Source organism: endosymbiont of Ridgeia piscesae (assembly GCF_001443665.1).
Lineage (GTDB): Bacteria > Pseudomonadota > Gammaproteobacteria > Chromatiales > Chromatiaceae > Endoriftia > Endoriftia persephonae.
On the sequence record NZ_KQ557129.1, the window covers coordinates 1 to 56,239 of the forward strand.

52 protein-coding genes and 1 pseudogene (1 of these 53 cut by a window edge) are annotated in these 56,239 nt (G+C 60.7%); 23 read left to right on the forward strand and 30 right to left on the reverse strand.

Going from position 1 to position 56,239, the window contains the following annotated elements; all coding sequences use genetic code 11:
- The first annotated feature begins 595 nt into the window (after positions 1–595).
- Complete coding sequence (locus Ga0074115_RS08540) at positions 596–3,031, forward strand: ATP-dependent Clp protease ATP-binding subunit (protein WP_057956903.1); 2,436 nt, start codon at positions 596–598, stop codon at positions 3,029–3,031.
- Between the two features lie 40 nt (positions 3,032–3,071).
- On the opposite strand, the gene Ga0074115_RS08545 is transcribed toward Ga0074115_RS08540, so the two are convergent.
- Positions 3,072–3,491, reverse strand: a complete 420-nt coding sequence (locus Ga0074115_RS08545; protein ID WP_057956902.1) for a secondary thiamine-phosphate synthase enzyme YjbQ — start codon at positions 3,489–3,491, stop codon at positions 3,072–3,074.
- Between the two features lie 26 nt (positions 3,492–3,517).
- Here Ga0074115_RS08545 and recG point away from each other — a divergent pair, with 26 nt between their 5' ends.
- Positions 3,518–5,656: an ATP-dependent DNA helicase RecG gene (gene recG / locus Ga0074115_RS08550; RefSeq protein WP_408642712.1), complete on the forward strand. Its 2,139-nt coding sequence runs from the start codon at positions 3,518–3,520 to the stop codon at positions 5,654–5,656.
- Between the two features lie 52 nt (positions 5,657–5,708).
- Here the strand turns inward: recG and Ga0074115_RS08555 are convergent, their stop codons facing one another.
- From Ga0074115_RS08555 to Ga0074115_RS08570, 4 genes are all read right to left on the reverse strand, one after another.
- Entirely contained in the window at positions 5,709–6,308 is a 600-nt protein-coding gene (locus tag Ga0074115_RS08555; protein ID WP_057956901.1) for a hypothetical protein, read from the reverse strand.
- Between the two features lie 24 nt (positions 6,309–6,332).
- The gene (locus tag Ga0074115_RS08560; protein ID WP_232433001.1) at positions 6,333–9,734 is read right to left on the reverse strand and encodes a dockerin type I domain-containing protein; all 3,402 of its coding nucleotides are present in this window, start codon (positions 9,732–9,734) and stop codon (positions 6,333–6,335) included.
- A 223-nt stretch (positions 9,735–9,957) separates the two neighbouring features.
- Entirely contained in the window at positions 9,958–10,317 is a 360-nt protein-coding gene (locus Ga0074115_RS08565; protein WP_057956900.1) for a hypothetical protein, read from the reverse strand.
- Positions 10,318–10,382: 65 nt separating this feature from the next.
- Positions 10,383–11,759: a dockerin type I domain-containing protein gene (locus Ga0074115_RS08570; protein ID WP_057956899.1), complete on the reverse strand. Its 1,377-nt coding sequence runs from the start codon at positions 11,757–11,759 to the stop codon at positions 10,383–10,385.
- Positions 11,760–11,974: 215 nt separating this feature from the next.
- Here Ga0074115_RS08570 and Ga0074115_RS08575 point away from each other — a divergent pair, with 215 nt between their 5' ends.
- Both Ga0074115_RS08575 and ubiA read left to right on the forward strand, forming a co-directional pair.
- A complete protein-coding gene (locus Ga0074115_RS08575; protein ID WP_005962708.1) occupies positions 11,975–12,550 on the forward strand; it encodes a chorismate--pyruvate lyase family protein in 576 nt (191 codons plus the stop codon).
- Positions 12,547–13,458: a 4-hydroxybenzoate octaprenyltransferase gene (ubiA, locus tag Ga0074115_RS08580; protein WP_057956898.1), complete on the forward strand. Its 912-nt coding sequence runs from the start codon at positions 12,547–12,549 to the stop codon at positions 13,456–13,458. Before Ga0074115_RS08575 ends, ubiA begins: the two co-directional genes overlap by 4 nt.
- A 63-nt stretch (positions 13,459–13,521) precedes the next feature.
- Here the strand turns inward: ubiA and Ga0074115_RS08585 are convergent, their stop codons facing one another.
- Positions 13,522–14,376: a putative RNA methyltransferase gene (locus tag Ga0074115_RS08585; protein ID WP_057956897.1), complete on the reverse strand. Its 855-nt coding sequence runs from the start codon at positions 14,374–14,376 to the stop codon at positions 13,522–13,524.
- Between the two features lie 279 nt (positions 14,377–14,655).
- On the opposite strand from Ga0074115_RS08585, the gene Ga0074115_RS08590 reads away from it, so the two are divergent.
- Genes Ga0074115_RS08590 through Ga0074115_RS08600 form a run of 3 tightly spaced genes read left to right on the forward strand, consistent with a single transcriptional unit; the run spans position 14,656 to position 17,433 of the window.
- Positions 14,656–15,393 carry a sugar phosphate nucleotidyltransferase gene (locus Ga0074115_RS08590; RefSeq protein WP_057956896.1) on the forward strand — a complete coding sequence of 246 codons (738 nt, stop codon included), beginning with the start codon at positions 14,656–14,658 and terminating at the stop codon, positions 15,391–15,393.
- Complete coding sequence (locus tag Ga0074115_RS08595; protein WP_060528421.1) at positions 15,390–16,307, forward strand: NAD-dependent epimerase/dehydratase family protein; 918 nt, start codon at positions 15,390–15,392, stop codon at positions 16,305–16,307. The genes Ga0074115_RS08590 and Ga0074115_RS08595 overlap by 4 nt, the downstream gene beginning before the upstream one ends.
- Positions 16,297–17,433 (forward strand): glycosyltransferase family 4 protein, encoded by a 1,137-nt coding sequence (locus Ga0074115_RS08600; protein ID WP_232433002.1) that lies wholly within the window; start codon positions 16,297–16,299, stop codon positions 17,431–17,433. Before Ga0074115_RS08595 ends, Ga0074115_RS08600 begins: the two co-directional genes overlap by 11 nt.
- A gap of 118 nt (positions 17,434–17,551) precedes the next feature.
- Here Ga0074115_RS08600 and Ga0074115_RS08605 read toward each other — a convergent pair whose 3' ends face one another.
- The 13 genes and pseudogenes from Ga0074115_RS08605 to Ga0074115_RS08665 form a co-directional block, all read right to left on the reverse strand.
- Positions 17,552–18,550: an NAD-dependent 4,6-dehydratase LegB gene (locus tag Ga0074115_RS08605; protein ID WP_006474522.1), complete on the reverse strand. Its 999-nt coding sequence runs from the start codon at positions 18,548–18,550 to the stop codon at positions 17,552–17,554.
- A 189-nt stretch (positions 18,551–18,739) separates the two neighbouring features.
- Positions 18,740–19,783: an NUDIX hydrolase gene (locus Ga0074115_RS08610; RefSeq protein WP_057955816.1), complete on the reverse strand. Its 1,044-nt coding sequence runs from the start codon at positions 19,781–19,783 to the stop codon at positions 18,740–18,742.
- 119 nt (positions 19,784–19,902) lie between these two features.
- Complete coding sequence (gene modC / locus Ga0074115_RS08615) at positions 19,903–20,970, reverse strand: molybdenum ABC transporter ATP-binding protein (protein ID WP_057955817.1); 1,068 nt, start codon at positions 20,968–20,970, stop codon at positions 19,903–19,905.
- A complete protein-coding gene (gene modB, locus Ga0074115_RS08620; RefSeq protein ID WP_057955818.1) occupies positions 20,967–21,647 on the reverse strand; it encodes a molybdate ABC transporter permease subunit in 681 nt (226 codons plus the stop codon). The genes modC and modB overlap by 4 nt, the downstream gene beginning before the upstream one ends.
- Complete coding sequence (modA, locus tag Ga0074115_RS08625) at positions 21,637–22,401, reverse strand: molybdate ABC transporter substrate-binding protein (protein WP_057955819.1); 765 nt, start codon at positions 22,399–22,401, stop codon at positions 21,637–21,639. Before modA ends, modB begins: the two co-directional genes overlap by 11 nt.
- A 156-nt stretch (positions 22,402–22,557) precedes the next feature.
- On the reverse strand, positions 22,558–23,268 hold the full coding sequence (locus tag Ga0074115_RS08630) for a hypothetical protein (RefSeq protein ID WP_057955820.1): 711 nt from the start codon (positions 23,266–23,268) through the stop codon (positions 22,558–22,560).
- Between the two features lie 36 nt (positions 23,269–23,304).
- Positions 23,305–23,727: pseudogene (locus Ga0074115_RS08635) on the reverse strand (3TM-type holin).
- A 41-nt stretch (positions 23,728–23,768) separates the two neighbouring features.
- Positions 23,769–25,130 (reverse strand): N-acetylmuramidase domain-containing protein, encoded by a 1,362-nt coding sequence (locus Ga0074115_RS08640; protein ID WP_057955821.1) that lies wholly within the window; start codon positions 25,128–25,130, stop codon positions 23,769–23,771.
- Between the two features lie 168 nt (positions 25,131–25,298).
- The gene (locus Ga0074115_RS08645) at positions 25,299–26,516 is read right to left on the reverse strand and encodes a response regulator (protein ID WP_057955822.1); all 1,218 of its coding nucleotides are present in this window, start codon (positions 26,514–26,516) and stop codon (positions 25,299–25,301) included.
- A gap of 125 nt (positions 26,517–26,641) precedes the next feature.
- Positions 26,642–29,041: a thioredoxin domain-containing protein gene (locus tag Ga0074115_RS08650; RefSeq protein ID WP_082626789.1), complete on the reverse strand. Its 2,400-nt coding sequence runs from the start codon at positions 29,039–29,041 to the stop codon at positions 26,642–26,644.
- Positions 29,042–29,045: 4 nt separating this feature from the next.
- Positions 29,046–29,597 carry a TlpA family protein disulfide reductase gene (locus Ga0074115_RS16260; protein WP_157292722.1) on the reverse strand — a complete coding sequence of 184 codons (552 nt, stop codon included), beginning with the start codon at positions 29,595–29,597 and terminating at the stop codon, positions 29,046–29,048.
- Positions 29,598–29,609: 12 nt separating this feature from the next.
- The gene (locus Ga0074115_RS08660) at positions 29,610–30,509 is read right to left on the reverse strand and encodes a sulfurtransferase (protein ID WP_057955823.1); all 900 of its coding nucleotides are present in this window, start codon (positions 30,507–30,509) and stop codon (positions 29,610–29,612) included.
- Between the two features lie 78 nt (positions 30,510–30,587).
- Complete coding sequence (locus tag Ga0074115_RS08665) at positions 30,588–30,839, reverse strand: DUF1289 domain-containing protein (protein WP_060528423.1); 252 nt, start codon at positions 30,837–30,839, stop codon at positions 30,588–30,590.
- Between the two features lie 209 nt (positions 30,840–31,048).
- Between Ga0074115_RS08665 and Ga0074115_RS08670 the strand changes: the two genes are divergently transcribed.
- Genes Ga0074115_RS08670 through Ga0074115_RS08680 form a run of 3 tightly spaced genes read left to right on the forward strand, consistent with a single transcriptional unit; the run spans position 31,049 to position 33,821 of the window.
- A complete protein-coding gene (locus Ga0074115_RS08670) occupies positions 31,049–31,456 on the forward strand; it encodes a tetratricopeptide repeat protein (protein ID WP_057955824.1) in 408 nt (135 codons plus the stop codon).
- 9 nt (positions 31,457–31,465) lie between these two features.
- Positions 31,466–33,133 (forward strand): AAA family ATPase, encoded by a 1,668-nt coding sequence (locus Ga0074115_RS08675; protein ID WP_057955825.1) that lies wholly within the window; start codon positions 31,466–31,468, stop codon positions 33,131–33,133.
- 1 nt (position 33,134) lies between these two features.
- A complete protein-coding gene (locus tag Ga0074115_RS08680) occupies positions 33,135–33,821 on the forward strand; it encodes a general secretion pathway protein GspB (RefSeq protein WP_057955826.1) in 687 nt (228 codons plus the stop codon).
- A gap of 6 nt (positions 33,822–33,827) precedes the next feature.
- Here the strand turns inward: Ga0074115_RS08680 and ampD are convergent, their stop codons facing one another.
- From ampD to Ga0074115_RS08705, 5 genes are read right to left on the reverse strand one after another with little or no spacing between them, the layout of a single operon-like run.
- The gene (ampD, locus tag Ga0074115_RS08685; RefSeq protein WP_057955827.1) at positions 33,828–34,385 is read right to left on the reverse strand and encodes a 1,6-anhydro-N-acetylmuramyl-L-alanine amidase AmpD; all 558 of its coding nucleotides are present in this window, start codon (positions 34,383–34,385) and stop codon (positions 33,828–33,830) included.
- Positions 34,386–34,389: 4 nt separating this feature from the next.
- Entirely contained in the window at positions 34,390–34,797 is a 408-nt protein-coding gene (locus tag Ga0074115_RS08690) for a CBS domain-containing protein (RefSeq protein ID WP_057955828.1), read from the reverse strand.
- Positions 34,794–35,144 carry a P-II family nitrogen regulator gene (locus tag Ga0074115_RS08695; RefSeq protein ID WP_006474504.1) on the reverse strand — a complete coding sequence of 117 codons (351 nt, stop codon included), beginning with the start codon at positions 35,142–35,144 and terminating at the stop codon, positions 34,794–34,796. The genes Ga0074115_RS08690 and Ga0074115_RS08695 overlap by 4 nt, the downstream gene beginning before the upstream one ends.
- Positions 35,145–35,163: 19 nt before the next feature.
- On the reverse strand, positions 35,164–35,928 hold the full coding sequence (locus Ga0074115_RS08700; RefSeq protein WP_057955829.1) for a DUF1538 domain-containing protein: 765 nt from the start codon (positions 35,926–35,928) through the stop codon (positions 35,164–35,166).
- Positions 35,928–36,659 (reverse strand): DUF1538 domain-containing protein, encoded by a 732-nt coding sequence (locus tag Ga0074115_RS08705; protein ID WP_057955830.1) that lies wholly within the window; start codon positions 36,657–36,659, stop codon positions 35,928–35,930. Before Ga0074115_RS08705 ends, Ga0074115_RS08700 begins: the two co-directional genes overlap by 1 nt.
- Positions 36,660–37,168: 509 nt before the next feature.
- Here Ga0074115_RS08705 and Ga0074115_RS08710 point away from each other — a divergent pair.
- From Ga0074115_RS08710 to nadC, 3 genes are all read left to right on the forward strand, one after another.
- Positions 37,169–39,442, forward strand: a complete 2,274-nt coding sequence (locus Ga0074115_RS08710) for a DUF1631 domain-containing protein (RefSeq protein ID WP_057955831.1) — start codon at positions 37,169–37,171, stop codon at positions 39,440–39,442.
- Positions 39,443–39,555: 113 nt separating this feature from the next.
- Entirely contained in the window at positions 39,556–39,900 is a 345-nt protein-coding gene (locus tag Ga0074115_RS08715) for an FKBP-type peptidyl-prolyl cis-trans isomerase (RefSeq protein WP_006474500.1), read from the forward strand.
- A gap of 5 nt (positions 39,901–39,905) precedes the next feature.
- Complete coding sequence (nadC, locus tag Ga0074115_RS08720; protein ID WP_060528424.1) at positions 39,906–40,745, forward strand: carboxylating nicotinate-nucleotide diphosphorylase; 840 nt, start codon at positions 39,906–39,908, stop codon at positions 40,743–40,745.
- A gap of 3 nt (positions 40,746–40,748) precedes the next feature.
- Here nadC and Ga0074115_RS08725 read toward each other — a convergent pair whose 3' ends face one another.
- The 5 genes from Ga0074115_RS08725 to Ga0074115_RS08745 all read right to left on the reverse strand — a co-directional run bounded on the left by Ga0074115_RS08725 (position 40,749) and on the right by Ga0074115_RS08745 (position 43,793).
- Complete coding sequence (locus Ga0074115_RS08725) at positions 40,749–40,988, reverse strand: hypothetical protein (RefSeq protein ID WP_057955833.1); 240 nt, start codon at positions 40,986–40,988, stop codon at positions 40,749–40,751.
- A 130-nt stretch (positions 40,989–41,118) separates the two neighbouring features.
- Positions 41,119–42,330 (reverse strand): SUMF1/EgtB/PvdO family nonheme iron enzyme, encoded by a 1,212-nt coding sequence (locus Ga0074115_RS08730; RefSeq protein WP_057955834.1) that lies wholly within the window; start codon positions 42,328–42,330, stop codon positions 41,119–41,121.
- A gap of 205 nt (positions 42,331–42,535) precedes the next feature.
- Positions 42,536–42,835 carry a TusE/DsrC/DsvC family sulfur relay protein gene (locus Ga0074115_RS08735; protein ID WP_006474496.1) on the reverse strand — a complete coding sequence of 100 codons (300 nt, stop codon included), beginning with the start codon at positions 42,833–42,835 and terminating at the stop codon, positions 42,536–42,538.
- A 118-nt stretch (positions 42,836–42,953) separates the two neighbouring features.
- On the reverse strand, positions 42,954–43,472 hold the full coding sequence (locus Ga0074115_RS08740) for a pyridoxamine 5'-phosphate oxidase family protein (RefSeq protein ID WP_057955835.1): 519 nt from the start codon (positions 43,470–43,472) through the stop codon (positions 42,954–42,956).
- A 6-nt stretch (positions 43,473–43,478) separates the two neighbouring features.
- A complete protein-coding gene (locus Ga0074115_RS08745) occupies positions 43,479–43,793 on the reverse strand; it encodes an MTH1187 family thiamine-binding protein (RefSeq protein WP_057955836.1) in 315 nt (104 codons plus the stop codon).
- A 165-nt stretch (positions 43,794–43,958) separates the two neighbouring features.
- Here Ga0074115_RS08745 and Ga0074115_RS08750 point away from each other — a divergent pair, with 165 nt between their 5' ends.
- The 9 genes from Ga0074115_RS08750 (at position 43,959) to Ga0074115_RS08790 (ending at position 53,803) form a co-directional block, all read left to right on the forward strand.
- On the forward strand, positions 43,959–44,228 hold the full coding sequence (locus Ga0074115_RS08750; RefSeq protein WP_082626790.1) for a GlsB/YeaQ/YmgE family stress response membrane protein: 270 nt from the start codon (positions 43,959–43,961) through the stop codon (positions 44,226–44,228).
- Between the two features lie 7 nt (positions 44,229–44,235).
- Positions 44,236–44,952 (forward strand): response regulator transcription factor, encoded by a 717-nt coding sequence (locus Ga0074115_RS08755; protein WP_232433003.1) that lies wholly within the window; start codon positions 44,236–44,238, stop codon positions 44,950–44,952.
- A gap of 76 nt (positions 44,953–45,028) precedes the next feature.
- Positions 45,029–46,360 (forward strand): FecR family protein, encoded by a 1,332-nt coding sequence (locus Ga0074115_RS08760; protein WP_060528425.1) that lies wholly within the window; start codon positions 45,029–45,031, stop codon positions 46,358–46,360.
- Positions 46,357–48,987, forward strand: a complete 2,631-nt coding sequence (locus tag Ga0074115_RS08765) for a CHASE2 domain-containing protein (RefSeq protein ID WP_057956597.1) — start codon at positions 46,357–46,359, stop codon at positions 48,985–48,987. The genes Ga0074115_RS08760 and Ga0074115_RS08765 overlap by 4 nt, the downstream gene beginning before the upstream one ends.
- Before the next feature lie 64 nt (positions 48,988–49,051).
- The gene (gene ilvD / locus Ga0074115_RS08770; protein ID WP_060528426.1) at positions 49,052–50,902 is read left to right on the forward strand and encodes a dihydroxy-acid dehydratase; all 1,851 of its coding nucleotides are present in this window, start codon (positions 49,052–49,054) and stop codon (positions 50,900–50,902) included.
- Positions 50,903–51,050: 148 nt separating this feature from the next.
- Positions 51,051–51,488: a hemerythrin domain-containing protein gene (locus tag Ga0074115_RS08775; RefSeq protein ID WP_057956598.1), complete on the forward strand. Its 438-nt coding sequence runs from the start codon at positions 51,051–51,053 to the stop codon at positions 51,486–51,488.
- A gap of 13 nt (positions 51,489–51,501) precedes the next feature.
- Complete coding sequence (locus Ga0074115_RS08780; protein WP_057956599.1) at positions 51,502–51,765, forward strand: DUF2249 domain-containing protein; 264 nt, start codon at positions 51,502–51,504, stop codon at positions 51,763–51,765.
- A gap of 1 nt (position 51,766) precedes the next feature.
- A complete protein-coding gene (locus Ga0074115_RS08785; protein WP_057956600.1) occupies positions 51,767–53,083 on the forward strand; it encodes a hypothetical protein in 1,317 nt (438 codons plus the stop codon).
- Positions 53,084–53,110: 27 nt separating this feature from the next.
- A complete protein-coding gene (locus Ga0074115_RS08790; protein WP_057956601.1) occupies positions 53,111–53,803 on the forward strand; it encodes a Crp/Fnr family transcriptional regulator in 693 nt (230 codons plus the stop codon).
- Here the strand turns inward: Ga0074115_RS08790 and Ga0074115_RS16265 are convergent, their stop codons facing one another.
- Positions 53,804–53,950 carry a hypothetical protein gene (locus Ga0074115_RS16265; protein ID WP_157292723.1) on the reverse strand — a complete coding sequence of 49 codons (147 nt, stop codon included), beginning with the start codon at positions 53,948–53,950 and terminating at the stop codon, positions 53,804–53,806.
- Between Ga0074115_RS16265 and clpB the strand changes: the two genes are divergently transcribed.
- Positions 53,949–56,239, forward strand: partial view of an ATP-dependent chaperone ClpB gene (gene clpB / locus Ga0074115_RS08795; protein ID WP_057956602.1) — the 5' portion only. It continues 298 nt past the right edge of the window; only the first 2,291 of its 2,589 coding nucleotides appear in the window; it begins with the start codon at positions 53,949–53,951; its stop codon lies beyond the right edge, outside the window. The genes Ga0074115_RS16265 and clpB overlap by 2 nt on opposite strands.

The following is a 56,239-nucleotide window of genomic DNA, read 5'->3' on the forward strand; positions in this document are numbered from 1 at the left end:
GGGCCATAATATGTCTCCCCGCATCGGAATCACCTCCAATACGGGGAGATTATAGAATGAATAGAGAACCCGTCAACAGATTAACCGAATGGCTCTATTCCTATGAGGCGTTTTTTTACTAACTGTAAGATCCGAAAATTGGGGTTAATTCCCAAAAAAATTGCTTGGTTCCTGATGAGGGGCGAGAGTATTTTTTTCAGAATATAATCACTGTTTTCGGCACTTATTTCCTGCTGTGCCTGTAAGTTTTTTCGACGCATTGTATTGTCAGACTGTGGGCCTGCCGTGGCGATCGATAAACTGTGTCTTGGACAGATTAATGCGAAGGTCTGAGCCTGCTGACCGCTCTGTTCGAGATGATGGGTGGTGGGGATAGAAGGGCCTACAAACAGCGCAGATAAATCGTAATGATTATTTGGTATGGCAGGGAGAGCTCTCTGGACCATACTTTAATCAGCCAGCTGAGAGCATAAAGGGCGTGGAGAAAGGCATACAGATCCATCAGCTCTCTATACTTCCTTTGAGTTCGTTCTGGTAAACGGTGAGTGTTGCGGGCCTGGCTCGCTGTTAATGTTCAGCTGCCGGCAGTGAATTGATGTTCCAGAATTACATACAAAAAAGCACCCAGAAGGTTCAGCAGACCCTGGAGATGGCGGTGGCTGAAATGGTGGCGCTGCATGAGAATCTGCTGACCCCTGACTTCATCCTGCTGGCGCTGCTCTCCCAGGGTGACTCCGAGGCGGTGAAGATCCTCGAGGGTTTGCTGCCGGATCATCAGGTCGTTATCGAGCGGATTGTTGCCCAGATCCATCACCACCACCAGAATGCCGTGCCGGTGAAAACTGACCAAGTGGTTGCCTCCCAGGAGGTGCACGAAGTATTTCGCATCGCCGATGAGGAGGCACGGGGCTTTGGTGATGAGTTTATCGGCACAGGTGCCCTGTTTCTGGCGATGTTGGACGACAAGGCGGGGGTCACCGCGACCCTGCTACGGGATGCGGGGATCACCCTGCAACAGGCCCGCCAGGCACTGCAGGATCTGCGCGGTGGTCGGGCGCTGAAGGCGGAGGATGCGGAGAGCCGCCCGGACCCCCTCAAACAGTACACCCGGGATCTGACCGAGATGGCTCGGGCTGGCGAGCTGGATCCGGTGATCGGCCGTGAGGATGAGATCAATCAGGTGATCCAGACCCTCTCCCGCCGCAAGAAGAACAACCCGGCGCTGATCGGCGAGGCCGGCGTCGGCAAGACGGTGATCGTCGAGGGGCTGGCGCAGCGCATTGCCGATGCCGAGGTGCCCGATACCCTGCTTAATAAACGCCTGCTGTTGCTGGACATGGGGGAGATCATCGCCGGTGCCAAGATGCGCGGTGAGTTTGAGGAGCGGCTCAAGTCGGTGCGCGACGCGGTGATCGAGGCGCGCGGTCAGATGATCCTGTTCATTGATGAGCTGCATACGGTGGTTGGTGCGGGCGCTGGCGGTGGCGGCATCGACGCCCCGAGCCTGCTGAAGACGGCCCTGGCCCAAGGCAGCCTGCAGGTGATCGGTGCCGACACCCTGGACGAATACCGCCGCTTTGTGGAGGCCGATAAGGCGTTGGAGCGGCGCTTCCATCCGGTGCTGGTGCGCGAACCTAGCATCGAAGAGAGCATCGCGATCCTGCAGGGCATTGCGCCCCGCTATGAACAGCACCACCAGATCCACTATCTGCCCGAAGCTTTGGAGGCAGCGGCGCACCTCTCGGAGCGCTACCTTACCGACCGGCGGCTGCCCGACAAGGCGGTGGATCTGATCGACGAAGCGGGTTCGCGCCAGCATATCCGGCTGATCTCCATCCCCCAACCGGTGAAAAAACTGGAACAGCAGCGGGCGCGTCTGCTGCGCGAAAAGGGCGAGCGCTACGATGCCCAGGATTATCAGCAGGCGGCCAGCCTGCAGATGGAGATCCTCAAGCTGGAGCAGGTGCTGCAGCAGCGTCGCCAGGAGTGGCAGCTGCAGCGGGGTGAGGTGGAGGCGACAGTCAATGCCGAGACGATCGCCGAGGTGGTGGCCCGTTGGACCGGCATTCCGGTGGCGCGCATGGTGGAGTCGGAGGCGCAGAAGCTGTCGCGCATGGAGGAAAATCTGCACAGACGCATCGTCGGCCAGGAGGATGCGGTGCGCGCGGTGGCCGATGCGATCCGCCGCAACCGCGCCGGTATCACCTCATCCCGGCGGCCGATCGGCTCATTCCTCTTCCTCGGCCCAACCGGCGTGGGCAAGACCGAGCTAGCACGCGCCCTGGCAGCGTTTCTGCTGGATGATGAGTCGCGCATCATCCGCCTCGATATGTCGGAGTATATGGAACGGCACGAGGTCTCGAAGATGATCGGCGCGCCGCCCGGCTATATCGGCTATGGTGAGGGTGGCCAGCTTACCGAGCGGGTGCGGCGTAACCCCTACGGCGTGGTGCTGCTCGACGAGGTGGAGAAGGCGCATCCGGATGTCTTCAATATGCTGCTGCAGATCCTCGAGGATGGCCAGTTGACCGACGCACAGGGGCGTACCGTCTCGTTTCGCAACACCATCCTGATCGGTACCTCCAACCTCGGTACCGAGTCCCTCTCGCCAGAGAAGCGCCCTATCGGCTTTGTGCAGGCGGCCACTCCCGGCTACGACGAGGCCAAACAGCTGGTGCTGCATGAGGTGAAGAAATTCTTCAAACCGGAGTTTCTGAACCGCCTCGATGATGTGATCGTCTTTCACTATCTGGAGCGAGAGCATGTGAGGCAGATTGCCGGCATGTTTGTGGAGGAGCTGATCGAACGCATGCGGCTGCAGCAGATCATCATGGAGGTGGATCCGGTGGTGGTCGACAAGCTGGCCCGGGATGGTTTCGATATGGTCTATGGGGCGCGCCCGCTGCGGCGTGAGGTGGAACGGCAGTTGGAGAACCCGTTGGCGATGAAGATCGTGAAGGGGGAGTGTGTCGCCGGAAACCGGGTGCAGGTGCTGTTACAGGATCAGATCGTGGTGTTTCAGATCGAGTAATAGGGCGCCCAGGGGCAAGGCGGGGATGGGGGCCAAACCCTTACGTCTCCCCATAGAGCGTCACAGTCACCCGCCGCCGATGGGGATGGCTGCGGTGCTCCCACAGATAGATCCCCTGCCAGGTACCGAGCCCAGGGCGGCCGTCGATGATCGGAAAGCTCAGGTCCATCTTGGTGAGGATCGAGCGCACATGGGCGGCCATGTCATCCGGACCCTCCTGGGTGTGATCGAAGAGCGGGTCGCCGTCCGGCACCAGCCGAGCCATGAAACGCTCCAGGTCGCTGCGTACCGTCGGGTCGGCATTCTCGCAGAGGATCAGCGAGGCGCTGGTGTGGTGCAGGAAAAGCTGGCAGATACCGGTTCTGATCCCCGCCTGGCGGATGATCTGCTCCACCTCGTGGGTGATGTTAAAGCTGCCGCGGCCGCGGCTGTCGAACTGCAGGGTCTCCTGGTGCACCATCTTTTGACTCTCTCTACTGATCTGGCATGCTTTGGCCCAAGTCTACTGGGAAGCCCACAGGATTGAAAAAGGCGTACCCCGCAACACCCTTTGAACAGCAACCGGTGACCAGCCTCAAGCGGGTCGGGCCGAAGGTGGCCGAACGGTTGGCGAAGCTCGGTATCTTCACCCTGCAGGATCTGCTGTTCCACCTACCGCTGCGCTACCAGGATCGCACTCGGGTGCATCCCATCGGCAGCCTGCGCCCAGGTGCCCAGCTGGCGGTAGAGGGCGAGGTGGAACGGGTGGAGGTGAAGTTTGGTCGGCGCCGCTCGCTGCTGGTGAGCCTCGCCGACAGCAGCGGGCGGATCCTGCTGCGCTTCTTCCACTTCTCCAACGCCCAAAAACAGGCGCTGGGTCGGGGCGTGCAACTGCGCTGTTTTGGAGAGGTGCGCAACGGCCCCAACAGCCTGGAGATGGTGCATCCGGAATACCAGGCGGTCAGCTCCGGCGCAACCCTGGAGGTGGAGGCGCACCTCACCCCGGTCTACCCCACCACCGAGGGGGTGCACCAACTGACCCTGAGAAACCTCACCGAACAGGTGCTGGCGCTGCTTGAGACTGAGCCGAAGGGTTTGACTGAGCTGTTGCCCGAACCACTGCGGCAGGGGTTGGCGATGCCGGATCTGCGCCAGGCGATTCTCTATCTGCATCGTCCACCGCCGGATGCGCCCCAGCCGCTGCTGCTGGAGGGAGCCCACCCGGCCCAGCAGCGCCTCACCTTCGAGGAGCTGCTGGCGCACCAGATCAGCCTACGCGAGCTGCGTCAGCAGCAACGGCAGACCCGTGCCCCGGCCTTGCTCGGGGATGGTCGCCTGCGCCGTCCGCTGCTGGCGCAGTTACCGTTCGAGCTGACTGCCGCCCAGCAGCGAGTGGTGGGCGAGATTGAGCGCGACCTGGCCGAGCCGGTGCCGATGCAACGGCTGGTGCAGGGGGATGTGGGCTGCGGCAAGACCATCGTCGCCGCTCTGGCGGCGCTACAGGCGGTGGAGGCGGGGTTGCAGGTGGCGCTGATGGCCCCCACCGAACTGCTCGCCGAACAGCACCTGCGCAGCTTCCGTCAGTGGCTCGAGCCCCTCGACCTGAACATCGCATGGATCACCGGCAGGCTCAAAGGCAAGGCACGGGAGGCCCAGTTGGAGAGGGTCGCACAGGGTGAAGCCCAGCTGGTGGTGGGTACCCACGCCCTGTTCCAGGATGACGTGCTCTTCGCTGGGCTGGGGCTGGTGATCATCGACGAGCAACACCGCTTCGGCGTGCACCAGCGTCTGGCCCTGCGAGAGAAGGGGGCGAATGGCGGCCACCGCCCTCATCAGCTGATCATGACCGCCACCCCGATCCCCCGCACCCTGGCGATGACCGCCTACGCTGACCTGGATATCTCGCTGATCGATGAGTTGCCGCCCGGCCGCACCCCGGTGCAGACGGTGGTGATTCCCGACAGCCGCCGCGACGAAGTGGTGGAGCGGGTGCGCGCCGGCTGTGCCGCAGGGCGGCAGGTCTACTGGGTCTGCACCCTGGTGGAGGAGTCGGAGCTGCTGCAGGCCCAGGCTGCCGAGGCGAGTGCCGAAAGCCTCACTGAGATCCTGCCGGAGCTTGAGATTGGTCTGGTGCATGGGCGGATCAAGTCCGACGAGAAGGAACAGATCATGGCCCGCTTCAAGGCGGGCAAGATCGACCTGCTGGTGGCCACCACGGTGATCGAGGTGGGGGTCGACGTGCCCAACGCCAGCTTGATGATCATCGAGAACCCCGAGCGGCTCGGCCTCGCCCAGCTCCACCAGCTGCGTGGCCGGGTTGGGCGCGGCAGCGTCGACTCTCACTGCGTGCTGATGTACCAGGCCCCCCTCTCCGCCAACGCCCGCCAGCGCCTGGCGATCCTGCGCGAGAGCAGCGACGGCTTCCTCATCGCCCAAAAAGATCTGGAGATGCGCGGCCCCGGAGAAGTCCTTGGTACCCGCCAGACTGGCGAGGTGCAACTGCGCATCGCCGACCTGGTGCGCGACCAGGGGATGCTCGACCAGGTGCGCGAGGCTGCCGACCAGATGGTGCAGCACTATCCAGAACAGGCTGCCGCCCTAGTTCAGCGCTGGCTCGGTCAGCGGGTGGAGTATGGGCGGGTCTGACCCAGAGGGGCGCCCCAGGTGGCGCTCCTGCATGGATCTATCAGTGCCTGCCCTAAGCGCGCTGGCGACGCGCGAGAGAGAGTGCGATGCTGCCGATGAGCAGCAGCCACAGACTCTGTGGTTCATCAACATAGACGCGGCCAACGTCGATGCTGGGGGCGGCCAGCTGAAAGCCATAAGCATCACTCAACACCACATTCTGCGGCCTGACCAGGGTCAGTCCTCTGCTCACGGTTGTGAAGTGGAGCGTGGCCAGGGTGAAGCTGGAGCCCTGTAGTGCATCCAGTTCCAGATTGGTGAGAAACGAGATCTCTTCGATGTAGAGTGTGCTTGGCGATCCGGCTAGGCCGCTCTCATCGACAAAGAAGTCAGCCTCAAATAGCAGTGGGTCGGTGCTGCCCAGGAACGCCCCGAAGTCGACCGAGTCGTAGCCGAGGATGCTAGAGCCGAAGGCGAGATCCATGGAGAAGGCGCCAAGGGAGTCAGGTCCACCGGCAGTGAGCCCAGAAACAGTGATGTCGAGGCTGATCGGGATGCCAAGTTGTCTGGTCTCCGTGTATGAGGGTTCGACGGAGATGGTGACCGCCGCAGCCTGCGCGCCGAATAGACCGATCAGTAGGGTAAGCAGCAGATATTGAAGGTGCTTGTTCACGTTACCTCCTCCCATTTGCAGTGGTTATTGGCAGGGTGCTCCCCGCGCATTGGTGAATTGAGTGACCAGGAAGCGTGCATCGGCAATATTCACTGAGCCGTCTCCGTTTAGGTCATAGCCGGGAGTTGGTTCGGTGGCGGCGTGGCTGCGGATATAGCTCTGAATGATTCTTAGGTCACTTCGGTCAACACAGCCGTTGTTATCCAGATCTCCGGCAAGAGCAGTGGGTCTGAGCAGTAAAAGCTCAAGCATCGGAGTAATTGCCTGCCGCCATCTTGATGGGTCGTCAGGAAAGGCGTCTTCACCATCTGGCACAAAATCCCCGTCGCTATCCGGATACCAGGTTGAGGTCAGTGCCGCTGGCGTGCTCTGGTCCAGGTAGTTTTTGTTGTTGTAAGTGACGTGGGAGAGGTTGCGCCCAAACAGGCCCAGGATATGCCCAGTATGCGCGACCCTGGCGAACAGGAGCTCGGCGTCGGTTGTCATATCACTGTTGTCGATATCAGGTTGCAGATCAGGCACGTCGTAGCGGGTTGCGGCTGGATGGCCAGGCTGCCTGGCGATGAAGATGTCTGCATAGTCACCAAAGTCGACTCGAATGCCCGTGTGGCTGCTGCCGTCGCTGAAGGATGCGGTGACAGGTAGCGCTTCACTCGAGACGGATGGGAAGAGCAGGGCGAGGTAGTTGAGATTGGCGCTCGACACCTCATGTGCGGCTATTCGGGTGTGCTTCAGGGCCTGTGCGGGATCATTGCTCCAGGTGTTGAAGTGAAGTGCATCAGGATCGGCGGTTACTGTGCTAGCGCCATCGCTACTGCTGTTGGTGAGGTGCAGCAGCAGTTGTCGTTGGTTGGCTGTTGTCCAGAGGTGGCGCTCGCCGGCTGAGCTGTATATGCCATTGCCGTGCAACAGCCAGTCATATTGATGCGGGGCAGTGGAGCGCAACTCATCCATCAAGACAAAATAACGGTCGTCGATAAAGATGACATTTCTGGTGATATCTGCCCCGCCGTATGCAATCGTGACCTCAGCAAAGTCGAGCTGTTCGCTATCGAATGTCTCTTCTACAAAGGCATCGCTTGTGGGAGTTGGGCCCAGATTATCCACCAAGATCAGATTGTGGTTGCCGGCCTTGTTGACTAAATCCCGCACAGCAAAGCTGCCATAACCACTATCTAGTGCCAGCGGCTCGCCAAAGGCATAGAGCATGAAGCTGGTGTTGTCCTCCTGCTGATGCTTGGGGAAGCGAAGCCCGCCGATTGCCTGCTCAACCGACCATTTTCGATCGGCCAGTAGATGCAGGTAGATCGCATCTTCTGTCCATCGATTGCGGAATGCCAGGTTGCCCGTCTCGGCGTTGAGACGACTTGGTGAGGGGAAGAGTGTCTCCGGTGATTGCGCTGCTAGTGCAGGATCAAAGGCGACAAACGTGTCAACAAGACGCCGCCCCAACTGGCCGTGTCGGGAGAAGTCCCAGGCCCAGAGTGCCCTTTGGTCGGCGTCAGAGGCTTTTGCGTTGGCGAGCAGACCACTATAGAAGGCGGCGTAGTTGCCATCTTTGATGTTGGGGCGCAGGCCGTTTGGCATAGAGAGCTCGAGTGACCATTGATGGATCTTTCTGGCGCGTTCGCTGGTGATCAGGTTGGGGATGATGATGGCATTCTGCCGAACCCAGTCATTATTGATGAAAGTTTGATCGGGTGCTGTGCCAAGCAGATTGTTGTAGGCCCACATGAAGGGCAGGTAGAGATCGGCAGCATAGTTGAGATAGTTTGGGCCCTCAGAATAGCCGCTGCCCTCTATCTCTTTGCTGAAGGTCAAGAAGTCGTTGATCGGTTGGCTTGCCGAGATGCCCAGGCGCTTCCAGATCACCGACATCGCGAGACTGATATTTTCGTAGGCATCCGGGGCCTGGTTGAACAGGAGTGCGGAGATGCCAAGGGCGCCGGCATTGCGCATCGAGATGTTCGGGCTTTCAGCCAGATCCCAGATGTGTGTGTGCAGATAGGTCAGATCGCGCAGTCGCTTGAGCTTTCCGTCGATCCGTGTTTTTAGCAGATCTCTTGCACTCTGGGTGTTGCCGATGGAAATGAAGAGGCTGGCGCGCCACCAATCCCAGAATGGCAGTGCAAACTCATTTGCCAGGATCTCGTCTGCCGAGATGTTGTTGGGAAAATTTGTGCCTAACAGCAGATCATAGGCTTGGCTCAAGGTTGTTAATATCTCTGCGGTATGCAGGCTCTTATGTCCCCATGTCTCGGTAAATAGCCCATCACCAATCTGGTCATGGAAGTTAAAGAGAACCTTGAGCGCATTGTTTCTGAATGCTTTGGCAGAGGGGCCTTCCAGGTCGTAGACAAGTGTTGCGCTTAATGCAATATGGGCATTATTAATCTCCATCGGCCAGCCTACGGCCTCATCAACGATGCCCTCGGCGTTTTGTGTGGCGAACTGAGGTGTCTCGCCGGCCTTGGTGTGGATGTTGGTGTACCAATCAACAAGGCCGTCGCTCTTCTTTTGTACGATGGATGCCCTCTCGGTGGCCGAATAGAGCAGGCGGGGGTGGGCTGCCCACTCGGGATGCCAGGCGCCGGTAATGGGGGAGCCGAAGGTAAGCTCAACAATCGGCGTGTCATCCTCGATGGTCAGGCGGTAGGTAATTTTGTTTTGAGCGGTGAGGTGTGTGTAGATCGGGTAGATCAACGGCCCCGATGGTAGCGCGTCGCTGGGGAGTTGTGACGCCAGGTCAAAACTTTCATCGAGGTCTGGCACATTGTTGTGATTTGCATCGTGGCTTAATAGTGCGGTTCTGATCTTTGGCTCCATGATGGCATCAAGCCCGAGTTCTACCAGGTAATCCGCTGCTCGCCAGGTAAAAGGGATGCCAAGGATGGAGTAGTCGATGCTGTTGTTTGTAGAGGTGTTGGCATCTACCCTGAGGTTTTTCAGGGAGAGGGTGTAGTGACCGTTGGTTTCCAATCTTATGTCGCCGGCTAGGGTGATCTCTGTCGCCAAGTCTGCGTCTGCATTCAGTGTTCCCAGTGAGGCGCGCACATTCAGCTTCCAATCGACAGGTATCTTTACCTCAAATGCCCAGGTGTTTGGTGAGGTGTGGAGGCCAATGGTGGCTGTTGGCAGGTCGGGGAGTGATACGCTTTTGACGCTGTGTTTGATGGAGTAGCTGAAAATCACCACACCAAAGACAGTCCATCGAATCAGCGGTGTTGTATAAGAGCCTGCCGCCTTCCATTGGGCTTCAATTGCGGGTTTCTGGGCGTTCCAGCTCTCTCTGACCTTGGTAACTAAGGCATTTTTTGAGCTGAAATCCTGGCCGCGAACACGAAAAACAAATTCGTCGTCCGTCACGGCATGAGCGATGCCACTCTCCATAAACAGCGTGGGTGTGAGCAGCAGCAGTAAAAACACAAAGGCATTTAATCGACTTAAGACTAAGCCTGTTCCAGTTGGCAGATAGCACATGCTCTTAATTGGATCTGACATGGTGTATCTTCCTGTGGAGTCTGGGATTTCAGTTGGCTTCGGTTATTGAGTGGTTGGTCCTGGCCGCCTGCTCGCTTCGCTCTCAGTGCCTTTCACTCTGCTGCACCATTCAACAAACCCTGTTCCCTAATGAGAGTGCCTGCCGAGGCTATTTAATAGAGACCGAGACAACCTCACCTTCGAATAGGCCTGTGTTTGGGTCAGGGATTGAGGTTGGCCTATAGTTGATAGCCACCTTCTGGTTCATGCTCTTTGCAGAAAGGAGTGTCGCTAGGAGGCGATTGATGTATGTCTCAGTGTTGCCGCGAACGATGAAATAGCTGATCTCTGCTGGCTGGTTGTCGGTATAGAAGAAAAAACCGCCGCGATTTGGGTTCTGCCAGAGCTGGCCCATCACAATAACGGAGGTGACATGCCCATAGTCGGATGCTCGTATTTCATCTGAAGCGTGCACACTGGCTGATGTGACAAGGAGCATCAGGATTAAGATAAAGACGCTGTTTTTCATGGCTGACTCCACAGTTCGATGCTGAGCTAGTTCATTGTGTTAGGTCAGAATGATCGGTTGCCTCACTATTTGCAGGCCTTGCCCCGTTTTCTGGTGAACTGGTGGACCAGGAAGCGGAAGTCGGCAACATTGAATGCGCCATCGCGGTTCAAATCGTAGCGGTTCGCTGGTTCTGTCTGGTTGCGCAGGGCGCTGCGCAGCAGCTTGAAGTCATGGCGGTCGACGCAGCAGTCGTCGTTGAGGTCGGCGCGTGGAGTCCCTTCGGTGAAACCTGCGGCGGTGTAGGCATCGAACAACACTCGCTTGTAGGTGGGAATAAGAGAGCACTCTCGCCGCCACCGTTTCAGATTGCTGTCCCAACGCCAGTAGCAGCGGGGTTTGGCATAGTTAGTTGCTTTTATAGCGAGAACATTTTCACCCAGCATGATCAGATTGGAAAAGTCGACCCGGTCGACCTTGTCGGCATTGCCGCCGTCGCTATTGATGTGCGCTGAGACGCCATTGACGAAAAACTCGTAGTCATCGTCGCCGACGATCTTGGCGATCGCCTTAGCCGGGGGATCATCGGGGGCCGGATTGTAGTTGAAGGTGTAACGGAGGTAGACGGTCTCATCGCCGCTGATGCCGTTGGAATCACCTGCCGGGTCGTGCCACATGTGCTGGGCGGTGGTGCCGGGGAGCAGTTCGGTGGGCGGTTTCGGATTGGGGAATGGGGCGCGTGCCGGTGACCAGGCGGAATCGTCGAAGCCGCTCAGGGTCCAGCCCTCTTCCGGGGTGGCGCTGGAGCGCCAGCGGCTGCTGCTGACTACGCGCACACCGGGTGGGCGGGTGAAGCAGAGGAAATTGTCACCCAATTCATCGAATTCAACCACTGAGATGCCGTAGCTGTCGCCGGCGTTTTCGTCGTGGTTGAAGTCGTGCCAGAGATCATTGCCGGTGCCGGGTGGGGTGCCGCTCCCCCAGTTGATCAGCATCCGTAATACATCTTCGTTGCCGGCCGGGTTGTTGGGGTTGTTGCCGGGCTCCGGTGGTTGCAGAAAAGTGTAGGACCACTGGCTGTGGATGTCGCCCATCTCCTCACCGGTGACCCAGGCCCAGTAGCCAGCGGGTTCAATGTCGAACGAGTATTGGAATCCGCCAATCCAGAGCTTGAGCCAGTTGCGGGTCATGTAGGTGGTGGAGATGAAGTCCTGCTCCGGCTGGCTGCTGATGGTGACGAGATGCCCGGGCAGGATGCGACCGTCGGGCAGTTCGAGGTGCTGCTGGGCGGCAACCGCCTGGGCCTGTGCCCAAGTCAGGCCCGCTTCGGGCCAGAGATAGTAGTAGTGCCCATCAAACTCCAGGGTATCGGCAAGCTCGATGCTGGTGGCCGGAATGGTAGTGAAGAGTAGCGCGCAGAACAGCGCGATTCGGATAACTGTGTGTGACGCGGAAGATTTCATCGTGATCCCCCCCAGGAGAGCCTGACGAATTTTCAATCCATACCCGCCGTGGGGCGGGCGCCTCTGTTGTTATTATCCTTGGGAAAATTGTAGTTAATGCTGGTCGAAAAACAATCTGGATTCTTGGCCGGGCAGGAGCTGCTCATAACTGGTGGAGAGAAAGAAACGGCGGTTTTATGCGATAATCCGCGCTCTTTTTTCGCCCGGGGTGAGCAGTGTCAGGTTCCCGCGACAATACGGTAGTCGAACCCAACTGGTCTGGCTGGAACCGCCAGCGGTTGACGCAGGTGCCTGCCGGGGTGCTGCCCTGGCTGCGCGACGAAGGCTCTTTGACGCGGCGGGTAGTGGCGGCCTGCAGTGGCCGGTTTCGGGTGCGGCTGCTGCGCCAGGCTTGGGGGACGCCGTTCTACAGCGAGGCACAGTTGCTGCGCATGCGTCGCGGCGAGGTGGCGCTGGTACGGGAGGTGGAGCTGCTCTGTGATGAGGTTCCCTGGGTCTTCGCTCGCACCCTGATCCCCGCCTCTACACTGCGAGGGGCGGCCCGGCGCCTGACCCTGTTGGGAGATAAGCCGCTGGGCGCGGTGCTCTTCTCTGACTCGCGGATCAAGCGAGGCAGAACCCAGGTGGCACGCCTGCAGCCACGACACCGCCTGTTTAGCGCCGCGAGTGTTGATCTGCAGCCTGTGCCGGATGAACTGTGGGGGCGGCGTACCCTGTTCCACGTCTCAGGTCGGCCGCTGCTGGTGAATGAGATCTTCCTGCCCAGGATACCGATGGAGAAAACCTCATGAGTGCGCCAGAGCTGAAGTTGGATTCGTTACAGTCGGGGCCTGTCTCTTGGGGTGAGCGGCTGCGCCGCTACGCCTTGCTGGTGCGGCTCAATCGCCCGATCGGTATCCTGCTGCTGCTCTGGCCGACGCTCTGGGCGCTGTGGATGGCGGGGGAAGGGCGGCCATCCTGGGGGGTGGTGCTGGTGTTTATCTGCGGCGTGACGCTAATGCGCTCCGCCGGTTGCGCTATCAACGACTTTGCCGATCGTCACATCGATGGCCGTGTCGAGCGCACCAAGCTGCGCCCGATCGCCGCCGGGTTGGTCAGCCCAAAGGAGGCGTTGGGGGTGTTTGCGGTACTCTCTCTGAGCGCCTTCGCGCTACTCTTCTTTCTCAACCATGAGACCAAGGCGCTGTCACTGGTGGCGCTGCTGCTGGCGGCGGTCTATCCATTCATGAAGCGCTACACTCACCTGCCCCAGGTGGTGCTGGGGGCCGCCTTCGGCTGGGCGGTGCCGATGGCCTTCATGGCGATTCAGCAGCAGTTGCCGCTAGTCAGTTGGGTGCTGTTCACCGCGACGCTGCTGTGGGCGCTGATCTACGATACCCAGTACGCAATGGTGGATCGGGAGGATGATTTGAAGATCGGTGTTAAATCCACCGCGATCCTGTTTGGCCGGCACGATCTGCTGATCATCGGCCTGCTGCAGCTCCTGATGCTCGGGCTACTGGGGCTGGCCGGTGCGATGGCGGGGCGCGGCTGGATCTTCTTCCTCGGGGTGGTTGCTGGGGCTGGGTTCTTTGTCTACCAGCAGTGGATCACTCGCGACCGTGAGCCGAAGGCCTGCTTCGAGGCATTTCTCAACAACAACAACTTCGGTCTGGTGGTGTTTGTCGGATTGTTGCTCGACTATCTGCTGCTGGGGTGAGCGAAGCGAACCGCATCTGTCGGGAAATCATGTGATTGATGCGGTTTGCGGGCTCACCACATTCTACAGACGCAAGGTTCTGAATCGCACATCCACCGTCACTTCTATCTGCTGCAGTGCCTCTGCGGCGGCCTTGCCCTCCCGGCTGGCGCGGAAGAGGTGCGGCGTCATCAGTAGCAGGTCGGCGATCTGCTCGGCTCCCAGGGGGGCGGTTGCGAACTGTAGCTCTCTGCTGTCGGTCAGCCGGAATCCGGCCGCCTCGGCCTGCTCCAGCTCGGGCGGCGGGCAGCGCTTCAGGGTCGGGTATATGATCCGGCGCAGCTCGATCAGGTGCTCCGGTCCTGGGTCGACCAGGATGATCCGTCCGCCCGGGCTGAGGCAGCGGCGAAAACTCTCATAAAGTGGAAATCCGAACAGGCAGAGGATCAGCTCCAGGCTCTCCGGCTGCAGCGGTGGGGTCCGGTTACTGCCCACCAGCCAGCGGATCTGGCGGCTGCGGCGGGCGGCGGCCTGTACCGCCCACTTGGAGATGTCGAGGCCAACCAGGGCCGCAGTGCCTTCGCGGGGCAGGGCCTCCAGTTGCATCATTAGCTGCTCCAAATAGTAGCCCTCACCACAGCCGGCATCGAGGATCCGGGCGCTTTGCGTCTCTGTCAGCTCGCTGATGACCCGCTCTCCCAGAGTGGCAGCGATGGGCGCGTAGACGCCGCTCTGCAGAAAGCGGCCTCGTGCGGTAATCATCTCTTTGCTGTCGCCTGGATTCCGGGAACGCTTCTGCTGCACCGGCAGCAAGTTGACATGGCCTTGACGGGCGATGTCGAAGCTGTGTCCATCGGGGCAGAGCCAGCGTCTGTCATCGCGTCTCAGCGGCTTGCCATCCAGTGGGCAGGCAAGGTTGTCGGCGGGGATGATCTGCATGGTCTGTCCGGCCCGGTTGCTGTGATTGAAAAGGCAGGGGAAGTTTACGAGAATGGCCGACGTGCGGGAATGGCGTCTGTTGCCATCCTGCTTGACCCGCCAATAAAGAAGAATGACCGAAACCTCCCCATCCACATCGCTTGCCGCTGATTTTTCGCCTGCGGGAACGGCATGGGCGCTCGCGGTTTTGTGATCTGGGTTGGGGTTTTTCGGCGGCGGTTTCACCGGGCGAATGGTACGCTTTGCCCGCTAATCCAATAGGAACAAAGAGGATCGGTGATGGCTGAATCAGCAGTGGATAACGTAAGGGCGGTGATTCTGGCGGGCGGCAAGGGGATGCGTCTCAGGCCTCTGACCACGGTGCTGCCGAAACCCCTGGTGCCGCTCGGCAACAAGCCGATCCTTGAGGTACTGATGCGCCGCCTCGGCTCCTTCGGTCTGAAGGATATCTCCATCTGCACCGGCTATCTGGCCGAGATCATCATGGCGGTTTGCGGCGACGGTGCCAAATACGATGCCAGGATCAGCTACTCAGGTGAGGAGAAGCCACTGGGTACCGCCGCACCGCTGGCGCGCATCCCTGATCTGCCAGAGACGGTGATCGTGATGAACGGCGATCTGCTCACCACCCTCGACTTCGGCAAGATGATCGAGTTCCATAAGGCGCAGCAGGCCGACTTCACCATCGGCGTCTACAAGCGCGATGTGAAGATCGACTTTGGTGTGGTGCAGAGTGACGATGATGGCCTGTTCACGGGCTTTATCGAGAAGCCCACCTACCACTATGAGGTGAGCATGGGGGTCAACGTGATCAACCGCGAGGTGATCGCCGGCATCGACCCCGACGAATACCTCGACATGCCTGATCTGATACAGCGGGTGCACGACCAGGGCGGCAAGGTGGCCCTCTACCGGGAGGATTGCTACTGGCTCGACATCGGTCGTATGGACGACTACGCCACCGCCCAGGAGGAGTTCGCTGGGATGGAGGATCAGTTCCTCGGGATCAAGAAATGAGTCAGACGGTCTGGGTGACTGGCGTGGCAGGCTTTACCGGCCGCCATCTGGTGGCGTTTCTGCGCCAGCTGCCGGAGCCGCCGCGCATCGTCGGCCTGGGGCTGGGTGCGGTCGATGGAGTCGAGCTGGATGCCCACTTCCCCCTCGATGTGACCGACCCGGGCCAGATTGAGGCGGCAATTGCACAGGAGCGCCCCGATATCGTCTTCCACCTGGCGGCGGTGATGCCGCCCTGTGACGATGCGCTGCTCTGGCATGTGAATGTGGGTGGCACCAACAACCTGTTGCGGGCGCTGGCCAAGGCCGGTTGCCAGCAGACCCGGATCCTGCTGGTGGGTTCCGCCGCCGAGTATCAGATGCGTGAGGATGGCCTGCTCAGCGAGGACGATCCGATCGCTGGCGAGACCCACTACGGCCAGAGCAAGTCGGCACAGATCGAGTGGGCGCGGCAGATCGCCGGGCTGTTCGGGCTGTCGCTGGTGGTGGCGCGGCCGTTCAACCTGATCGGCCCTGGCCTGCCTGAGCGCTGGGTGGCTGCGATGCTCTGCGCCCAGTTCGCCGACCCCGGTACCGCCACCATCACCGTCGGCAACACCGCCTCCGAGCGTGACTTCGTCGACGTGCGCGACTGTGTCCAGGCCTATTGGGAGTTGGCGCTGAAAGGCACCCCCGGCGAGGCCTACAACGTCTGCTCCAATCACCCCACCGGGATCGGTGAGCTGATCGATATTCTGCAGGCGCTAACCGATGGCCGCCATTCGGTCGAAGTGGATCGCTCGCGCTTTCGCAGTGTCGATCTCGACCGGGTCTACGGCACCAACCACAAGATCCGCGAGGCGATCGGCTGGCAGCCACAGATCAGCCTGAAGCAGTCGCTGCTCGATATGCTGGATGAGCATCGCGATGGCGAATGATTTCGACATCTGCATCGTCGGCCTGAAGTGCTACGATTTGCTCGCCGGCGAGTCGGTGCCGCGCTATCTGGGCGGCATCGAGAAGGTACTGGTCTCCCTCGCTAAAGGGTTGGCTCAGGAGGAGCTGAAGGTCGCTTTCATCACCTACGACCACGGCCAGCCGGATGCCATCGAGATCGATGGTGTCACCATCTTTAAGAGCTTCAGGCCGGACGAGGGGTTGCCGGTGGTGCGCTTTGTGCATCCGCGCATGACCAAGGTTTGGTCCACCATGCGCCGGGTTGGAGCGAAGATCTACCTGCAGATGGGCGGCGCCAGCGAGACCGGTGTGGTCGGTCTGGGATGCGACTTGGTGCCGGGCAGGCCGAGTTTTATCTTCAATATCGCCAGCGATGGTGACTGTGTGCCGGAGCTGCCGTTTCTTCATCTCGGGCGTGAGATCTGGCTCTACAAGCAGGGCCTCAGCCGGGCCGACCTGGTGATCTCCCAGACCCGCAAGCAGCTGCAGCTGATGAGCGAGAACTTATCCATCAACTCCACCACTGTGCCGCTGCCGGTGATCGGACCGGGCAATGATTTCAAGCCGCCTGCGCCTCCCGAACCGGGCCATGCACGGGTATTGTGGATGGGGCGTATCGTTGAGACCAAGCGGCTGGAGTGGCTGTTTGATATCGCTGAGGCTTGTCCCGAGGTCAGCTTCGATGTGGTCGGCACGCCCAACGAAGAGTCCGACTACGCCAACGGACTGATGCAGCGCGGTGAGTCGCTGATCAATGTCACCATGCATGGCCGGGTGGCGGAAGAGGCGTTGCCCGGGCTGTTCAAAAGCGCCTCACTCTTCTGCAGCACCTCCACTCTGGAAGGCTTTCCCACCACCTTTCTCGAAGCCTGGAGCTATGGTGTGCCGGTGGTTACCACCTTCGACCCCGACAACCTGGTTGCCAACAATCGGCTTGGCAGCGTGGTCACCACCCTGCAGGAACAGATCGGTGAGATCCGCTTCCTGCTTGATTCGGATGTGGCCTGGAAGGCAGCCTCGCAGCGGGTGCGACGCTTCTATCTGGAGAGTTTCACCCTGAAGGCGATCGCCTGGCGCTATGTGGAGCTGATCAAGAAATTGGCCTGAAACAGCTGCATTCCAGCTTGATTTCGTTCTGAGCGAATGGCGTTTGTGGGATTGAGCTGGGATCGGTGGACTGCTGGGCGGGGTAACGCCCCTCCAGAGCGGAGGGGCGGCGACTGGCTCAGATGTTGTAGAGCCAGGACTTGTAGCCGGCGATGTTCTTTGGATCTCTGAACCACTCGACGGTCTCGGCGAGGCCGGCGCGCAGGTCGTATTTCGGCTCCCACTCGGTGAGTGACTTGACCTTGTCGGCGGAGCCAAGCAGGCGCTCAACCTCCGACTTGCCGGGGCGGATGCGCTCGTCGTCGGTGATGATCTGGGCGTTGGGATTGATCAGCTCGATCATGGTCTTGGCGAGCTTGCCGATGGAGACTTCGACCCCGGTGGCGAGGTTGATCTCTTCGCCGATCACATTGTCGGACTTGGCGATCTCGACAAAACCCATCGCCGAATCTTTGACGAAGTTGAAGTCGCGGGTCGGGCTGAGGCTGCCGAGCTTGATCTCTTCGGCGCCGTTCAGCAGCTGGGTGATGATGGTCGGGATCACCGCGCGGGCCGACTGACGCGGGCCGTAGGTGTTGAATGGGCGCACGATGGTCACCGGCAGGTCGAAGGAGCGGTAGAACGACTCCGCCAGACGGTCGGCGCCGATCTTGGTGGCGCTGTAGGGAGATTGCCCCTGGTAGGGGTGGTTCTCATCGATCGGCACATACTGGGCGGTGCCGTAGACCTCGGAGGTGGAGGTCACCAGCACCTTCTCGGTGCCCAGCTTGCGTGCCGCCTGCAGCACGTTGAGGGTGCCCTTGATGTTGGTATCAACGTAGGAATCGGGCGAGTGGTAGGAGAAGGGGATGGCGATCAGCGCCGCCAGATGGAATACCACATCGACCCCTTGCATCGCAGTCTCGACACCGTTTGGATCGCGAATGTCGCCGGCGAAGATGTCGAGCTGCTGTTGCTTCTCCCTGGGCAGGGAGTCGAGCCAACCCCAGGAGTTGAATGAGTTGTAGTAGACAAATGCTCTTACGTCGCAACCGAGATCCATCAGGGTCTCGGTCAAGTGGCTGCCGATAAAACCGTCGGCGCCGGTAACGAGTACTTTCTTACCTTTTATTTCCATGGTTGGCTCTTGGTGGTTTTGGGGGGTGAATAAAGAGGCAAGTCGTGGTTTTTTCTGGAAAAACCCTATATTTGCCTCGATTTTAAGACGCCGCAGTATAAGACGCCCGGTAAACGGCGCGCAAGATCCAGTCGAAATAGTGGGAAACAGTGCAATTTCTAGGGCTGCGGGGCTTGCGGTGGTTGCCGGTCAGGGGCTTGAATCGGTGCACTTCAACGCTCTGTGCAACAGTAGCAGTCCGGCAATCAGGGTCAGGTTGGCCTGCTGCCCTAGCTGCTCTAGCAGCTGCTGCAGGCGTCGCTCGAACTCGTCACTCTTGGTCGGAGTCTCTGGGCTGGCGAGTTCGAAGGGGAGCAGGCGCAGATGCTCCCGGCGGTCCTCAGCTTGTCGGGCTGCGCTGAGAATCTGCGCGAATTTCAGCTCACTGCGCAGATAAAAGTAGAATTCCGGCTTACCGCCGCGCAGAAACTCCCGCGTCAGGCCGAGACAACGAATTCTCTCCGGCGTGATACCTAGCTCCTCCCTGACCTCCCTTCGCAGTCCGGCGAGTATGCCGTGCCAGCCATCGTTGGAGTGGCGCAGGTCGTCCCAGTCGAGCGCCCCGGAGACTGAACTGCTGAGGCTGTGGCGACGGTTGGCGACCCGGCCGCTGCGCTGTGGCACCAGCAGTTGACCGTCGGCTGATTCGATCAACCCCACCAGCCCCAGATGGTTGAGTAGTCCGCTGTCGGAAAACCCTCCGAGCCGACCCGATTCGGCGGAGAGGGCCTCGCGCAGTGTCTGCCTCTCCCCTTCCGGTCGGTAGTCCATGGCAAAGTTGCTGGTCAGGCCGTCGAAGTAGTTGCCCAGGCTGAGGCTGAGGCGGGGCTGACTGCTGCTGGTATCGAGCCTGGCTAGGCGGGTTACCTGGCCGTTGTGCAGCTCCGTCCGTTTTTCGCCAGACAGCCGGCGGAGCAGCGGGGCCTGGAAGCGCTCTATGTTGTACCTGATCGGATCACTGGCTGCCCCGATCTCTACCGCTGGTTGCTGCAGCGCCTCGCCGGAGAGCGCAAGGCTCATCGGCAAGCGGTACTCTGTGCCCGCGATCTGTGCGGAGATGGGCGGCTCCCGATGGTAGAAGTCGAGCAGCTGTTGGGCGTTGAGGTGCAGATGGGGCTCCTGGCGACTGGCTTCGCCACTCAGTGGTTCGCAGAAGAGTCTGCAACTCTCCTTGTCGGTGGACAACCAAGGCATGCGGGGCTCCTACTTAGGTGCTATGGATAGTTTCGCCACCATACCAGTAGCAGCCGAGAGGTGATGAAGAAGATGGCCAGGGAGATGGCGATAAAGCCTTTTCCAAGCAGCCACTGCGGCTACCCCAGCAGCGCCACCGACTTGACCTGCATATGCACTGCCTTGCCAGGCTCCAGCCCGAGCAGGTTGGCCGACTTGTGGGTGATGCGGGCGAGTAGGGCGGTGCCGCCGGCGTCGAGCCGCACTGTCATCTGTGAGGGGCTCTCTGGGTAGAGCTCGACCACCTGCGCCGGGAAGATGTTGAGGATGCTGGTGTCGTGCTGGTGTGCCAGGGTCAGGCTCACATCCCGCGCCAGTACCCGCAGCCGTACCGCCTGGCCGACCTTGATCTCGCTGCGGGCGAGGGTGAAGCGGCCGCCGGAGAAGGCGACGGAGGTGAGATGGAAGCGGTCGTCGTGGCTTACCACTCGACCTTCAATAATTGCCTCCGCATCGCTGCCGTGGGCCAGCGGCAGGTCGCTGCGGGTGAAGATCTCAGCGATCGGCCCGCTGGCGCGAATCTTTCCCGCCTCCATCAGCAAAATATGGTCGGCCAGCCGTGCCACCTCCTCGGGGGCGTGGCTGACATAGAGGATTGGGATTGCCAGCTCCGCATGCAGCCGCTCGAGAAAGGGCAGGATCTCCGCTTTGCTCTGCAGGTCGAGGGCGGCCAGGGGTTCGTCCATTAGCAGCAGTTGTGGACTGGTCAGCAGCGCGCGGGCGATGGCGACGCGCTGCCGTTCGCCGCCGGAGAGCCCGTTGGGACGGCGCGCTAGCAGCGGCTCCAGGCCGAGCAGGGCGACCGCCTGGTCGAAGTCGACACGGCGCTCTCCCGCTGACAGCCGCTTCAGGCCGTATTCCAGATTGCCGCGTACCCTGAGGTGGGGAAACAGGCTTGCCTCCTGGAATACGTAGCCGAGCCGGCGGTGGTGGGTGGGCACAAAGTGGCGGCCATCCTGCCAGAGGCTATCGCCGATCTTGAGATAGCCATCGTGGCACTGCTCCAGCCCGGCGATGGCACGCAGCAGGGTCGTCTTGCCGCAACCGGATGGGCCGAAGATGGCGCTCACCCCGCTCGCTGGCAGCGTGAATTCGGTGCTCAGCTGGAACTCACCTCGCTCGATCTGGAAGCGTGCCTGGATGCTCATCGCATGCCTACCGCAAAACGTCGGTTGAGGCTGAACACCGCCAGCAGCATCAGAAAGGAGAGCAGCAGCAGCCCGCCGGCAAGCCAGTGGGCCTGAGCATATTCGAGCGCCTCGACATGATCATAGATGGCGATTGAGAGCACTTGGGTCTCGCCGGGGATGTTGCCGCCGATCATCAGCACCACGCCAAACTCCCCCACGGTGTGGGCAAAGCCGAGCACCGCGGCGGTGAGAAAACCGGGCCGGGCCAGCGGCAGTGCGATGCTCCAGAAACGGTCGAACGGGGTGGCGCGCAGGGTGGCGGCCACCTCCAGCGGGCGTCGGCCAATGACGCTGAAGGCGTTCTGCAGCGGCTGTACTACGAAGGGGAGGGAGTAGAAGACCGAGCCGACCACCAGCCCGCTGAAGCTGAAGGCGAGGGGGCGGCCGCCGAGGGACTCCAGCAGCTTGCCGATGGGGCCGTGGGGGCCGAGAGCGATCAGCAGGTAGAAGCCGAGCACGGTGGGGGGCAGCACCAGCGGCAGGGCGATGATCGCCTCGGCAATCACCTTCAGGCGGCAGCGGGTGCGGCTCAGCCACCAGGCCAGGGGGGTGCCGAGCAGTAGCAGGATTAGGGTGGTCAGGCCGGCTAGCTTGAGGGTGATCCAGAGTGCGGCGAGATCGGTTTCATCCAGCATCTGGGGTTCCGTAGCCATAGCCCTGGATGGTGGCCTTTGCCCTGTCACTCTGGAGGAAGTTGTAGAAGGCGCGGCTCGCGGCTGTCTCTCGCAGCAATACTGCTTGTTGTTCGATCGGGGTGTGCAGCGACTCTGGCACCAGCCAGTAAGAGCCGGGGATCGGTTGCCCCGGGCGCTGGATCTGCGATAGGGCGACAAGGCCCAGTTCGGCGCTGCCGCTCTTCACAAACTGGAACGCCTGGCCGATATTTTCGCCGCGCACCATCCGCGACTGCAGCACCTGCCAGAGGCCGTGTTTTTGCAGCAGCTGTTGGGCTGCCCGACCGTAGGGGGCGAGTTTGGGATTGGCGATGGCCAAGTGGCGGAAGCTGCCCTTCTTCAGCACCTCTCCAGCCGGATCGACCTGAGTTGCGTCTGGACTCCACAGGGCGAGGCGCCCCACTGCGTAGGTGAAGCGGCTGTCTGGGACCATCAATCCCTGCTGATCCAGCAGCTCGGGGCGTCGGCTGTCGGCGGCAAAAAAGGCATCGAAAGGGGCACCGTTGCGGATCTGCGCATAGTGTTTGCCGCTGGAGCCGACCACCAGCACCAGTTTGTGTTCGCTGTTCTCTTCGAACTGTTTGGCGATGCTGCGCAGGGTCTCGGCAAAGTTGGCGGCGACCGCGATCCGCAGCGTCTCTGCCTGGATGATGCTTGAGGAGAGCAGGCAGCTCGCGTAGATCAGTAGGGTTGCCAGTCTACTTGGGTGGGTCATCGCTACTCCTGATAGATCGACGCTGGGTGAACGATATACAAAAACGCCCGTGGATTCATCAACTGGCTGGGGTATGCCGGTTGGCGGGGAGGGTGAGGCTGTGTGACAGCGTCGCCTGGGTGAGTCTCCAGGTTCGCTGTCATGATGGTTCGATTGCTATTCAGTAGAGAAGAAAGGGCTTGGGCTGAGCTCAACCTTCCGACATTTCAGGCCAAGGCCGCGAAAACTGTCGTCCTGGGAGTAGATCTGCAGGCCGGTGGCAATATAGCCGTTGGGGCAGCCTACATATTGATGCCATTTTCTGCAGTTGGTGTGTTGCGCCTTCTCTGCTGCGGCATTGATGCTGCGCACCAGCGGTGGGCTGGTGGGGAGCGTGGCGGCATAGAGCGCAATCCCCTTCAAGCGGTTTTTGCGGCTCTGTTTTTTGTTGGTGGTGCAGACACTGATGCCGCGTACATACTGGCCGGCGGGTAGGCTGACCACTTTTTTGTTACCCGCGCGGCCGGTGCAGATGTTCTTTGACTTAGGCGAAGGCTGCTTTTTTACGCTGGCCCTGTTCAGCGCCCGCGGGGTGGCTTTGATGTCGCAGGGTTTGTCGTGATTCTCTTGCCAGCTGACGTCGGTAATGCCGGCATGGGAGTGACGAAGTCGTGTCTCTTCCGAGCCATAGTCTCCGCTGGGTAGCGAGAGTGGCTCTTCATAGCTGAACTCCCCTACGTTGAGGCGTGTGAGTGTACCGGAATAGCCTGAGATCTTGCTGGGTATGTTGGTGTTGCTGAGCGTGAAATAGGTCTGGTCGGCATAGACCGTAGACCAGGCAGTAAATGCCATGAGGCTTGCGGTGATGATGTGGGTTATTGCCTTCACTATTTTTCCCTGCTCTAGTAAGCGAGGTGAGGCTGCTCAGCCCTTGGCTTCGTCGCTGTGTTTGGCGCGGGCGCCCATCACCTGATAGGTGATCTTCTCCGCCGAGCGCCCCGCCACATAGCCGCCCAGGCCGATCTGCAGCAGCGTCCAGGCTTCATCCGCCAATGGGTTGGCGAGCCAGCCGAAGCTGTCGAATACTACCAGTGCGAGAAAGGTCAACATGGTGACCGGCCGCCAGCTGCGCTGCAGTCAGGACTGTCCGGTCGCCTCCGCCTTGATGATCGAGGCCTGGCTCTCCATCAGCTTGGTTTCGTAGTCGAGTACCTTGCCGAGGAACTCGTTTTCGATCTGCTTGACCTGACGCTGCATCTCCATCTTCTCTTCTTCGCTGGTGTGCAGTTCATCGATCAGTTTGGTGGCCGGTTCGAAAATAGTGCTGATAAAAGAGAGCACACTCATATCCATCTCCTCAGGTGTTGTTGTTCTGTGGTGGGTTGGTGTTATCTGGACGCTATCTGCTTGAAGGTGTCGTAGTGCTGTTTGATCCAGCTGCCGTATTTCTGTTTCTGGCCGCTGCCGTTGTAGAGCCCGGCAAAGCTGCTGAAGTCCTGGCGCTGTAATCTCTGCACCATGGTGCGGGAGAAGAAGTCGAAAAAGCCGCGGATCTGGGCTTCGATGTCGTTGCTGAAGGCGTCGAACATCGCCTCTGCCGAGGGGTAGCCGATCTGCTCGTGGTGGAAGCCCATGATCTGTGGTGCGCCCATGCTGATCGATTTCAGGGCTGCTTCGTTGTCGATACTGCGGGCAAACTCCAGCACCTCCCACTCGGCGCGCTGGCTGCCGTGAAACTTGTGCCACTCTTCGCCCTGTGTGGCTCGCCACTGGTGCCTCTTCCAAGTCTGGCCCGTCTTGTAGCGGAAGTGGTTGAGAAAGTCATCGGCATGCTGTCGCCCCCAGAACTTCCAGAGTTTGTGGTTCTCGAAGCGGATGATCATGCGCCCCCGGTTGCTCTCTTCAAAGCCTTTGCCGGAACTCTCCACGCAGAGCACCGCCACCGCGCAGGCCACGTCGAGCTGTTTTTCGTCACTCAGTCGGGATAACAGGCCGCCGTAGCGGTTCCAGGTGGTTGCTACCTTGCGCGCCTGTGAGCTGCCGCTGATGGGTAGACGTTGCAGGGGCGGGAGTTGGGAGGCCTCATCAGCTGGTTGCGCTGGTGCCAGTGAGATGTCCTCCTCTTCCTCCTCATCCTCGGCGATTGGACCGGTCAGCAGCTCCGCCTCCTGCAGGGTCTGGATGTAGGTTGCGGCGACATAGCCACGGCCATTGCCGAAGGGGATCTCGAACCAGTCGCCAAGGCGGCTCTCGATCACCACCCGGCTGCCTGCGGCCAACTGGCCGAGGCTGCTGGCCTGACGTGAGGGCTGACTGCGGACGTGCAGCAGATTCGCATCGACCACGCCCTGCTGGGGCGCCTCGCGCGGGTGCAAATCGACATATTCGCGGGCGACATAGGCGTTGCCCTGATTGAACTCGATCTCCAGCCAGCCCTCCAGCTGGGCGAGCAGCTCGACCCGGCTGCCCGCCGTCAGGGTGCCGAGTATGGCGCTGTTGCTGTCAGGCTGCTGGCGCACGTTGAGCAGATTGGCGGTGACACGGCCGATGAGGCGCGGCGGTTGCTCGACCAGATCGACATAATCGGCATGTAAAAATGCTGGTTGGCCCTGGTAGAGGACCTCGAACCAGCCCGACCGTTCGCCGGTGATGTCGATCAGAGTGCCCAGGGAGTACTCGCCCAGCTTTCTCCCCTGCTGGCTGGGTTGGGCGCGGATATTCAGCCGAGAAGCGGTAATGGTGCCGATCATGGAGCGCTCCTTTGGTGTGGCCCGGCGAGCGGGTGATCCTAGCGGATAGGATTGCGGGCGGAGTGGCCGATCGTTGCGGTGAGGCTGGGTGCAGCGGACCCTTCGTGATGTTTTTGTTCTTTATTGAATAGCCAAGAGGCGGCTATCTTGCAAGTCTTGGAGACGCGTCTAAAACAGCTCGATGTCCGAATCATCCTCCGACTGCTCGGTCGATTCGGATGCCTGGCTGCTGATGAACGCCTGCACCAGGCTCTCTTGGTTGCTGATGACGCTCTTCAGATTGTGGTTGATAGTGTAGAAGACTTCGCTGATCTCTTGCCCGGCATCCATCTGCTGCATCGCCTCTTCGATGGCGCTGTCGATGCGGTGGAGCAGATACTCCTCCTGATCCTCCTCCAGCCCCATGCGCATCATGTCGTAGCTGATGTCGTGGACCAGATCCTGCAGCAGCTTGTTGCTGTGGTCGCGGTTGACCAGGATAGTTTTGGCCAGGTGATAGAGGCTGCCGCGGATCTGGCTGAATGAGCGTAGCAGTTCATGGTTTTGCTGAGTCAGCGCCGCCTGGGTGGCGAGTACATTGATCTTGGTGTTGACCGCCGAGAGCAGGATCGGGAACAGATCTTTCAAACGCCCGTAGCGATCCATATCCTCCAGCGGCATGTTTTTGACGAGCAGGCTGGCCTGAGGGAAGTTGATGATGGTGCGGGCGCCGAAATCGAAAAAGCGACTCTCCTTGTCGTTCATCTCGATCAGTTCTTTTTCCAGCGGACTGATGCTGCCCTGGGAGGAGAACCAGTGCAGCTCATCATTGGCGCTGATCAGCAGTACGCACTCCAGTGAGAAACGAGTGGTGGTGTTGAACAGCCCTTGGGCGATCTCATCGAAGTTGGAGTAGCTGAGGCTCTTCTCCAGAAAATGCATTGCCTGAGCCAGTTCGCTGGTGCCGGTGATGGCGATGATGGCGGTCTGTTGTGCCTGCTGGTAACGTTGGCTCAGTTCTTTGCGTTCGGCGCCGTAGCGCATCAGCACATTGATGCGGGCCAGCAGGTGTTCTGCCTCGAAGGGTTTGACCAGATAGTCATCAGCGCCGACTTCGTAGCCTTGCAGGCGTTCCCTGAGCGTGCCGTGGGAGGAGAGGAAGACCACAGGGATATCCTGGGTCTCCGGTAGACTGCGCAGTCGGTCGCAGACCTCATAGCCGTTGATGCCCGGCATCTCCACATCGAGCAGGATGAGATCCGGCTGCCCTTGTTGGGCGATCGCGATGCCCGACTCGCCATCATCCGCCGCTCTGGTCGACAGCCCGCTTGCCGACAGGGTCTTGCTGATCAGTTTCTGGACGAATCTGTCGTCGTCGATGATGAGGACATTGATCTTGTCTGACATGCTTGTCTTTCTTCGGCAAATAAGGGGGCCGGATCCGGTTTGAAGCACCTCGCTCTGTAGATGGGTAGCGGTTGATCCGCCCAAGACTTGACCTGACCGTGCCCCTTGAGTCGGGGCGAACTAGATCAGCGCATAATCGGCTGCAGCTGGATGGTTTCCGGCGGCAGACAGACCTCGTCGCTGCAGGCCTGCAGCTGAAGCTCCAGATCCAATAGCGTTGCACCGCCGTTCCCCGGCGTACGCTTGTGCTCCAGCGTCGCCTGGAGTTGGATATTGCCTTCATAGACCAGCAGAGGGTCGCGCTGGAAGGCGAGTTTTTGCTGCACTGGCGAGGGATAGGTGACCGGGGTCATGCGCCACTCGCGCTGGTTGTTGGCCAGGCGCAGCTCAGTGGGGATCAGTGACTCGCCGAGGGGTTGGTGGGCATTGATATGCCAGCCTTCGGGGATCTGGATAGCCAGCTCGAGCAGCTGTTTGTTGTCACTCATGGGTTTGAGCCCAGCCTCAAGGCGGATGCCGCCGAGGGCAGCGTAGCCGCGATGGGTGCGTTCGCCCTGGTTGAGATTGTCGACCGCGCTGAGCATGTAAGTGTAGCCGTTGGGTTGCCGTTCGATGTTGGTGGCGAAGTAGGCGATCAGGCTCTCTGCGGCGGTTTTATAATCTAGGTGGCCGCTGCGTAGCCAGAGCCGCTGCAGCAGATGCAGTGCCACCGAACTGCCAGAGGCGATGGCGTTGTCGGAGCCGCCGTCGCGCGGTCGGCCCATGGCGTTAAAATGGTTTTCCCCTGCCTCGCTCATGTAGAAACCACCATCCTTCTCCTGAAAGCGGGCGAGCATCGCATCGGCCAGCTCGCGGCTTCGGCTCAGCCATTTTGGGTCGCCGGTCAGGTCGTAGAGATAGCTCAGTCCCTCGCCGAGGTAGGCGTAGTCCTCCTGGTTGGCGGAGATGGAGGATTTGCCGTCGAGATGGACCCGCCAGAGCTGGCCGGCGCCTTTGCGATTGTGCTGCCAGAGGAATTCGGCGGCCCGTTCGGCGGCCTGGCGGTAGCTGTCTGAATCGAGCAGATCGGCGGCCTGGGCGAAGGCAGTGATCATCATGCCGTTCCAGGCGGTGACGATTTTGTCATCGCGTAGCGGGTGCTCGCGCTGTTCGCGGATCTGTCTCAGCACCTGATTGATATGGTCGATGCGCTGGTGTAGCGCTTCGAGGTTCATCGACTTGGTCTCGGCGTACTCCTCCAAGCTCTGTGGTAGATGCAGGATGTTGCGTCCCTCGAAGTTGCCGCGCTCGCTGATGGCGTAGAGTTCGATCGCCAAGCCAGCATCGCGGGGCTCCAGGGCATCGCGGATCTCCGCCGGGATCCAGGTGAAAAACAGCCCCTCCTCGCCGGCGCTGTCGGCATCCGTAGCAGAATAGAAACCACCGCTGGGGGCGGTCATCTCGCGCAGCACATAGTCGAGGGTCTGGGTCACCACCCGGCGATATTGCTCTTTGCCGGTGAGGCGCCAGGCGAGCAGATAGATCCGCGCCAGCTGCGCCTGGTTGTAGAGCATCTTCTCGAAGTGGGGCACCAGCCATTCGTTGTCGGTGGAGTAGCGGTGAAAGCCGCCGCCGGCCTGGTCATAGATGCCGCCGCGGGCCATCGCATCGAGGGTGACCTCGAGCGCCTGCAGCGCCTCTGGATGAGGCTGGCGCTGCAGCTGGTCGAGCAGCAGGAAGAGCCAGGGTTCATGGGGGAATTTGGGGGCCTGGCTGAAGCCGCCTTGCAGCTCGTCGAAACTGCGCAGCATTTGCGCCACCGCCTTGTCGGCGGCCTGGGAGTCGAGTGCCTTGGCCTTGCCGCGCTGGCTGTTGGCTGCCTCGACTGCCTTGGCGACCCGCTCGGCCTGCTGGCGGGCATCTTCGGGGCGCTCTTCCCAAATGGCCTGGATCTGCTGCAGGACGCTGGCAAACTGCTGCGGCGGGAAGTAGGTGCCGCCGAAGAAGGGTTTGCCATCGGGGGTCAGCAGGCTCGACATCGGCCAGCCGCCGGAGCCGGTCATCAGCATCACCGCGGTCATGTAGGTCTCGTCGATATCGGGGTGGCTTTCGCGATCCACTTTGATGGCGACGAAGTGCTTGTTGAGGAAGCGGGCGATCGACTCATTCTCGAAGCTCTCCCGCTCCATCACATGGCACCAGTGGCAGGTGGAGTAGCCGATGGAGAGGAAGATTGGTTTGTTCTCCCGCTTCGCCTTGGCGAAGGCTGCCTCGCCCCAGGGGTACCAGTCGACCGGGTTGTGGGCGTGTTGCAACAGGTAGGGGGAGTCTTCGAGGATCAGGCGGTTGAGGTAGCGTGGCTTGCCGTCCGCTTCGAGGTGTTCTGTGCGTGGGTGGTAGCCGACCCCCTTGGCGAGGTAGGCGGCTTCGAGTTGTTGTTGGATCTGCATCGGGCGTGTCACCTGGTAGTGGGGTGGGCGCCCCTCCGCGCCGAACGCCTGCCAGGAGAGGGTGAGCAGTAGTGCGGCGAGGAGTCTGGTATGCATCGGTTTAGGCCCCCAGTTCTGCCAGCAGTCTATCGATCAACTGCTCGCCCATCACCGGACTAAAACTGCCGAATTTCTGCAGTCGTACGATGCCCTGCCGGTCGATGATCGCCATCTCCGGGGTGCCGCGGGTCTGGAATCGCTTCATGGTCTCGGGGATCTCCTTGCCGGGTTGGTGGTGGTCGATGCCGATCAGATGGTGGATCTCTTTCTCTTTGAGATAGCGGCGTAGGCGCTCTGGGGTTTGGTAGTTGTGGCCCTCAAACACGGTGTGGATGCCGATCAGTATCAGCTTGCCCTGTTGTTCGATCTGGTGCCGGTACTTCTCTTCCCAGCGCCGCATCAGCGGCCCAGAGAAGCTGTTGCAGCCGGGGCACCAGAGCTGGAAGAAGTCGATCACCACCACCTTGCCGCGTAGCTCAGCCAGGCTGGTGCCCTCGCCGTTGATCCACTCGCTGATCCGCCATTCAGGGGCGGGCTTGCCACTGCCAAGGGCGCTGCTGGCCATAATTAAAAACAGCAGGCCGAGCAGCGGGGGGAGGGGGCGCTGCCGCATCGCACGCCACCTTTAGAAGTCGAGCTGGACTTTCTGTTCCATCGGCAGGTTGGCATCTTTGGCCCATTCGGCGGTGGAACCGTCGTAGAGCTGGGCTTCTTCGTTGCCTAGCAGTTCATGGGAGACGAACCAGCCCAGTGCGGCGCGGTGTCCGGTGTGGCAGTAGTTGATCTGTTTGCCCTGCAGCGACACACCGGCGGCGGCGTAGATCTTCTTCAAGTTGTCGAGGCTCTGGAACTGGCCGCCGCCGTTGACGGTGAGCCAGTCGTAGGCGAGATGCACGGCATGCGGCAGGCTGCCCGGGCGCTCTTTGTCGCCGCCCCGGTAGATGCCGAGATACTCGGCGCGGCTGCGATTGTCTACCGCCAGCGCACCATTTTCCAGGGCCGTCTTGACGGTCTGGCTATCAGGCCGGAACGCTGCGCGCAATTTTGCTTTGAATGCCTTTGGCTTGGGCTGGTTGAGCCCCTTCTGCAGTGGATAGACGCGCTTGTTGGCATAGTTGATCAGGCCGCCGTCGAGGATCGAGACTTGGTCGTGGCCGAGCGTCTTGAAGGTCCAGTAGATGCGGGTGGCACTGGCCATGTCGCCGGCCCCGGAGCCCATCACCACCAGCACCACCTGGCTGTCGTTGTCGATGCCGAGGCTGCCGATCAGCTGCTCCAGCCGGGCTGGTGGCGTCATCAGCTGGGGTGTGCCTTTGGGGGATGTCTGACGCCAGTCGCCATAGTTGCTATTGACCGCGCCGGGTACGTGGTAGCGCTGGTAGCTGTTGCGGTCCTGCAGGTCGAGCACCACCAGGTTTTCATCCTTGAGGTGGGCATTGAGCCATTCGGCATCTACCAAGGGGGTGGCGAACAGCGGTGTGAGGGTGAACGCAAGCAGCAGGCCGGTCAGCAGTCGGATTTTCATTGGTGTTTTTTTCTTCTGGGTTGGAGGGGGTGAGGGTGAGACATCGAGGGGAACCAGCAGGTTCCCCTCGGATCGGACTCAGGAGCTGATGCTGATACCGCCGATGCTGCTGGCGTTCATCTGCATCATGCGATGTTTGCCGGCGGCTTTTTGCGCCACGGCCATCAGGAACTCATCGACGTTTTCGTACTCCATCTTGTTGGCGAATTCCAGCAGTGTATCGACCAGCTGGCCGGTGGCCGCGATCTCCTCGTGGCTGCGGCCACAGCCCTGGCAGTGGGTGCCGTCCTGGGTGCAGTTGTTGCCGCCTTGGCAGGGATTGAATTTCATGGAAGCCTCCGGTGTCGTGGGAAAGTGAGGCGCTATTCTGACAGCCGAGGCGAGTGGGATAAACACCCTGCAAGCGGTAGGTAGGGAGGGGCAGCTTTTCTTGCATCGCATTGAAAAGCAGCGAATATCCTTATACCGTGCAGCGCACACGGGGGCGCTGTTGGGCCGCCTGTGTGACATAATAGACTCAAAATCTGAAGGGGTTTGTGATGCTCAAGCGAACAGCGGTATTTCTGATGTTGTTGGTCCTGGTGCCACTGGGGGCGGTGGCAGAGCAGGATGCCTTTGGTGAAGCGGAGGCGGCGTTGTTGGCTGGGGATTATGATAAGGCGTTCAGGAAGTATCTGCGGCTGGCGCGAGACGGCAGCCCCAAGGCCCAGTATGAGCTGGGGCTGCTCTATCTGCATGGCAAGGGCGTCCGCAAGAAGGTCGACCGCGGGGTGGAATGGCTCAAGGAGGCGGCCAACAATGGCTCCTACCTGGCGGCCAATGAACTGGGCAATATGTATATCTCTGGAAAGGATGTGCTGCGGGACGAAAAGCAGGCGATCCACTGGCTGCAGCAGGCCGAGAAGATCAATGAATCGACCAATGAGGCCGATGTCGAGTGCGAGTAATTTGCTGATATGAAATTCAGCGACTTCGGTTTCAAGGAGAACCCCTTTTCCATCACTCCCGATCCCCGCTACCTGTTTCTCAGTCGCGGCCATGAGGAGAGCCTTGCCCACTTAATCTATGGGGTCGGGCCCAATGGCGGTTTCGTTCAGCTCACCGGCGAGGTGGGTACCGGCAAGACAATGCTGGTACGCAGCCTGCTGGAGCAGCATCTTGAGAATGTCGAATTCGCTCTGATTTTTAATCCAAAACTCTCCCGTCGGGCGTTTCTCGCGGCGATCTGCGACGAGCTGGGGATCAGCTACACGGGGCCGCCCTACTCGCTGAAGCAGCTGATAGACAACCTGACCCGACATCTACTCGAGGCCCATACCGCCGGGCGCAACACCGTGCTGGTGGTGGATGAGGCGCAGAATCTCAGCCCGCGGGTGCTGGAGACGGTGCGCATGCTGACCAATCTGGAGACTGCGCGCCACAAGCTGCTGCGGATCATCCTGGTGGGTCAGCCCGAGCTACAGCAGATGCTGGAGCAGCGGGAGTTGCGCCAGGTCGCCCAGCGCATCACTGCGCGTTTCCACCTCTCGCCCCTGAGCCGCAAAGAGACCTCCGACTATATCCGCCACCGGCTTGAGGTGGCTGGTGTTAGCGAGCATCTGTTTACCACGGCGGGGATGTGGCTGACCTACTCGCTCTCGGGCGGCGTGCCGCGCATCATCAATACGATCTGTGAACGAGCCCTGCTGGCGATCTTCGCCACCGATGCGCGCCGCGCCGGCGTGCGGCTGGTGTGGCGGGCGGCGAAAGAGATCAGGGGACGGAAACGTAGGGGGCGGTGGTCGAAGGTGTGGATGCTTGGCTTGCTGCTGGGTGTAGTTGGTGGCGCCAGCTGGTGGTTGGCGCCGCTGATCGGTCCACTGAAATTGGAGTCGCAGCAGCTGCATGTCGTCCCGGAGCTGCCGGTATCAGTAGAAACGACGGAGAGCGGGGAGCAACCACAGCATAAGGCCGGGCAGCTGGATTCCAGGGCAGAGGGGGATGGTTCGGAAGCGTCGCTGAGTGAACACATCAGTCAAACTGATGATGGTGAGTGGGCGGCGCATGCGCGGCTGTTTGCGCTCTGGGGCTTCTCTCTGACTGATGACCTCGCCCTGCTGCCTTGTGAGTATGCAAAGGAGCTGGGGCTGCGCTGCCTTACCGATGTGGCGGGATGGGAGGATCTGGAGCGGCTGAATCGTCCAGCGCTTTTGTACCTCAATGTGGCGGGAGAGAAGCGTTATCTGCTGCTGAAGGCGTTGCATGGAGAGCAGGCGATCGTTGATTATGGTGCTGGGGAGAGAGCGGTATTGCGGAGTGAGATCGCACCGCTTTGGCGGGGCGAATTCACCATGTTGTGGCGCCCTCATGCTGGTGAGGCGTTGATTGGCCCGGGTAGCGATGGGCCGCTGGTGACTTGGTTGCGGCGGCGTCTGGCGATGTCAAACGGGATTAAATTGAGTGCCGATGGAGTGTCGCAGCAGTTTGATGAAAAACTTGGGGTGCAGCTGCGGGAGTACCAGCTGCGAACAGGCCTGAAGCCCGACGGGGTGGCTGGACAGAAGACCCAGATTCAACTCAACAATCTGCAGCTGATGGTGGGAACGCCGACGCTGACAGGCGTGAGCTTGGTGGAAGGGGAGTAGCATGTCGCTGATTCTGGATGCGCTGAAGAAAGCGGAACGCCAGCACCGTTTGGGAGAGGTGCCGCGTCTGGGCGGACGTGTGCACCGCATTGATCCTGGGGTTGGGCGTGGGCTGATCTATGCGCTGCTGTTTCTGGTGGCGTTCGGCATGTTGGCGCTGGGGCTCTATCTCGGTGACAGCGAGCCTTTGGAGCCTACGCCCTATGAGACTGCGTCCGGCAGTGAATGGCAGCCGTCTGCCGCGGACCCGCAGCAGAGGCCGCCTGCGTTGCGCTCCATGCCGCCGTCAGACGGACCTGCCGTTGCCCAGCCAACACCGCCGATTGCAGCGGTGCCGGAGATTCAGCCAGCGCAGCCAGCCAGCGCTGTGGCAGCGGAAGAGGCGCCGGCGTCGGTTGCTTCAGGCGAGCCGTTGGGCAGCCCGCCGGCAGTGGCCTCCAAACCTCGGCCGAGACCCAAACAGCTGAGTGAGTTGTCAGCCGGCTTTACGCAGAACCTGCCGGAGCTGAATATCGACATCCACTTCTTCGATGAGCAGGCAGCACGACGTTATGTGTTGATCAATCTACAGAAGTACCGCGAAGGCGACTATCTCAGCGAAGGTCCGCTGCTCGACGAGATCCTCACCGATGGGGTGGTGCTGGAGTATCTGGGAGAGCGGTTTGTGTTGCCGATCGGCAACCAGTAGCCGGCGCTACTGGTCGAGCATTCGCCGGTAGCGTGACCAGTCGAAGGCCGGGCCTGGGTCACTCTTGCGCTCTGGGGCGATGTCGGCGTGGCCGGTAATCCGCTCCGGGGTAATGGCCGGGTAGTGCTGCATGATCTCCCGGCTGGCGCGTGCCAGGCTGGTGTACTGTGGGTCGCTGTAGGGAATCTGGTCAGTGCCCTCCAGTTCGATGCCGATGGAGAAGTCGTTGCAGCGTTCGCGCCCATCGAAGCAGGAAACGCCGGCGTGCCAGGCGCGTCGCTGCAGCGGCACATACTGCACCAGTTCGCCATCGCGGCGAATCAGCAGGTGGCTGGAGACCCGCAGCGCGGTGATCTCCGCGAAGAAGGGGTGGGCCGCTGCCGGCAACTGGTTGCTGAAGAGGGCGTCGATCCAGGGGCCGCCGAACTCACCGGGGGGCAGGCTGATGTTGTGGATCACCAGCAGGTCGATGATGCAGTCTTCCGGGCGTGCATCCTGGTTTGGTGAGGGGCAGTGCCGTGCCCAGTCGATCCAGTCGTCGCCGTTCTGCTCCAGATCAAGCACCGCCTCAGTTGCTCTTCTTCAGCCCTTTCAGCACCATGTCGGTGAAGCTGACGATGCCGACGATCTCGCCATGCTGCTCCACCACTGGCGCGCGCGACAGGTCGAAGCGGGCAAACAGGCGCGCGCAGTAGCGGATGTCCATCTCCGGCGAGACGGTGAGCACCGGCTTGCTCATGATTTCATAGATGTTGACCCGTTCTGGGGCGCGATCCTTCGCCAGCACCTCTCTGGCGATGTCCGACAGCATCACCATGCCGTACTCGTCGTTTTCGTGGCGTTTTTTTACCAACAGACACTTGGTTTCCACGTGGATCATGGTCTGCAGGGCGGACTTTACGGTATCCATGCCGTCGACCAGATCAAAATGGGTCTTCATCACATCCTGGATGCGGGTGATTTGTTTGTTGTTCATATCTCCTCCTCGATGACCTGGGCCAGAGTCTGGATCTGGTGACTGACGCCGACGGCGTCCTCGATGTTGAGCTGGAAGGCGATGCCGGTGCCGGGGCGCTCGTCGAAGTGGCCGGCCTCGGCGATCCGCTCCAGGATGGTGCGGCTGAGGTGCTCCTCCACCATCAGCAGTACCATGTCGCGCTGGGTCTCCAGGGTAAGACCGAAGAAGGTCTTAGCCTGCTTCACGCCCTCACCGCGGGCCTGATTGATGACGGTGGAGCCGGTGGCGCCTGCTTTGCGTGCTGCCTCCAGTACGGCGTTGGTCTCGCTGTCTTCCACCAGAGCAATGATGAGTTTGAATCGCATCTCTATTTTCCTGGACGAGTTATCCGTGTTTGCGTTTGCCCCACCACTCGCTGAGCTGGGCATAGGCCATCACCGACATGATCGGGAATAGGCTGGCGAAGGCGATCAGGCCGAAGCCGTCGAGCAGCGGACTGCGGCCGGGGATGCTGCTCGATAGACCCAGCCCCAGCGCCGCTACCAGCGGTACTGTCACCGTCGAGGTGGTGACGCCCCCGGAGTCGTAGGCGAGGGCGATGATGCTGCGTGGTGCATACAGGGTCTGGCCGATGACCACGATATAGCCGCTGATGATGTACCAGTGTAGCGGGGTGCCGCTGACGATACGGTAGCTGCCAAGCGCGATGCCTGCCGCCACCCCAATCGCTACCGCGATGCGCAGCCCCCACTCGCTGATGGCGCCGCCAGAGACCTGGTTCGCCTTGATCGCGACGGCGATCAGTGAGGGTTCGGCGATGGTGGTGGAGAAACCGATGGCGGCGGCGAAGAGATAGACCCAGAGATAGTGATGCCAATTGATCTGGCCGTCCTCGTCGAGGCCAAGGAAGACCGGATCGGTCAGCTGAACGGCCATCAGTCTGCCGAGTGGGAACAGAGCCAGGTCGAGGCCCTCGAGGAATAGTGCCAGCCCCAGCAGCACCAGCATGAACCCCATCAAGACCTGCTTTGCGTTGAACAGCGGGCGGCGCAGCACCAGGAACTGGAAGCCAAACAGGATGGCGGCGATCGGCAGCACGTCGACCACTGTGCCGAGCAGGGTCTGCAGCAGATGGAGCAGCATCTCCATCAGAGTAGCATCCCGTAACCCATGACGAAAATCATCGGCGTCAGTGAGGCGAAGGCGATCAGGCCGAAGCCGTCGGTCATCGGGTTACGTCCCTGGATGCTGGAGGCGAGTCCCACTCCCAGCGCGGTCACCAGCGGTACAGTGATGGTGGAGGTGGTGACGCCGCCTGAGTCGTAGGCGATGCCGATGATCTCCTTGGGGGCGAAGGCGGTCATGATGACAACACCGAGATAGCCACCGATGATCAGGTACTGCACCGGCCAGCCCTTGATAATGCGCAACACGCCAAGCATGATGGCAATGCCCACTGAGAGCGCCACGGTGTAGCGCAGGCCGCCGGCGTAGTCGGCTTTGGCTGCCTCCTCATTGACGATCATGCCGCCCCCCGCGGCGACCTCGGCGGCCTCCTGGGCGATCTTAATCAGGGCGGGCTCGGCCACCGTGGTGCCAAAGCCGAGGGCAAAGGCGAACAGCAGTAGCCACAGCAGGCTGCCCTTGCGGGCGAAGTCCCACGCCATCGCTTCGCCGAGCGGAAACAGCCCGATCTTCAGTCCGTGGATGAACAGGCTGAGCCCCAACACTACCAGCAGGGTGCCGCCAAGCAGGCTGCCCAGGTTGGGGATTGGCTGCTGCAGCACTACCATCTGGAAAAAGGCGATCACCAGAACAATCGGTGCCAGATCCCTGGCGCTGTCGAGTAGTGAGGCGACGAGTAGTCGGATGGTCTGCATGTGTGGGGCGTCTGGCAAATGTTGGCAAAACCATACCCCAGGGGAGGGGCGCATGTTAACCTTGTTTGGGTATTGTTGGTGCGGCAGGCGCCCATGATTCGTTCAGAGGCTCCTTAGTCAGGCTGTTCCGGGAAGGCTCTAGTGTCAATGGCAGGCGTGATGGTTACGAGGAAGCCTCGGGCTGGCTTCTCTGAGATGCGATCTTGGCCACAATATCAACTACGATTTGTGTTGCTGGAGGCCAGTTATCGGGGGAGCGGCTTAAGTGATCCGCTGAATGGGCGATAGTAAGTAGTAGGTACAGCATTGAATGCCCTACGGCAAAATGCTAATTTTGTGCGAACTGACGACAGGATCAGGGAGCTTGCTGGCCTGGCTTCAATTATCTGTGAGGCCAATCGCAGTCACACCACAACAGTTGGATTAGTATTCCCGAAAGTGTCTAAGCAACGGATATGGTAGGCCTTTTTAGTTGATCCAAGTAGCTGAGACCAGAAGCGTATTGCATTATGCAACGGCAAGACAACATCATCTCTTTCGACGGGCAAGAGAGCCCAAAACGTCGGATCTCTCTGGACGCGAATAGCCGCAGGCTTATCGATGCGTGTCGAAAACTAGTCGTCAAGATGCTCCCTCAGTTGATGGCGGGGCTGTTTGAGAAGCTCGACGATGCGATGTATGAGCTTGCTGATAAATCCGAACATAACTCCCTTCAAAGCACCTATTTCAACACCATGCGTGACCTGCGCAAGGATCGCGTGCGTATCGATCGCGAATTCTGCCGTGAGGTGCTGGATCGCTACGATCGTTTTTGGGAGACGGGTGAGGTTGATGTATCTCAGCGCTCTTTCGACGAATTGAGCCGCGAATCGGAGATGTCGCTGCTCGACGATAATGAGCTGGAGGATTCACTAGCACTGGTCAACATGATCTCCAAGGGCGAGAACCGTTACTCCCGTGAACTCTATGCCCTGGGGCGGCGCTTTGCCCACATCGCCAATCTGGCTGATGAGGTGTCGAGCCAGAATAACCCGCTCGCCCCGGCGGTGATCTGCACCGCCTTTCAGGAGTCGCTGCGCAGCCTGCCGGTCGAACTGCCGGTGAAACTGATCATCTACAAGCAGTTTGACAAACAGGTGATGCACTATGTTGGTGGACTCTATGACGAACTGAACCTGCTGCTTGGCAAGGCCGGGGTGATCGCCAAACTGACTCCGCGGGTACGACGCAATCCGGTCGCCCCTGCGGTCAAACAGGCCAAGCATGATCTGCACGGTGATTCCGAACTCAGCGAAGAGGTGGATGAGCTGCAGGCGGAGGTGTTTGAACGGCTGCAGGGGCTGTTGGCCAACCGTCGGGGAAGTTCGTCATATCCGGCGGCTGGTGGAGTCGGCGGCGTGTCGCTGCCAAGTGTAGATACAGTAGAGCTGTTGGGGGCGCTCTCTGCGTTGCAGCAGTCGAATGTGGTGATGGTGCCATTCGGCGCCGCAGAGCAGCATCAGGATGATCTGCGCCAACGCCTGGATTCCGATCTACGCATGCGTGATGGCAGCGAGGTCCAGCGCGCGTTGGGCGATATGGATAACGACACCATCGATGTAATCTCGATGCTGTTCGAGTTCATCCTCGACGATCACAGCCTGCCCGATGCGATGAAGGCGCTGTTGAGCCGCCTGCAGATTCCGATGCTGAAGGTCGCGATCATCGACAAGACCTTTTTCAGCAGAAAGGTCCACCCTGCCAGACAGTTGCTCAATAATCTGGCACAGGCAGCGATCGGCTGGAATGAGGCCAGCGATCGGAAGAGCGATCTGCTCTACCAGAAGATCGAGTCGGTGGTCAAAGCGATATTAACCGAGTTCGTGGATGACCCCTCGATCTTTACTGAACTCAACGATGACTTCTCAAGCTGGTGGGAGAAGGAGCAGCGAGGCGCCGACATTGCGGAGCAGCGCACCACCCAGGTTAGTCGCGGCAAGGAGCAGTTACGGGCGGCCAAGCTGAGGGTGACCGAGGAGATCAACTCTCGCCTGCAGATGCAGCCAGTTATTCCCCATGTGGTGATCGCACTGCTGAAGGATGGCTGGAAGGATGTCATGCTGCTCAACTACCTGCGCCAGGGCCCCGACAGCGATGATTGGAAGGAGTCGCTGGAGATAGTCGATAAACTGCTCTGGAGCGTACGACCCAAAGAGGAGTATGCGGAGCGCCAGGAGTTGCTGCGGAATATTCCTGAGCTGCTGCGTAACTTGCGTGAACGCCTCAACAGCATCTCCTTTGATCAACATAAGATGGCGCGCCTTTTTAAGGAGTTGCAGAATTGTCATATCTCTTGTCTGCGCGGCAAAGAGTTGCCTTCGCCGGTCAATACGGCGATGGCGGTGGCAGAAAAGCAGGTCAGCTTCCCGGACAGCCGCCTGTTAGAGACCAGCTCACTGCTGGCCGATTCGGAGGTAATCGAAACGCCCTCGGTGCCCCATGACGAATTTACCGAGATTGCCGAGAATCTGGAGGTCGGTACCTGGCTGGAGATGGACCAGAAGCAGGGGGATGGCAAGCTAAGGGTGAAGCTCTCCTGGAAGAGCGATGTGAGTGATGCCTACATTTTCGTCAACCGCAAGGGCGTGAAGGCCCTCGACCTGACCGTGCAGGGGCTTGCTGCGCGTTTTCGCGAAGGTTCAGCCCGACTGCTGAGCGATGGCTCGATGCCGATTATGGACCGTGCGTTGGATGCAATGTTGGGCGCCCTGCACGATACTCGTGAAGGCGCGGTATCGGCCTGACTGGTTGACTCTTTCTCGTCCTGGTTTTACTTTCCCTGCCCATCCTCGAGCACCCCGGTAGCGGGGTGTTCGATCATCAATCACCTTTTGCCACTAAACAGATGGAGAACTCAATGAGCGATAAGATCACCGATTCCGGTCTGAAATACGAAGACCTGCAGGAGGGCGATGGTGCTGCTGCAGAGAATGGGCAGCGGGTTTCGGTGCACTATACGGGTTGGCTGACCGATGGCAGCAAATTCGACTCCTCCCTTGATCGCAACCAGCCATTCAGCTTCTCGCTCGGGCGCGGCATGGTGATTCGTGGCTGGGATGAAGGGGTTGCCGGAATGAAGGTGGGCGGCAGGCGTAAGCTGACGATCCCGCCGCAGCTTGGCTATGGTGCTGCCGGGGCAGGCGGGGTGATTCCACCCAATGCGACACTGGTGTTCGAGGTAGAACTGCTGGCGGTGGATTGAATCCTATGCCGGAGTTGCCACAATCCCGATTGATCTCCGCCCAGGTTGCGCTGGCACTGGAGGAAGACCTGGGGTGCGGTGATCTCACCGCATTGCTGATCGATGCCGGTTCGGTCTCCCGGGTGGAGGTGATCTGTCGTGAACAGGCGGTGCTGTGTGGCTGCGCCTGGTTTGACGAGACCTTCAGGCAGCTCAATCCGGCCATCGAGATCGAGTGGCTGGCCGCAGATGGCGAGCAGTTGCAGGCCGGTGCGACGGTCTGTCGTCTGCAGGGTGACACCCGCAGCCTGCTCAGCGGCGAGCGTACGGCGCTGAACTATCTGCAGACCCTGTCGGGCACGGCGACCCTGGCGCGGCGCTACGCCGAGCAGGTCGCCGGTACTGGGGTGCGCATTCTCGACACCCGCAAGACCTTGCCGGGACTGCGCTTGCAGCAGAAGTATGCAGTGGTCTGTGGCGGCTGCAGCAACCACCGCATTGGCCTCTACGATGCCATCCTGATCAAAGAAAACCATATCCGGGCGGCCGGCTCGATCGAAGCCGCACTGGAGGCAGCCGCTGCCAGCGTTGCCGAAGAGATCCCGATCGAGATCGAGGTAGAGTCTCTGGATGAACTGCAACAGGCGCTGGCGGCCGGTGCCGCACGGGTGTTGTTGGACAATTTTCCGCTACCGCAGCTGCGGGAGGCGGTCGCCCTGAGTGCTGGGCAGGCTCGTCTGGAGGCTTCCGGCGGGGTGACGCTGGAGACGATCCGGCAGATTGCCGAGACTGGTGTGGATGATATCTCGGTGGGAGGCCTCACCAAGGATCTGGTTGCTGTTGATCTGTCGATGCTATTTATCTAACGCTCAGGCCTTCTCGTCGAGCAGCGTACCGAGCGTCCCATCCGCGTGCTTGATCACTAGCACAGCGGCACTGCTTTGATGGGCGTGCTGTTTCATCTCGACCAGGGCGCGTGAGAGATCGCTGGGGTTGGCTGTCTTGTTGCCCGGAGTGGCATTGCTGATGCTGGCGGCGACCCGGCGCATTCCCTGAAAGCTGCACTGGATTCCCTGTAATGCCGGTGTGACGATCGATTGAATGGGCATGCTTTGCCACCCCCTATCACCTGTTTCATCCCCTATGCCGGCAAGCCGGGCTCGATCTTGAGTGGCTGCGGGTAAGATTGTGACTTTTGTGAGTCAGGCGGGGAAAGCGCTTCGCCTGGCAGGCTCCTCGTCAGGTCCAGCGGTGCAGTGCTGGAAATACCAGTCGCAGACCACTCAGCTGAAATCGCTGGTCGGGGGGGGCGCTCTGGCGAAAACTGCTGCGCCGTAGCACTCGCTGGGTGTGCAGCGAACCGCCGCGCAATACCCCCATATCTGGTGCGAAGGCACTGCTGGAGACGCTCTCGTCAGGGAAGGGCTGGAACTCGGGGTAGCCGTGAAAGTCGTTTTTACACCACTCCCAGCTACGGCCGAAGTCGCGCAGCACCTTGGTGCGGACTGCCATCTCCCACTGGTATTCGTGCTGTACCACAGCGCCCTCGTAGGGCTTGTCTTGGGATGAGACCCAAGCGGCGAAGGCGCGTGCCTCATGGCGGTTGATGCCGGCAAGCGGCTCATCGGCCATCAGATCGATGGCACCATTGAGGCCGATCTGGTACCAGTTCCCGTTGGCGTCATGGCGCCAATACTCGGGTGCCCTGCAGTCGGTTTGCGCCAGCCAGTTGCTGCCTGCCTTGTCCCAGTATTCGGGCGTGGCGTAGCCGCCGGCCTGCATGAACGCAAGGTATTGGCCATTGCTGACTGGTGACAGAGCGATACGGAAGCTGCTCAGCTCCACTAACTGAGGTGGTAGTTCATTATCGTAGGCGGAGGGCAGATGGCGTGAGCCGATGCGATAGTGGCCCTGTGACAACTCCTTGGTTTGCCACTCGATCGGCCTGGGTTGCAGCGGATGCTTGGTCTGGTGGTCCGGTGCTGCCAGCTGCAGCTGCAGCTGCAGCTGGTGCTGGTTGAGCACCAGCAGCATCTGCTCGTAGAGCTTGGCCTGTTCCTGCACCAGAAACCACTGCAGCCGCTCATTCTCCAATAGTGGACTGGAACCCAGCATGCTGGGGTTGGCGAGGCGCATCAGATGGTCGTCGCGGATCTCTGCGGCCCAGTTGCGCAGGTGGTCGCTGGGGGGGAGCTGGGCGCACTGTGCCTCGAGAGAGAGATCGCCAGGAGTGAAGAGTTGGCTGACGCGCTGCGTGAGGCTGTCGTCACCGGCGAGCTGCTCCCGCAGCCAGTAGAGTTCCAGATAGACGCCACGCCCAAACAGCCAGTTGAGCGAACCCAATTGCGGATGGTACTGACGTTTGGCCTCTTCAGGCGTTACCGATGCCAGCAGTTCGTCCTGCATCTCGTAGAGGTTGCTGAGGGTTCCCAGTATGGAGGGTGCGGTCATGCGAGGCGTCTCCGTGTCTGTTGCAACCCGCTATGATAGCGGAACGGCACAGGGATCGGAAATTGGCCGGATACCACCCAGGAGAGATCCTGGTGGTCTGTTATTCAGGTCGGTCGCGAGAGGAAGATGGGTGCGGGTTGATGTGAGAGATTCCAGCTTGGTTTACGCATGCCAAGCTGGAGTCTCTCATCGGTCTGGGATGGGATCAGACGCAGCCGGTCGGCTTGGGCAGGCCGCCATACTTGGTGATCGGTTTCATTGGGCCGGTCAACCAGAGCTTGAACATCTCTTTCTGGTTGGCTCCCAGGTATTTGGAAAACTTGCGGATTGGCGGCACTGTCGAGTGCTCTTCGTAATACTCGCGGGCTTTCAGCATCTGTTCCCAGCGCTCACCAGAGAGGTCGAAGTCGTCTGCTTCGGCCATTGCCTTGGCGATCTCTGGTGTCCAGAGATTCATGTCGGTCAGATAGCCGTCGCCGTCACGTGTAGGGATTTCAATGCTCATGCTCAATACTCCAGGATGGGTTATAACCAACTAATTTAGTCAGGATTTAGACAAATTCTAAAGTATTTGGTCTGGTTATATCTACCATTAGCTTAATGTGGAATTATTTTTTGAGCAGTCAGCCCTGCTCGGTCGGCTTGTTTTCGTCCAGGATCTGCCCCGTATTGAACCAGCGCGCCGCACCGAAACCGCCGATGAAGTAGAAGCGCTCAGGGATCAGTCGGTAGAAACGGAAGTTGAGCTGTTCGAAATAGGGGCGGCTGTCAGGATAGTGGTGGAAATGGCGCTCCAGCAGTGCTTCTGAGGGGGAGTTGATGGCCTCGGCGCGGGCCAGCGCGGTGAGCCGCGCCAGCTGCTGCACATCCCCCTGGCCTGGCTCAACCAGAGTCAGCGAGCAGCCGGGCTCAGCCTGCAGGTTGCGGGTGTGTTGTGCCAGATGGGCAAGTAGTAGCAGTGGCCGGCCCTGATGATCGAGAGAGTAGGGGGCCAGTGAGCCGAATGGGTAGCCTTTGTGCTCCAAGGAGCGGGTCGAGAGGATGCCGCTGCGACTCTCCTGCCAGAGTCGGCGGGCCAACTGCAACTGCTGTGGTGTGGCAGAGGGGCTGCTCGGCTCCGTGGGCGGTTGAGGCCTGGTCATGGCAGTTCAACTCCTAACCGTGCCAATCTTCTCCTCCACCGAACGGATCTTCTGCGCCAGACGTTGATCTTTTCCCTGGCGGATATCCAGCTTGAGTGAGGAGTAGACACGTCGACAACCCTGGCGCTCGAGCAGCTGATAGGCACGCTCCACCAGGGCCAGCGCATCGCTCAGCTCGGCGGTCTCGATAATGGTGCCCATCGGTGTTAGCTGATAGTCGACGCCGCTGTCGCGGATCATGGCGATCACCTGGCTGACCTGCGCGCTGACGCTCTCCCCCTGATCGGTGGGAAACATGCTGAATTCCAGTAGTACCGACATTTTCACTGCCCTCCGTTGTTCGCAGGCTACTCTAAACGGCGGCCAGTGTCGGGTGCAAACGGCTAAATTCATTCTTGGTAGCCTGAGGCCGGGCCTGATCAGGCCTGGACTGCGCAGTTCACAAATGTTCACAGGGTTCTGTTTGGGTGGTGTGGGTGATGTCGTATGCTCAATCCCATCGTCAGGCTAGGGGGCGGTATGGTCTATTTTTTGATTGTGGGGTTGTTGGCTGGCTGGTTGGCCGGTCTGATCCTGAAGGGGCGTGGATTCGGGCTGATCGGCAATCTGTTGTTGGGCGTTGTTGGTGCCTTTCTCGGTGGTTTTATGTTCCAGTTTCTGGGGCTGGCGAGTGACGGTTTCATCGGCTCGTTGATTACCGCCACGGTGGGGGCGATTGTGATATTGGTAGTCGCCGGCATGTTGAAACGGGGGTGATGCGGTGATGATGGTGGACCAGGGCGGCCCAATCGGCAGAGCGGATGTGTTGCGCATTGCCTGCCTGGAGGATGACCCGATGCAGTCCACCCTGTTGCAGGAGTGGCTGCAAGGGGCGGGCTATGTCTGCCGTGCCTTTGCTGCCGCCGATGCCTTTATCCGGGAGTTGCGTCAGGAGTCCTATGACCTGCTGATCATGGATTGGGAGCTGCCACAGAGCAGTGGCCTTGAAGTGCTCGATTGGAATATCCCGGTGCTGTTTTTGACCCACCGTGACAGTGAGCAGGATATTGTCGAGGCGCTGGAGCTGGGGGCGGATGACTTCCTGAGCAAGCCGATCTCGCAGCCCATCGCTCTGGCCAGGGTTAGGGCACTGGCGCGGCGCAACGCCCGCATCAGTGGCCGGCGCGGGGTGCTCGAACTGGGTCACTTCAGGCTTGAGCGGGAGAGCAAGACGCTGCTCTACCAGGGCGAGGATAGGGGCCTCACCGAGAAGGAGTTCCAGCTCGTCTGGATCCTCTTCTGCAACGTCGGCCGGCTGCTCTCCCGCGACCACCTGCTGGAGACGGTCTGGGGAGTGGGCCCGGGGCTGATGACCCGTACCGTCGACACCCACATGAGCCGTCTGCGTCGCAAGCTCGGTCTGCTGCCGGAGAACGGCTGGCGGTTGAAGGCGGTTTACCACCAGGGCTACCGGCTGGAACAGCTGTCCACAGGGATCTGAGCCGGCGGCCAACCCCATAAATTAAAGATTTGTTAGGATACTGCATCGACTGCAGTCATCCTCACGTCTAACAACTATGAAACGCTCTATTCGCTGGCTGCTGCTCTCCCTCGTCCTGTTTTGGCTGTGCGCGCAGGCAGCAGATGATGAGCCAGAGTGGCTCTACACCATGCGCCCGGGAGACAACCTGTGGAGCCTGGCGCAGCGCTATCTGGGGGATGGCGGGGCCAGCGTCAAACTGCAGCGATACAACCAGATCGATGCCGCCACCAAGATCCCACCGGGCACCCGGATTCATATTCCGCTGAGCTGGATGCAGCAGCAACCGGCTGTCGCCCGGGTAGTGCAGCTGCGGGGTGATGTGGTGTTGCAACATTCGGGGAGACAACCTGAGCCCCTGACTCTTGGCGGGCGGCTGTGGATGGGCGACAGCCTGGAGCTGGGCGAGGCCGCTTCAGTCACCATCGAACTGGCCGATGGCTCACGCCTGCTGCTCGGACCGGGTAGCCACATCACTATGGACCGGCTCTCCGCCTATGGCGACACCGGCATGGTCGACAGTCGCTTTCGGCTGCAGCGTGGCCGGGTGGAGAGCCGGGTCAGGCCCCTCAAAGGGCCCGGTTCCCGCTATGAGATCTCCACCCCGGCGGCGGTGACCCTGGTGCGTGGCACCGACTTCCGGATTGGAGTGGAGAGCGGCAGCGGCATCAGCCAAAGCGAAGTGGTGAAAGGGGAGGTCGCAGTGAACGCGGCTGGTGAGTCGGTCAAACTCAAGGCCGGATTCGGCACCCGCATCGAGCCGGGTAAGCCGCCGCTGGCGCCGCGGCCGCTGCTGCCGCCTCCCGATCTTTCAGCCCTGCCTGAGCGGCTCGAGGCCGTCGCGATCACCCTCGACTGGCCAGATCAGAAGGGGGTGGTTGGCTATCGGCTGCAACTGCTGGCCAGTGGCGATGATGTCCTGCTTGCGGTGCACCAGCTTGAGCAGTCGCGAATCGACGAGTTGGTGCTGTCACCTGGGCGCTACCAGGTGCGGATCCGCGGCATCGATGGGCTGGGTCTGGAGGGGCTGAGCAGCTGCCATCTGCTTGAGGTGGCGAAGCCTCCGCCTGCTCCATCGCCTGAGCCAGAACCGCAGCTAAGACTTGAGCCGCCGGCGTTTAATGGTGCCTGGGTCAGCTTTCGCTGGAACCAGCCGCCCAAGGCGAATCACTATCGTCTGCTAATCATCTCTGAACAGACGGGGTTGCCGCTCTTCTCCCGTCGGTTTGAGACGACAGTGCTGAGCGTGCCACTACCGCCACCGGGTCGTTATCGGGTGTCAGTTGAAGCCTGGCTCGCGGCCGAATCGCGCTGGCTGCGCTCCAACCGCTACCGACTGGTGATCCCCCCGCCCTGGGCGCTTCCATGAGCGTCGCCAATGGCACCTTGCGCCAGGTTAAGCGCCTGCTGCTGCCGCTGTTGCTGGCAGGTGTAATGGTGCTGCTGGCGGCCAGTGGTTGGCTCTGGCGCCTGGACAATCTGCTCTATGATCTGCAGCTTGGCTGGCGAGGCTCGGTTGCGGCGGACGACATCATGCTGGTGGCGGTGGACGATCAGAGTCTGGCCGAGTTTGGCCGCTGGCCCTGGCCTCGCGAGCGCCATGCGCAGTTGATCGAGATCCTGACCCGGGCCGGTGCGCGGGCGATCGTGATGGATCTGCTGTTCGCTGAGCCCGATCCCGCTAACCCTCAAGGCGATCGCCGGCTGATCCAGGCGGTTGCCGCCAGCGGCAAGGTCTTCATGCCGGTGGTGGTGGAGGAGCTGCAGCTCGGTGGGCAGCTGTTGGAGAGCCTGCCGCTACCGCAGTTGACCGAGGTGGTGGCGGGGCTGGGGCATGTCCACATGGAGCTGGATGATGACGGTATCGCTCGCGGCATCTACCTGCAGGAGGGGCTTGGCGAGGCCTTCTGGCCGCATCTGATGCTGACAGTGTTGCAGAGCCTGGAGCCTGCTCGCTTTCCGCCCGCGGAGCAGTCCGGGCCCGCGACTACGGCAGCGAAGCGCTTCTCCATCGTGCGCCAGGGACACCGGCTGATCCCCTTCGCCGGTCCGCCGGGCCACTTTCCCCGGCTCTCTTACGCGCAGGTGCTGCGCGGCGTGTTTCACCCTGACAGCCTGCGTGACCGCATCGTGTTGGTGGGGGTGACGGCTACCGGTCTGGGGGATGTGTTGCCGACCCCGCTCTCCGGCCGCGGCCAGCCGATGGCAGGTATCGAGATCAATGCGAATATTTTGCAGAGCCTGCGCAACGGCGAGGCGGTTAAGCCGCTGGCTCACCACTGGCAGCTGCTCCTCACTGGGCTGCTGGTGGCCCTGCCGCTGCTGCTCTACTCGCGTTTGCCGCCGCGTCTGGTGCCGCTGTTGGCTCTGGGGTTGATCCTGTCGTTGTTGCTCTTGAGCCTGATGGTGCTGCAGTTTGGAGGTATCTGGTTTGCGCCGTCGGCGGCGCTGCTGGGGCTGGTGCTGAGCTACCCCCTGTGGAGCTGGCGGCGACTGGAGCAGATGGTGCTCCATCTCGATCAGGAGCTACAAAGGCTGAGTCAGGGGCCGCAGCTGTTGCCTGCGTCGAATGATTTAAAGGATCTGCAGCAGGGCTTGGAGTCGATTGCCGCCACTCTGCCTCTGCAGGGGTGGTGTGTGGATGATGCATTAGGTGCGCGGCTGGCCCAGGCGGGGCGCCAGCCTGACCCGTCGGATGACCTGCTGCAGGCCGGCTGCTGGTCGCGGCTGGGGCGTTCATTGTGGACACTGTTGCCGCGCGGTACGCAGTATTGGCGGCTGGGGCTCTGCTGGCCGCCCGGCGAGCTGCCAAGAGGGCGCGGCCAGGCGCTTCTCGACGACTTTGTTCGGCAGTTTTCGATCCCTCCAGCGGCGGCCTCTGCAAAGGGGTCGCAGCGGTTGGAGCAACGCATCCGCGAGGTGGAAGCGGCGAACCAGCATCTGCGCCAGCTGCGTGACTTCATCAACACCGCCCTTGGGCAGATGGATGACGGCCTGCTGGTGCTCGATTCGATCGGCAGGGTGGTGCTGGCCAACCCGCGGGCAGCCTTTTACCTCGGTCTGAAGCATGAGTCCGAACTGCATGGCCAGCCCGCGCTGACATTTCTGAAACCGCTACAGATTGTCGGCGATCTACACTGGGAGCCGCTGTTGCGCGAGCTGCTGCTGCGGGGGGACGGCTGTCGCTTCGAGGCGTTGCGGTTGCCAGATACCGAGCTGTTTATGCAGCTCAGGCCGCTGCACCCTGAAACAGCGGGCATGTTTGGCATGATCGTCACGCTTTCGTTCATCGGCACCCTGAAGCAGAGTGAACGAGCGCGGGCGCGGATGGTGAATTTTCTCTCCCACGATATCCGTTCGCCACTCACCTCCCTGCTGGCGCTGACCCAGTCGGAGCAGGTGCTGCAGGCGGGCAGCCGGGAGTTGGCGACCCAGGTCGCTCCCTATGCGCGCCGTGCACTCAAGTTGGCGGAGGATTTTCTGCAACTGGCGCGGGCCGAGTCGGTGGAGCGCAGCGCGTTTACCGATACTGATTTTGTCTCGGTGGCGCGCAATGCGGTGGACGAGGTCTATGTGCAGGCGCAGGCACGCAATCTCTGCCTGCAGCGGCAGTTTGAGGTCGAGGAGGTCTGGCTGCAGGCCGATGCGGGGCTGCTGGAACGCGCGCTGATCAACCTGCTGAGTAATGCGATCAAGCTGGCGCCGCAGGACTCCCAGGTCGAGATCATGCTGCGCTGTGACGGAGACCAGCTCGATTGCTGCGTCAAAGATCGCGGGCCGGGGATTCCCCAGGAGCGTCTCGAGGAGCTGTTCCTGCCGTTCAGGAGCGACCTGGGCCATGAGCCAGTAGGGCGGGGGGGGCATCGGCCTCGGTCTCAACTTCGTCAAGCTGGTAGCCGAGCGCCACGGCGGTTCGATCGAGGCGCGCAACCGGCTCGAGGGAGGCGCGAGCTTCTGTCTGCATCTGCCGGTCGAAGTGTGATTTGTCTCGGCTGATGCAATCCGGGGGGTGAAGCAGGCATAATCGGCTTTTGAGCCAACTGCAGACCCGGAGGCCGAGATGCCGCAATACCGATCCCGTACCACCACCCACGGCCGCAACATGGCGGGCGCCCGCGCGCTGTGGCGCGCCACTGGCATGCAGGATGCCGACTTTGAGAAGCCGATCATCGCAGTGGTCAACTCCTTTACCCAGTTTGTGCCCGGCCATGTCCATCTCAAGGATATGGGGCAGCTGGTGGCCCGCGAGATCGAGGCCGCTGGTGGTGTGGCGAAAGAGTTTAATACCATCGCGGTGGATGACGGCATCGCCATGGGCCATGGCGGCATGCTCTACTCGCTGCCGTCGCGCGACATCATCGCCGATTCGGTGGAGTACATGGTCAACGCCCACTGCGCCGACGCCATGGTCTGCATCTCCAACTGTGACAAGATTACCCCCGGCATGCTGATGGCCTCGCTGCGCCTCAATATCCCGACAGTGTTCGTCTCCGGCGGCCCAATGGAGGCGGGTAAGGTGAAGCTGGCGGGCAAGGGTGATCTAAAGCTCGATCTGGTGGACGCGATGGTCTCTGCGGCTGATCCCGAGCAGAGCGATGCTGACGTGGCTGCCATCGAGCGCTCCGCCTGCCCTACCTGTGGCTCCTGTTCCGGCATGTTCACCGCCAACTCGATGAACTGTCTGACCGAGGCGCTGGGGCTGTCGCTGCCGGGCAATGGCTCGCTGGTGGCGACTCACGCCGAGCGCAAGTCGCTGTTCCTGCAGGCGGGCCGCCTGGTGGTGGAGATCACCAAGCGCTACTACGAGCAGGATGATGAAAGCGTACTGCCGCGCTCCGTCGCTAGTGCTGATGCGTTCGAGAACGCCATGAGCCTGGATATCGCCATGGGCGGCTCCACCAACACCGTGTTGCACCTGCTGGCCGCCGCGCACGAAGCGGGAGTGGCGTTCACTATGGCCGATATTGACCGGCTCTCGCGCAAGGTGCCGAATCTCTGCAAGGTGGCCCCGGCGACCCCGCAGTATCACATGGAGGATGTGCATCGTGCCGGCGGTGTGATCGGCATCCTCAGCGAGCTCGACCGGGCAGGCCTGATCCACCACGATTGCCCCACGGTGCACAGCGCCTCCCTGGGCGAGGCGCTGCAGAGCTGGGATATCACCCAGGGCGGTATGGATGCCAAGCGCCGCTTCCTGGCCGGCCCCGGCGGGGTGCCGACCCAGGTGGCGTTCAGTCAGACCGCGCAGTGGCCCTCTCTGGATCTGGACCGGGCGGAGGGCTGCATCCGTGATATCGAACACGCCTACTCGCAGGATGGCGGGCTGGCGGTGCTCTACGGCAACCTGGCGGAGCAGGGGTGCATCGTTAAGACTGCCGGCGTCGATGAGTCGATCCTCAAATTCTCCGGGCCGGCGCGCATCTTCGAGAGCCAGGAAACGGCGGTGGAGGCGATCCTCGGTGACCAGATCCAGGCCGGTGACGTGGTGCTGATACGTTACGAGGGGCCGAAGGGCGGCCCAGGCATGCAGGAGATGCTCTATCCCACCAGTTATCTGAAGTCGAAGGGGCTGGGCAAGGCCTGCGCACTGATCACCGATGGGCGCTTCTCTGGCGGTACCTCTGGGCTCTCCATCGGCCACTGCTCACCGGAGGCCGCTGAAGGCGGCAATATCGGCCTGGTGAAGGAGGGCGACACCATCGAGATCGACATTCCGCAGCGGATCATCCGCGTTGCGCTCTCCGACAAAAAGCTGGCGTCGCGGCGTGAGGCGATGGAGGCCAAGGGCGATAAGGCGTGGCAGCCGAAGAAGCGCAAACGGCAGGTCTCCCAAGCATTGCAGGCCTATGCGGCGTTGACCACCAGTGCGGCCAGAGGCGCGGTGCGGGATCTCTCCCAATTGAAGCGTTGATCTCCGTTCGTTCCTGCTCCGGCGATGTCTGCCGGAACGATATTTTTGATGGTTGTCAAAGCAGCCATGCCTGGACTGTCTAATACTGTCGGCTTAGACAGAATCCAGACAGAATCCAGACAGAATCCAGACAGGAGCAGACAGGGTAATGAGTGTGATCTCCCAATCCATGACTGAGGACCACCGGCGTTGTGATGAGTTGTTTGCGGATGCCGAGTCGGCCGCTGTAGATAACGACTGGGCGCGGGCGCACAGTAATTATGATGCCTTTCGCGAGGCGATACTGCACCACTTCCGTATGGAAGAGGAGCTGCTCTTTCCGCGCTTTGAGCAGCAGACCGGTATGACGATGGGGCCGACCCAGGTGATGCGCAGCGAGCATGCGCAGATGCGTGAGCTGTTTGAGGAGATGGAGGGGACGGTGGTCGCACAACAGCAGGATCGCTTCCTCGGTCTGTGTGAGACCCTGCTGATGCTGATGCAGCAGCACAATGCCAAAGAGGAGCAGATGCTCTACCCAATGACGGATCAGGCCCTGGGCGATGCCGCGGCTGGAGAGCTGCTGGAACAGATGCGGGCGCTGTGACAGGAGGGGTGAAATGGAGGTCAGTCTTGACGTCAGTATGCTGGAACCCTGCGAGCCCCTGGATCGCACCCTGGAGTCGGTTGAGCAGCTGAAAGAGGGGGACTATCTGTTGGTGATCCATCGCAAGGAGCCTTTGTTGCTCTACCCGTTGTTGGTGCAGCGGGGATTTTGTTACCGGCTGCGCAAGGGCGGGCCTTCGGTCTATCAGGTCCTCATCTGGCGCGAACAGGATGCGGCCGCCGAGGCGGCCGTCAATAAACGGCTGGCGGGTAACTAGCTTGACCTCCACCGCCTCCCTGTCGTTGGAGCAGGCGCCACCGATCTCGGTGCCGTTTCGCTTTTTTCTTACCGCACCGCTGTTTTTGCTGCTGGCCGCTCTGTTGCTGATGCTGGAGGGTGCGGCAGTGCTGACGGATCGCTGGTCGCCGTTGACCCTGTCGATGACCCATCTATTTACCCTGGGGGTGTTGGGCCAGGTGATGATGGGGGCGATGTTGCAGATGCTGCCGGTGTTGGCAGGTTCGCCGGTGCCGCGGGTGGTGCCGTTGGCCATCACTGTGCATCTAGCAACCTCGCTCGGCACGCTGGCGCTGGTGGCCGGTTTCCTCGGTGCCGGAGCGCTCTGGATGAAGCTGGCGGTGTGTCTGCTGGCAGGCGGGTTTGCGCTCTTCATCGGTGGGGTCGGGATCGCCCTGTGGCGGGTGGTTCGAGTCAGCGCCACGGTGATTGCGATGCGCCTGGCGGTGCTTGGGCTGCTGGTGACGGTGCTACTGGGGCTCTATCTGGCGGCAGCTCAGTTGTGGAAGCTGCCCTATGTTGACCTGATCATGCTCACCAATACTCACCTGGCTTGGGGGGGGACAGCCTGGGTGGGGTTGTTGATCGTCGGCGTCGGTTATCAGGTGGTGCCGATGTTCCAGTTGACCCCAGAGTACCCGCTGCGGCTGCAACGGCTCTTCGCACCACTGCTGTTTGCTGCGCTGCTGGTCTGGTCCCTCGATTACTGGTCGATCTCGGCTGCGCCCTGGCTGGCATTGCTGGTTGGTTCTGGGTTCATGCTGTTTGCGCTGGTGACCTTGCATCTGCAGCGTCGGCGTCGCCGCAAACTGGCCGATGTGACCCTCAATTTCTGGCGTCTGGGGCTGGGGCTAGTGGTGCTGGCTTGGCTGCTGATGCTGACCAGAGCTCTTTCGGATCTTAATCTCGATCTGTGGTTGGGCGTCTGTCTGATCTTCGCTGTGCTCTCGATCATCAACGGCATGCTCTACAAGATCGTGCCGTTTCTCAGCTGGTTCCATCTGCAACACCAGAAGACCGCCTCGCTGGCTGGCGGCGGTCCGCGGATTCCGAGCATGAAAGAGCTGCTGCCGGATCGTTTCGCCCGCCGCCAATGGTATCTGCATCTGCTGGCACTGCTGCTATGGGCTGGGGTGCTGGCTGTTGGTGACAGTTTGACGCTACCGGCGGGGCTTTTTTTGGGGCTATCTTCCCTGCTTCTCTGCTACAATTTGGTGCGCGTTGTTCTGAAGTTTCGCCATCTGCAGGCTGAACTTCGGGCAGCTGCCCCGGCGGGGGCGGTTGATCAACACTATTAGAATAATGGGAAAGACCGGGAGTCAGCCTTGCCATTTAATCTGCGACAGACCTATCTCTTTGCGCGGCTAGACGATGATCAATTCCAGCAGGTCACTGAATTCAGCCGCACTATCAAACTGAATGATGGCCAGATGCTGTTCCAGGCGGGTGATGCGGCGGATCGCTTCTTTCTCGTCACCACCGGCCAGATTAAACTCTACCGGTTGGCGATGAACGGCAACGAAAAGGTCATTGAGATCATCTCTCCCGGCCACACCTTTGCCGAGGCGCTGATGTTTCTGGAGAGCCCAGGCTTTCCGGTGAATGCCACCGCTATGGGTACGACTGAACTGGTGACGATTGATAACGCCCAGTTTCTGACCATGCTGCGCGGCTCGGTGGATACTTGTTTCCGGCTGATGGCGGATATGAGTCAGCGGCTCAAGCTGCTGATCAAAGAGATCGACGACCTCACCCTACAGAGCGCCACCGGTCGGGTCGCCGGCTTCCTCTGGGGCAAGTGGGATGCGGTCGGCGCAAACATCGAGTTGGAGGCACCCAAAGGGGTGCTGGCGTCGCGGTTGTCGGTCAAGCCGGAAACCTTCTCACGTATCCTGCACAACTTCTCTGAACAGAATCTGATCAAGGTGAAAGGGGGGAACATCACCGTGCTCGACCCTGAAGGCTTGCATGCCCATGCGGAGTCTGCAGGCATCTGCGGTGGCAGCCTGTCGCCCTGATCATCCTTCGGTGTTTTTCCTTTCCATGTAGGCGCGTCGCTGGCGCGCGGTGCGCTCGCTTGCAAGGTTGGCGTCATCGCCCTTGAAAAACGCCCAATACTCCCCAACTTTGTGGACATCAACAGAGTTTACGGAGTAGTTAGCCATGCGAATGGATCGTTTGACGAGCAAGTTTCAGATGGCCCTGGCAGATGCCCAGAGCCTGGCCGTGGGGCGCGATCACCAATTCATTGAGCCGCTGCATCTGATGAGCGCACTGCTCGACCAGGAGGGGGGCACGGTGCGCCATCTGCTGACCCAGGCGGATGTCAACATCAACCTGTTGCGCTCAGATCTGAGCGCAGCCACTGAGCGTCTGCCGAGCGTCGAGGGGGCGGCGGGGGATCTGCACATCTCCAACGACCTCGGGCGCTTGCTCAATCAGACCGACAAACTCGCCCAACAGCGCAAAGATCAGTACATCTCCAGCGAGCTGTTTGTGCTCGCTGCTGTCGATGATAAGGGTGAACTGGGCGAGATACTGCGCAAAGCGGGGGCGAACAAGCGGGCGGTTGAGCAGGTGATCGATAAGGTGCGCGGCGGTCAGTCGGTGGACGACCCCAATGCAGAGGATCAGCGACAGGCGCTGGAGAAGTATACCATCGACCTCACCGAGCGCGCCGAGCAGGGCAAGCTCGACCCGGTGATCGGCCGCGATGATGAGATCCGCCGCACCATTCAAGTGTTGCAGCGGCGCACCAAGAACAACCCGGTTTTGATTGGCGAACCTGGCGTCGGTAAGACCGCCATCGTCGAGGGGTTGGCTCAACGCATCATCAATGGCGAGGTGCCGGAGGGGCTAAAGAGCAAACGGTTGCTCTCTCTCGACATGGGGGCGCTGATCGCCGGCGCCAAATTCCGCGGTGAGTTCGAGGAGCGCCTGAAGGGCGTGCTCAACGATCTGGCCAAGCAGGAGGGGCAGATCATCCTGTTCATCGACGAGCTGCACACCATGGTCGGTGCCGGCAAGGCCGAGGGCGCGATGGATGCCGGCAACATGCTCAAGCCGGCGCTGGCGCGCGGCGAGCTGCACTGCGTTGGCGCCACCACCCTGGACGAGTATCGCCAGTATGTGGAGAAGGATGCGGCCCTGGAGCGCCGCTTCCAGAAGGTGTTGGTGGAGGAGCCGAGCGTAGAGGATACTATCGCCATCCTGCGTGGCCTCAAGGAGCGCTACGAGGTGCACCACGGAGTGGATATCACCGACCCTGCCATCGTCGCCGCAGCGACTCTCTCCCACCGCTACATCACTGACCGTCAGTTGCCCGACAAGGCGATCGACCTGGTGGACGAGGCGGCCTCGCAGATCCGCATGGAGATCGATTCCATGCCTGAAGAGATGGACCGGCTGGAGCGGCGTCTGATTCAGCTCAAGATCGAGCGCGAGGCGATGAACAAGGAGACCGATGAGGCCTCGAAGAAGCGCTTGGCCCATCTGGAGAGCGAGATCGAGCGTCTGGAGCGGGAGTTCTCCGACCTGGAGGAGATCTGGAAGTCGGAGAAGGCGGCGCTGCAGGGCACTACCCACATCAAGGAGTCGCTGGAGCGGGCCCGGCTGGAGATGGATACGGCGCGCCGCGCTGGCGATCTGGCACGCATGTCGGAGCTGCAGTACGGTCGTATCCCGGAGTTGGAGAAACAGCTCGATATGGCGGCCCAGGCGGAGATGCAGCAGATGAAGCTGCTACGCAACAAGGTCACCGATGAGGAGATCGCCGGGGTGGTCTCGAAGTGGACCGGCATCCCGGTCTCCAAGATGCTCGAAGGCGAGCGCGACAAGCTGTTGCGAATGGAACAGGAGATCGGTCGGCGGGTGATCGGCCAGCAGGAGGGTATCAAGGCTGTGAGCGATGCCATCCGCCGCTCCCGTGCTGGGCTTGCCGACCCCAGCCAGCCGAATGGCTCGTTCCTCTTCCTCGGCCCCACTGGGGTTGGCAAGACCGAGCTGTGTAAAGCGCTGGCGGAGTTCCTGTTCGACACCGAGGAGGCAATGATCCGCATCGACATGTCGGAGTTTATGGAGAAGCACTCGGTGGCACGGCTGATCGGCGCACCCCCCGGCTATGTCGGCTATGAGGAGGGCGGCTATCTTACCGAGGCAGTGCGCCGTCGACCCTACTCGGTGATTCTGATGGATGAGGTGGAGAAGGCCCACCCGGATGTCTTCAATGTGTTGCTGCAGGTGCTCGACGACGGACGCCTCACCGACGGCCAGGGACGCACGGTCGATTTTCGCAACACGGTGATTGTGATGACCTCTAACCTGGGTTCCGAGGTGATCCAGTCACAGACCGGCGAGGAGAACTACGCCAGCATGAAGGCCTCGGTGATGGAGGTGGTGCGTTCTGCGTTCCGTCCTGAGTTTATCAACCGGTTGGATGAGATCGTGGTCTTCCA

Bases quoted from the DNA above. Each gene is read 5' to 3' on its own strand.
- Ga0074115_RS08540 (WP_057956903.1), top strand. From the start codon at position 596: ATGTTCCAGAATTACATACAAAAAAGCACCCAGAAGGTTCAGCAGACC.
- Ga0074115_RS08545 (WP_057956902.1), bottom strand. From the start codon at position 3,491: ATGGTGCACCAGGAGACCCTGCAGTTCGACAGCCGCGGCCGCGGCAGC.
- recG (WP_408642712.1), top strand. From the start codon at position 3,518: ATGCTTTGGCCCAAGTCTACTGGGAAGCCCACAGGATTGAAAAAGGCG.
- Ga0074115_RS08565 (WP_057956900.1), bottom strand. From the start codon at position 10,317: ATGAAAAACAGCGTCTTTATCTTAATCCTGATGCTCCTTGTCACATCA.
- Ga0074115_RS08570 (WP_057956899.1), bottom strand. From the start codon at position 11,759: ATGAAATCTTCCGCGTCACACACAGTTATCCGAATCGCGCTGTTCTGC.
- ubiA (WP_057956898.1), top strand. From the start codon at position 12,547: ATGAGTGCGCCAGAGCTGAAGTTGGATTCGTTACAGTCGGGGCCTGTC.
- Ga0074115_RS08585 (WP_057956897.1), bottom strand. From the start codon at position 14,376: ATGCAGATCATCCCCGCCGACAACCTTGCCTGCCCACTGGATGGCAAG.
- Ga0074115_RS08590 (WP_057956896.1), top strand. From the start codon at position 14,656: ATGGCTGAATCAGCAGTGGATAACGTAAGGGCGGTGATTCTGGCGGGC.
- Ga0074115_RS08595 (WP_060528421.1), top strand. From the start codon at position 15,390: ATGAGTCAGACGGTCTGGGTGACTGGCGTGGCAGGCTTTACCGGCCGC.
- Ga0074115_RS08600 (WP_232433002.1), top strand. From the start codon at position 16,297: ATGGCGAATGATTTCGACATCTGCATCGTCGGCCTGAAGTGCTACGAT.
- Ga0074115_RS08605 (WP_006474522.1), bottom strand. From the start codon at position 18,550: ATGGAAATAAAAGGTAAGAAAGTACTCGTTACCGGCGCCGACGGTTTT.
- Ga0074115_RS08610 (WP_057955816.1), bottom strand. From the start codon at position 19,783: ATGCCTTGGTTGTCCACCGACAAGGAGAGTTGCAGACTCTTCTGCGAA.
- modC (WP_057955817.1), bottom strand. From the start codon at position 20,970: ATGAGCATCCAGGCACGCTTCCAGATCGAGCGAGGTGAGTTCCAGCTG.
- modB (WP_057955818.1), bottom strand. From the start codon at position 21,647: ATGCTGGATGAAACCGATCTCGCCGCACTCTGGATCACCCTCAAGCTA.
- modA (WP_057955819.1), bottom strand. From the start codon at position 22,401: ATGACCCACCCAAGTAGACTGGCAACCCTACTGATCTACGCGAGCTGC.
- Ga0074115_RS08640 (WP_057955821.1), bottom strand. From the start codon at position 25,130: ATGATCGGCACCATTACCGCTTCTCGGCTGAATATCCGCGCCCAACCC.
- Ga0074115_RS08645 (WP_057955822.1), bottom strand. From the start codon at position 26,516: ATGTCAGACAAGATCAATGTCCTCATCATCGACGACGACAGATTCGTC.
- Ga0074115_RS08650 (WP_082626789.1), bottom strand. From the start codon at position 29,041: ATGCATACCAGACTCCTCGCCGCACTACTGCTCACCCTCTCCTGGCAG.
- Ga0074115_RS16260 (WP_157292722.1), bottom strand. From the start codon at position 29,597: ATGCGGCAGCGCCCCCTCCCCCCGCTGCTCGGCCTGCTGTTTTTAATT.
- Ga0074115_RS08660 (WP_057955823.1), bottom strand. From the start codon at position 30,509: ATGAAAATCCGACTGCTGACCGGCCTGCTGCTTGCGTTCACCCTCACA.
- Ga0074115_RS08665 (WP_060528423.1), bottom strand. From the start codon at position 30,839: ATGAAATTCAATCCCTGCCAAGGCGGCAACAACTGCACCCAGGACGGC.
- Ga0074115_RS08670 (WP_057955824.1), top strand. From the start codon at position 31,049: ATGCTCAAGCGAACAGCGGTATTTCTGATGTTGTTGGTCCTGGTGCCA.
- Ga0074115_RS08675 (WP_057955825.1), top strand. From the start codon at position 31,466: ATGAAATTCAGCGACTTCGGTTTCAAGGAGAACCCCTTTTCCATCACT.
- Ga0074115_RS08680 (WP_057955826.1), top strand. From the start codon at position 33,135: ATGTCGCTGATTCTGGATGCGCTGAAGAAAGCGGAACGCCAGCACCGT.
- Ga0074115_RS08690 (WP_057955828.1), bottom strand. From the start codon at position 34,797: ATGAACAACAAACAAATCACCCGCATCCAGGATGTGATGAAGACCCAT.
- Ga0074115_RS08695 (WP_006474504.1), bottom strand. From the start codon at position 35,144: ATGCGATTCAAACTCATCATTGCTCTGGTGGAAGACAGCGAGACCAAC.
- Ga0074115_RS08700 (WP_057955829.1), bottom strand. From the start codon at position 35,928: ATGGAGATGCTGCTCCATCTGCTGCAGACCCTGCTCGGCACAGTGGTC.
- Ga0074115_RS08705 (WP_057955830.1), bottom strand. From the start codon at position 36,659: ATGCAGACCATCCGACTACTCGTCGCCTCACTACTCGACAGCGCCAGG.
- Ga0074115_RS08710 (WP_057955831.1), top strand. From the start codon at position 37,169: ATGCAACGGCAAGACAACATCATCTCTTTCGACGGGCAAGAGAGCCCA.
- Ga0074115_RS08715 (WP_006474500.1), top strand. From the start codon at position 39,556: ATGAGCGATAAGATCACCGATTCCGGTCTGAAATACGAAGACCTGCAG.
- nadC (WP_060528424.1), top strand. From the start codon at position 39,906: ATGCCGGAGTTGCCACAATCCCGATTGATCTCCGCCCAGGTTGCGCTG.
- Ga0074115_RS08725 (WP_057955833.1), bottom strand. From the start codon at position 40,988: ATGCCCATTCAATCGATCGTCACACCGGCATTACAGGGAATCCAGTGC.
- Ga0074115_RS08730 (WP_057955834.1), bottom strand. From the start codon at position 42,330: ATGACCGCACCCTCCATACTGGGAACCCTCAGCAACCTCTACGAGATG.
- Ga0074115_RS08735 (WP_006474496.1), bottom strand. From the start codon at position 42,835: ATGAGCATTGAAATCCCTACACGTGACGGCGACGGCTATCTGACCGAC.
- Ga0074115_RS08740 (WP_057955835.1), bottom strand. From the start codon at position 43,472: ATGACCAGGCCTCAACCGCCCACGGAGCCGAGCAGCCCCTCTGCCACA.
- Ga0074115_RS08745 (WP_057955836.1), bottom strand. From the start codon at position 43,793: ATGTCGGTACTACTGGAATTCAGCATGTTTCCCACCGATCAGGGGGAG.
- Ga0074115_RS08750 (WP_082626790.1), top strand. From the start codon at position 43,959: ATGCTCAATCCCATCGTCAGGCTAGGGGGCGGTATGGTCTATTTTTTG.
- Ga0074115_RS08755 (WP_232433003.1), top strand. From the start codon at position 44,236: ATGATGGTGGACCAGGGCGGCCCAATCGGCAGAGCGGATGTGTTGCGC.
- Ga0074115_RS08760 (WP_060528425.1), top strand. From the start codon at position 45,029: ATGAAACGCTCTATTCGCTGGCTGCTGCTCTCCCTCGTCCTGTTTTGG.
- Ga0074115_RS08765 (WP_057956597.1), top strand. From the start codon at position 46,357: ATGAGCGTCGCCAATGGCACCTTGCGCCAGGTTAAGCGCCTGCTGCTG.
- ilvD (WP_060528426.1), top strand. From the start codon at position 49,052: ATGCCGCAATACCGATCCCGTACCACCACCCACGGCCGCAACATGGCG.
- Ga0074115_RS08775 (WP_057956598.1), top strand. From the start codon at position 51,051: ATGAGTGTGATCTCCCAATCCATGACTGAGGACCACCGGCGTTGTGAT.
- Ga0074115_RS08780 (WP_057956599.1), top strand. From the start codon at position 51,502: ATGGAGGTCAGTCTTGACGTCAGTATGCTGGAACCCTGCGAGCCCCTG.
- Ga0074115_RS16265 (WP_157292723.1), bottom strand. From the start codon at position 53,950: ATGGCTAACTACTCCGTAAACTCTGTTGATGTCCACAAAGTTGGGGAG.